This is a genomic window from Shewanella sp. HL-SH5 (assembly GCF_051163755.1).
In the GTDB taxonomy this organism is placed as follows: Bacteria; Pseudomonadota; Gammaproteobacteria; order Enterobacterales; family Shewanellaceae; genus Shewanella; species Shewanella glacialimarina.
The window spans coordinates 1,318,604-1,376,274 of record NZ_CP195038.1 but is presented as its reverse complement, the minus strand read 5'-3'; the positions used below and the strand labels follow the sequence as shown (position 1 = coordinate 1,376,274).

Sequence of the window (57,671 nt, the reverse complement as noted above, 5' to 3'; positions counted from 1 at the left end):
CCGCAGCGCGTAACATATCACCCGTAGAGATTTGTGGGATACCATATTGCTCCATAATAAACTGAGCTTGAGTACCTTTACCGGCGCCTGGGGCACCTAATAAAATAATGCGCATCTCTAAAGTCCTCTTTTAAGATTATATTCTTTTTAGGGCGGCGATTTTCGCATATCTACCGCTCTTTTCATAGTAGCAATAGCACTGCATTAGACCTATATCTAATAAGATTGGCCTAATGTAACGGCGTCCGTGTTTAATACAGCAAGGTATACAACTTACGGCGATATTGATTGGCTAACGCATTGCCCTGCCCCATGGCGGTCATGATCTCTAGAAACATTTGTTTAACTTTACCATCGCCAGCATTAAGATCTTTTTGTAAAAAGCTAAAAAGGCAAGCTAACGCTTCTTCATTACGTTGGGCTTTATTCAGTGCCTTAGCTAAGTCGATTGATAAGATAATATCACCCGGTTTTTCTTCAAGCTGTTGTTGAAGCTGACGAATTTCTGGTGTATCCGCAGCATCTTCTGCTAATGCCAGCTTAGCTTTTAAGTTTTGGTAGTAACTGTCTTGATCCGCAAGCCCTATCCCTTCAATTAAAGGTTTGGCATCTGCAAGTGCACCTAACTGTAGATAAACATCAGCTAAGACTAAACGCACTTCAGCCATGTTATCAGCTTGTACCGCGATCTCTTTTAATTGCGCCACCAGTAAGGTTAATGCCTCCTGTGTCAATGGCTCAGCTTGCGCAAGCTGTGCTTTTACGCCATCAAAAGCTTGCATCCAAAGTGCTGGTAAATGCTTATCCAACAAGCTTGCGACACTGACAGCATCTTGAACGCCTGCAAAACCATCAATCGGGCGACCTTTATCTAAAATCAACGTAGTGGGTAAGCTTTCAATTTGGAAATACTGGGCGATTTCCATCTCCACTTCGCAATCAACACTGGCTAATATAAAACGACCAGCTTGCATTGTGGCAAGTTGCTCAAGTGTTTGCAACATCTGAACACTTTCTGGTTTTTGTTGGGCAAAAAAAGTCAATACCACGACTTTTTCCATCGAAGCATCAACAACTTGCTGAATATTTTCTTTGGTTAACGAAATGATGTGTTCCATAGGTCCCCTTAAAATACAAAAGCGGACACTAAGTCCGCTTTTTTATCCGCTTAGTATTACTTAAAGCTCGACATTAACATTTGGTTCATTAATTTAATGAACGCAGAAGGGTCGGCTAAGCTGCCCTTTTCTGATAGCTGGGCTTGTTGTAACAACAAGTTAGACCAATCAGCAAACAATTGCTCGTCTTGTTCATTACTCAAACGCTCAACTAAAGGATGGCTTGGGTTAATCTCAAATGTTGGCTTTGAATCAGGAACAGGTTGACCTGCCGCTTGCATCAATTTAATCATTTGGGTCGACATTTCGCCTTCACCGGTGACCACACAAGCTGGGGTATCGGTTAAGCGTGACGTCACTTTAACATCAGACACTTTACCGGCTAACGCCGCTTTGATGCGCTCAACTAGGCCTTTAGCTTCTTCGGCAACTTTTTCTTGTGCTTCTTTGTCAGCTTCATCTTCTAATGAACCTAGCTCTAAATCACCTTTGGTTACTGAATGCAGTTGCTTACCTTTAAATTCAGTTAAGTGGTTAATTAACCATTCATCAATACGCTCAGACATCAGTAATACTTCAATGCCTTTTTTGCGCAATAGTTCAAGATGAGGGCTATTTACCGCAGCGTCATGGCTGTCTGCCACTATGTAATAAATCTTTTCTTGGCCTTCTTTCATGCGGCCAATATAGTCTTCTAATGACACAGTAGTTGCAGCGCTATTGTCATTGGTTGAAGCAAAACGTAGCAAACCGGCAATACGCTCACGGTTAGCATAATCTTCTGCTGGACCTTCTTTCAATACTTGACCAAATTCAGCCCAGAAAGATTGATATTGTTCAGCATCATCTTTGGCAATTTTTTCAAGCATGCCTAAAGCACGTTTCGTTAGTGCCTGACGCAATGTTTGGGTCACTTTGTTGTCTTGTAAAATTTCACGAGACACGTTCAGCGGTAGGTCATTTGAATCAATTAACCCTTTTACAAAGCGTAAGTAGGTCGGCATGAACTGCTCAGCGTCATCCATAACGAATACACGTTGTACAAATAACTTTAAGCCATGTTTTTGATCACGGTTAAACATATCAAACGGCGCTTTTGCCGGGATATATAATAAGCTAGTGTACTCTTGCTTACCTTCAACACGGTTGTGAGCCCACTTTAGTGCGTCGCTGTAATCGTGTGAAATATGCTTGTAGAACTCTTGGTATTCTTCATCTGAAATATCCGCTTTATTACGGGTCCAAAGCGCGGTGGCTTTGTTCATCAGTTTCCAAGCACCTTCAGTTGCGGGAATTTTCTCACCGTCTGGGCCGTCTGATTCAGGTTGACCTGCTTCAAACATTTGCACAGGTACAGAGATATGATCAGAATACTTGGTGATGATTGAACGCAGACGATAATCGTCAGCAAATTCTTTTTCTTCGTCACGTAAATGTAAGGTGATTTCAGTACCACGGGTATTTTTAGTGATGTTATCTACGGTAAAATCGCCTTCACCAGCCGATTCCCACAACACCCCTTCACTGGCTGGCTTGCCCGCAGCGCGAGTGCGCACGGTCACTTTTTTCGCGACGATAAATGCTGAGTAAAAACCGACACCAAATTGACCAATCAATTGTGAATCTTTAGACGCTTCACCTGATAAATGGCTGAAAAACTCTTTAGTACCTGACTTAGCAATTGTACCTAAATGTTCGATAACACCATCACGTGTCATACCAATACCATTATCAGAAATAGTGACAGTGCCTTTTTCTTTATCGGTACTGACGCGAACTCGAAGATCGCCGTCACCTTCATATAAATCATCATTGCTTAGCGCTAAATAGCGTAATTTATCCGCTGCATCGGCCGCATTTGAAACTAATTCACGTAAGAAAATCTCTTTGTTTGAATACAGAGAGTGGATCATCAAATGCAGTAATTGTTTAACTTCGGTTTGAAAGCCATGTGTTTCTTGTTGTGACATGAATAATTCCCTTGATATTACTTTTTACATAAACGATGACATTTGGCAGATAAAATTGATATCACCCAGCAAAAGTCACCACTCTTTAATGTTTCGTTATACAAGAGATGGGGCTTGGTGATCACTTTTCAAGGGGCAATGATTTTTTTGCTGTTTTTTTAAGCCATCATTAACTGACGTGAATGATGGCAAATGTATTCGCAGGACTGTGGAGGAGGTTTAAGTAGTGATTATAGTTTAATACGACCATTAAAAGATAACGCTAATGTGGTACTATCTACATACTCTAATTCGCCGCCGACTGGTACACCATGGGCAATACGGCTAATGATCACATTATGACGACGGGCCATATCAGCGATAAAATGGGCGGTAGCATCACCTTCAACGGTTGGGTTGGTGGCGAGAATAAGCTCTTGCACGTCATCTGAGGATAATTGCTGTTCAAGTAAGGCTAAGCCTAGCTCTTCTGGGCCAATGCCATCTAAAGGTGATAAATGGCCTAACAATACAAAATATCGGCCGTTAAAGTGGCCGCCTGCTTCAATGGCAAGCACATCTGCTGCGGTTTCGACTACGCATATTATTTCCGCATTACCACGTTTATGACTGGCGCAAATAGGACAAAGGTCTTGCTCGGTAAACGTGCGGCAACGCTGACAGTGACCGACTTCAGACATGGCTTTTTGTAATGACTCAGCAAGCTTAATACCTGCCTTTCTTTCACGCTCTAATAATTGAAATGCCATACGTTGAGCCGATTTAGGGCCGACGCCAGGTAAAATGCGCAGTGATTGGATCAGTTCATCGACCAACGGACTAAATTTCATCGTATTAAAAAACCTTCAAATAAAAATACTATAAACGCTAAAGCGCCGATTATTCACTGTGTGTCGTCAGATTGCAAAAAATGAATGGCATTGAAATCCATTAAATAGACTTAAATTAATTTTGCGGTGAATATCTGGCAATAATGAACAAATCGACAGTGGGATCTCTGCCTTCAGGTTGAAACTGTTTGCGCTGCAATTCAATAATATTGTTCTAACAGCTCAACAAGAAATGAACCTTGATAATAATGAATGTAAACTTGATCGCCGCTACTAGACGTTTGAAAACCTGATTTATTGACATCATCTTCCATCGTACTGATATAAACCAAACCTCCAGCCTTTAATAATCCAGCCATATCTTTAATCAGTTTAGTGACATCATTTATGTCTAAATAAGGTAAACCAAAGCCACAAACAATGGCATCAAACTGGCACGATTCATGCCCCGGCACTTTAAACAAAGTGTTTACCCTAGAAAGCTGGCGACTGTCCATTACTGCAAAACGTGCCGTCGGATTATTTTGTTGTGCCAGCATCACCATATTGGGGGCTAAATCAGTTGCTAATATATCTATATTAGGCAGTTTATCCAGTAAAAAACGAGTGATATTACCTGGACCACAAGCCACATCTAACACCCTCGTTTTAGTACTGCATTGAGGTAACGATTTCAGTAATGAACATAAAGTATCGTAAGTATCCGCATAAGATTCAAAATTCATGTATTTATCTTGATATTGCTGCGCTAACTTATCAAAGGTATTCACTGAAATTTGATATTTATCCATGCTTATACCCTATTTATAACTCACTTAATACACCGTAAACAAAATGGCTAATTGAATAACTCACCCCATTATTAACGTCAGTGATTAACATCAGTAACAGCAATGTGAATTAATCAAAAAGTACAGATACGTTACCTAATGAAAAAGGGAGAAGTTAGCCTCTCCCTTTTTATGTCTAACCCGCTTTCAATAGTTCACTGCATGATTGATTGAGTAATTGACGACAACGCCAGACACCCAATAATGCTACCACTAACGCACCCGATATTGGCGCAATAACCCACCACTCCCAATGCATATAAACCACAAGTTCAAATACTTGGGTTTTAAGCATATAAAGGGCAAACTCAGCAACAATCACAGCTAAGAACCCCGCTATTGCACCGAGTAAAGCAAACTCAAGTCCCGTTGCTGCGCGCAGTAACCAACCCGATGCGCCAAAGGTTCTTAATACTGCTAGTTCGCGCTGCCTTGTTGCCATTCCCGCTTCGGTTTGTGCTATTAACACTAACGCACTGGCAAGTAAGACTAATACCAGTACTAAGGTTAGCGATAACGACACTTGATCAATAATTTGCCGTAATTGTCCAACCATAGCGCCAACATCAATCACTGAAATAGTCGGAAACTGCTGGATCAACTGTAGCACCACAGCATTGGCGGTTAATTCGCTGCCTTGCGCCTTTAAGTCCTGGTCGTTTAAGTGAAAGCTGGCCATTGAAGTATACGAAAAAGGCGCTAAGGCTTTAGGCCTAAAAATCATAAAGAAATTAGGCTGCAAAGTTTCCCACTGCACCTTACGTATACTGGTCGCTTTTACGGTAAACGACTGGTTATCAATATTAAATGTCATAGTGTCATTCAACGCTAGCCCTAACCGTTCTGCCACACCAGATTCAACAGACACTTCGTCATCAGCCTGGTTAAACACCCCTTCGACTATTGGATTATTAGGCGGTAAAGTATCACGATAGGTCAGATTCAATTCTCGAGAAATACCCACTCGCCCAGCAATACCGGCACGTTCTTGCTCACCCGAAATCAACTCTTCATCATTAATGTGGGTTAAACGTCCACGAATCACAGGATAGATATCGGTTGCCTGAATCCGGTTATCATCTAAAAACTGCTGTAATGGTTGGCTGTCTTCCGGCGCAATATTGACTAAAAAGTAATTAGGCGCATCTTCTGGAAGCTGCTTTTGCCATTCATTAAGCAAATCTTGTCTTAGTGCTAAAATAGTCAGCAATAATACCAAGGCGCTACTAAAACCAACCAGTTGCACTGCATTTTGTCTCGCTCGGCGACGAAGACCAGCCAATGCTAATTGCAGTGGATTAGTGGTTTTCATGCCCACACTATGCCCCATGCGGATCATCACAAAACCCAGTATGCTCAATAATGCACCGAGTAATAGTACCGTGAGCACCACCGTCATAGTTAGGGCGAGACTACGAGAGTATAAGTAGCCTAACAGTGCCATAGCACCTAAGCTGAGTAACAAATGCAACCACATGCCAAATTGCAGCCCTTCAAGTTGACGTTGTAATACTCGCAAAGGTGGAATTGCCAATAATCGCATTAACGGATAAGCCGAGAACATAAAGGCGCTGATCAAGCCCGTTGACATCCCCAGCAATAGTGGCCGCAGATAAGGCGGTGAATAGGCCGCTATCTCAGGAGGTAAAAACTGGGTAATGGCTAAATCAAGTAATACTCCACCGAATAAACCTAACGCTATACCCAGCAAGGTCACCAACATAAGGTGAAAGCCAAATAACAATCTAATTTGCTTTGCCGATGCGCCGAAGGTTTTTAGCATGGCAACGACATCATAATGGCGCTGACAATAACGCTGCGCAGCAATACCGATTGCGGCACACGCTAATGCAATGCCGAGTAAACTGGCTAATAATAAAAAACGCTCCGCTCGTTTAACTGCCGAGGCAATTGGTGAGTCACCGGATTGCACATCTATCCAGCGCTGGCTGTTGTTCAATAGTGGCTTTGCTTGCTCTTCAAAGGCAACTAATGCATCTGCATCACCGGTGAATTGGTATATGTAGCTCACACGGCTACCGGGTTGAATAATGCCGGTAGCGTCTACATCATCAAGGCGCATTAACAATACAGGCGCAGAGGCAAATGGGTTAAAGCCACCATCGGGTAAACGACTTATTTCGGCAGATAACAGCAGATCACTATTACCTAATTCTAATGACTTGGGATAACCTAACAGTCCACCTAAACGGTTTTCAAACCAGGCCTGGCCTTTAGCCGGTAACAGTGAAGTTTCACCGGTAGATAACTCCACTTTCCCTTTTAAAGGATAACCCTCTCCGACCGCTTTTATGGTGACTAGCTGAAACTTGTCACCAGCATAGACCATGGAGTTAAACTGCATATTAGTCACATGATTCAGCTTTAACTCATCAGCTATAAGCAGTACCTTTTGATCAACTTCAACCGGTGAATCAATACTTCTATCGGCTGCAATAAACGTTGCCGCTTCACCATTGATAGCAACTTGTAAGCGTTCACTTACTCGGGCAAGGCCACTGACGGATAACACGGCTAAGGTGATAGCCAGTACGATAAGCAGCAACTGCCCCTGCGCTAGTTCACGTTTGAATAAACGCCATGCTAACTGCCATTCCATTAGTGCGCCTCCCCGTTTACTTCAAATTGAGGTGCATTGGTATTAGCGACGGACGCATTTGGCTCGGTCAACAGGCCATTATCCATCACAAATTGACGTTTACAGCGTTTTGCAAGCTGCAGGTCATGGGTAACCAATACTAAAGTTGTATCACTTTCTTGATTAAGTTCAAACAACATATCGGCAATTTTATCACCGTTAACGCTGTCTAAGTTTCCGGTTGGTTCATCGGCAAATAGTACTTTAGGTTCGCAGATAAAGGCCCTTGCAATGGCAACGCGCTGCTGCTCACCACCAGACAACTGTTTCGGTAAATGGGTTAATCTATGGGATAATCCTACACGTTCAAGCATGTTTTGTGCTTTTTGCCTGGCATCTTTTACCCCTGCAAGCTCAGCGGGTAACATTACGTTTTCAAGCGCAGTCAAAGTATCGACCAACATAAACGACTGAAAAACAAAACTGACTTTGCGCTTTCTTAGGGCTGCCTTTTGCTCTTCATTTAAACCTGATAATGCCGCGCCATCGAGTAATATCTCTCCAGATGTTGGCGTATCTAATGCGGCCAACAAACCAAGTAATGTTGACTTTCCCGAGCCAGAGGGTCCTAATATTGCAACGCTGTCTCCTTGCTTGACATCCATGTTGATGCCCTTGAGGATAGTCAGTTCACCTTCTTGAGTTACCACCGTTTTTATGAGGTTAGTTACTGTAATGGCACTAGAATCTTTAGCAAAATTTGTCAACATAGGATCCTTCTTTAAATTAGCTATTAAGCGCAGTCTTACGACGCTAATTATTATTGTTTCACTTTCTTCTACCAGCTATGCTGCCACGATTTTGATACTAGGTGATAGCTTAAGTGCAGGTTATGGCATGGAAGAAGGTCAAGGTTGGGTACAATTGTTAAGTAATGAGCTCCCGGAACACACTATCATTAATGGTTCAGTCAGTGGTGAAACTTCCGCAGGGGGAGCAAGGCGGCTCCCGAGTTTACTGGAATCGATGCAATTTGACCTGGTTGTCATTGAACTAGGTGGTAACGATGGATTACGTGGATTTCCACCAGTACAACTGAAATCAAATCTTACAAAAATCATTGATCTGTCACAACAAGCAGGCGCAAAAGTTTTACTAACAGAAGTCATGGTGCCACCCAATTACGGACCACGTTATAGCAAAATGTTCAACGATGTTTTTAGTCAACTTGCTGAAGACTATGATATCGGGCTTATTCCATTTTTCATGCAACAAATTGCCCCCAACCCAGCACTGATGCAACGCGACGGAATCCATCCTAACGTAGAAGCCCAGCCGGTTATTACGCAATGGATGAAGCCTTGGATCATTGATGCGCTAAAAATGTGATCCTGGTTAAATATATTCAACATAAAATAACAAAAAGTCATATTATTTTAAGATTTAATCTTTAGAATGTAATTACAAGGATTTGTTTAAAACGCTAAATCAATATTATTACTCAAACAATATTTACAATAAGACCTAACAAGACTAAAAGGAAAAATTATGTCCGTCAGTCGTCAAAAAAAAGTATACCTACCTACCGCAACACGCAAAAACCAATATATTTCGGTAGGCTTTCCATTAACTGATGCTTTCTTAGCTGAATATGCCGATGTAGACACTTGCTACCACGAATTCAGTAAACTAGTTTATCAGGTAGCCGAAAAACATGAGTTGTTTAATGTTCATGTGATTGCCACAGACAAACTACCTATGGTGCGTTTCCATAGTGAATCATATTGCCTGTCAACTGAAGAGCAACTGCGTTTTTTCTATAACCCTGCTCATCACGAAGCAAACCGTTTGCACAGTATTGCCGGTCATAGAGCCAAAAAACTTAAAATTGTGTTTTTAGCAACGGGTACTGAACTGCGCAGTAACTCTGCAACCTTCCATGCCAACGTACAAAAGTTTCTAGCTGAAATTAAACCTTTGCTACCAGTTAAAGATATTAAAATTAAAGTACGTGACCATCAGCATATTTCATACGATTTCTTTGCTAAAAATAAAGGCATTAAAGAAACCTATGGCTACAAACTACGTGCGGTAGATAACCGCTATAAACGCCGTGAATGTAATCTACCAGAAGATGTCAGTGCGCTTAATTATGTCACGGTCAGCATTCCTGTCGGTCGTCGTATCAAAAAGCAATTACTTTCTGAAAACATGACCAACTTTGGTCCTAGCTATCAAAATGTTGCTGATAAATTTATTGCAGCAACTAAAAATAGCCAACTATTTCGTGTGGCCATGGTCGCAAACGGTAAATTGCCACTAGTACGTAATAGTAAGTTTGAGCGTTTGAATAACACAGCTGAATTTCAAATGGTTGGCTTTGATCCTAACGCCGACGCCCCTGCACCAATATTGCACTGGGACGACCAAAAATTAGTTGAAGCTATTCGATTCGTGATTGTTGCAGGTAAAAATGACTCGAATGATGAAGGCTTTGGTCGATTCATGAATCAAGTTGAAGATGCTGTTCGCAGCTTTACGAATGAATTTGACATTGATAAAGAACACATTGATGTTATTTTACGCTTCCATCAGCATTTAAGTTACAAGGCTTAAAAAATAACATTACTGTCAAAGTATTGAACCAACGTTTAAAACGGCAGCTTAGGCTGCCGTTTTTGTTTTTAAGACTTTAAAATAGAATGTTCAATAATTATGGCAAGATTTCATGTTGATTAACAACCGCCAAACAAGGCATGTTGGATGGCATACGGCAAAAAGCGTCGTAGTTTGCTCAATCAAACCAATATCAATATCAATATCAATAATCAAAAGCAGGAGATGATATGTTCAACAAGAAATTGACTTGGCTTATGCCAACATTAGTGGCGACAGCAGTCATTAAATAATTGGAGGCTTATTTCAGCTTTGATAATTGCTCTGACTGTTTATACGGCTGCAGTGACGGAAGTAGTGAAACTGCCCCCCTTAAAGATTACGCAGCCAATCATCACACCGCCGGTGGTGAATCTGCCCAGTGAAGATGGTGAGTGTAAAAACCAAACCACTGAAGTGAATTGGCTAGCAGCTAACGCCACCATTCCCACACCAATTTGCTGACAAACGGTTTGCACCAATTCATCACCAAATTATTGCTGGGTAAACAACAAAAGATTACGTAATTGAAAAGTGGGATAACATAGAACTCCCACCATTAAATTTACGTTATAACCGCCTTATTTAAACTTTACGCCATGCTCTCTAGCATCTAACTATATAGGCCGATTAAGCTCTGTCAGCTTATTAACTACACTGTTAACAGATAACGATGCACCGTGGGCAATTTTATCAGCCAGTTTTTTCTTCATTTGGTACTTAAGCTTGTAAACTTGATGATCTTTGGCTAGCAGCAACACGATATCATCGCTGGTAGCAATTTCGTCAACCAAACCTAATTCTATCGCCTGTTTACCATACCAGTGCTCACCAGTAGCCACTTTATCTAAATCTAACGCTGGACGATAATGACCAACAAACTGTTTGAATAATACATGGGTTTCTTCTAGTTCTTGTTGGAACTTTTCTCGTCCTTCATCGGTATTCTCACCAAACACTGTTAACGTCCGTTTGAAGTTGCCTGCGGTATGTTGCTCATAATCAATTTCATGTTTTTTAAGCAAACGACTAAAGTTAGGTAATTGCGCTACTACACCAATAGAACCCACAATAGCAAACGGGGCAGCAACTATTTTGTTGGCTACGCATGCCATCATATAACCACCGCTGGCTGCGACCTTGTCAATACAAACAGTAAATGGGATATTGGCTTGGCGTAAACGGTCTAATTGACTTGATGCTAAGCCGTAGCCATGAACCATCCCACCACCACTTTCTACATTGACTAATACTTGATCACCCTCTTCAGCAATGATCAAGATAGCAGTAATTTCCTCACGCAATGACGCAACTTCGCCAGCATCAATACTGCCTTTAAAGTCTAGAACATAAACCTTTTTAATTGGTTGCTCGTTTTTGTCGGCTGCTTTATCTTCTGCTTTAACCTTTTTCTCGTAAGCTTTAAGTTGTTTCTTAGACAATAACTCGTGTTTCAAATCATGTTTTAATTGCAATAACTCATCGCTTAAATCTGTCAGTATTAGCTCGCCTTTATCGGTTTTATTTTTCATTCCGCTGGCGATAACAACAACAACGACAGACACGATGGCAATCACTATAGTGACCGCTTTAGCCAAAAACATGCCATACTCAATTAAAAAATTCAAAATTTACTCCGAAAAAAAATATTAACCTAGTTTACCAACATCTACTGAGAAACAAACAATAAAAAACCCAGCTTCTGCTGGGTTTTTAAACAATCAAAAGACTAAATTGTCATGATTAATTACAAGACTGAATCACATCAGAATTAGAAATTAATACAGTTGCAGAACCTAATGCTGCAGTACGAGCAAACATGGCTACTTGAGATTGCATTTCAGCAGTAGCTTGCGCTGCCATGCCATCAGTTGCTGCTGTCTCACGTGGGCTCACAATCGAACTGTGATGTCCTTTAGAGAAGCGAACCGCAGCAGAACCCGCAGCTGTTGAATCCGCACAACCTAAACCAAGAGAAGTAATTAATGGCTCTGTACCTGAAAGCGGAAAACCAGCAACCGCATTAGGTAAAGTTTGGTCTGATAGATTACCAGCGCCATCGCCAACCACTTCAATTAAATGAACCGGTAACCCTGTTGCAGCTAATTTAGCACCATGGTTAATTGGATCCGCACTGTCTACAGCTGTTTGAACAGCAAATGCAAAAGTCGGAAGAAACTCAGCATAAACCGCTTGAACTAATGCGGCATATTCTGGTGAGCCCACTTCATAACCAGGTACTTTATTAGCAGCATTAACCAACGCCATAAAGGTATCTGACTTACTAATACTATCAAACAATACTGGACCAAAGGCTGCTGAGCCAGCAAAAGCCCCTGCTAAACCGCCTGCTGGAGCAACTAGTGAAGATGCTGTTATTCCATAAGCATTAGGTAATTGTGTGCCAGATGCTGGATCAACTAAGCCTGTACTTGCGTAAGTTGAGAACGTTGTGCCAACAATGCCACCAAGGCTTAAACCTTGTGCACTGATTTTGCTTATATCGAATACTTGCTGACCACCCGCTTGGGCAATTTGTGAGTACATACCAGTAAGCAATAAACGCAGCGCTAGATGATCCATCGTCGCTTGGCGGAAGTTATCGCGCACAGTTAATGTACTACCAATATTGACAAATACTAATGGGCTGCCATTTTTGAATGCATCAGGTTTGCCAACTACCACACCGTAAGATGGGTCAGTTGCCGACACTTCATACTTGCCGTCACCATTGGCATCGAATGATCGGGCGCCATGCAATGGCATATCAATCGCAATTGTAGCAATACCCATTGCAGCGTAAGAACCTGCGTAGGCTAAGGCCATCTCTTTACCACCACCTAAACCATGCAATGCAATGTTAGTTGGCCAGCCGTTCGTTGGCGGCATAAAGGTCAAACCTTGAGATGCTTGAAATGCTGCAACTTTCGCAGCATTTGGGATTGCAATCAATACAGGTACCGTTTCATAACTCATGATTTTCGGAATAGGATTGAACTTAGTTAAATGTTTAGTTGGATCGGCAACAGTACCGTCATCTAACATCCAAGGGTAGCCAGCTAGCAAAGCAGGATTAGCAAGTGCAGCACTTGGGTCGATACCAAAACCAATAGCTTGCTGGGCAAAGTTAGCTTGACTCATCTTGCCAGCTTGAACCGCTAATAAGACTGATACAGGGCTATCGCCTTGGGCAAACCAACGGCCATTAATTAACGGCGCACCTTGTGGGCTTAAGCAAGCACTTGATGAACAGCTTCCATACATTGGCAACTTAATGCTCGCGGTATACACATCCGCTAAACTAGAAACCACATAAGCGGCACCGTCTGCAGGTGTTAATCCTGCTGCTTGTGCAACTGTCACCACACCACCAGCACCATTAGGCATAGGAGTAGGAGTTTGAACGAACGAAGGCATATACGGTGCTCGAGCCGCCATAAGTAGCTTGGTCGTTTCATATACATCTTTTACCGATTGAGTGGTAAATAAACCTGAGAAACTAATGGTTTCTGCATCAACACCGTGTGCTTCAGCCATACCTTTTTCATAACTGTTTACTAATCCTTGTAGTTGTAATTGTTGAGGTGTTGCTAAAGGATTAACATCAATGTCTAATTTCAGCAAACCATAGGTTGTTGAAGGTGCAATACCACGCCCAAGTGAATCTTGAATCAGGTCAGTTGTCGCATAAATATATGACTGGCCGGCTTTAAGTGGCTTAAGTGGCACAATGGCAACTTTATTACCAGAAGCCTTAGAAACGAAATCTACGCCAAATGATAATTCTTCACCTACTTTACATGCAGATACTGAAGCGGCTGCCTTACATTCTGGGTCGCTTGATAATGCCCCGCCAACCGTTGCTTCAAATACTCTTACGGCACCTGGCTGAAATACAGAAGCAGCATCCAGTGTTAATTTATTGCCATCTAAGTCATTGGCAAGGTCAACAGTAATAGTAATAGGAGATGAGGTTGACCAACCATCTAGGGCACCTAATGCAAGCTGTGGATTGACATAATCAATACCATCTTCACCTGGAATACTTAATGTGCCGTCTGTCGTGCCACTGAAGAGTAAATCGTTTGGTAATGGTACCTTGCCGTTAGCTGGATCAAATTGCATATGTGAAACAGGTACTAATGGAGTTGCTGTTTCTCTTGCTTCATTGAAGCTTTCTTCTGAACAACCGGTTAGTCCTAGAGCAGATGCAATAGCAACACCCAAAATGAGTCTTTTCATCTTTTTTCCCCAAATCTTGTTGTAATAATTTTGTTTTCCCCAAAAATTGGTCACAATAGTCCAATCCTGTGACCATAAGGACTTATTTTAGTCCTTAGCTAGTCTCAAGTTAACGTAAATATATAGAGTTAGCTACAAGTTTATTACACACTATTGACTGTTTGACATACAAATATCAGTCATTTGTTTAAAACAGTCGTTTATGTTTTGTTCGATTGTAGATTTGACGGGCAGTTCCGTCCCAAGGAATTAATGAATCATGTTGGAATATCAAGCTAAAAAAGATCTCCTTAGTAATAAAATAATATTGGTTACAGGTGCTGGTGATGGCATTGGTCGCGTAGCGGCATTAACATTCGCTGCACATGGTGCCACGGTAATACTACTGGGTAAAACCGTTAAAAAACTTGAAAAAGTATACGATGAGATAGTGGCACAGGGTTCACCAAATCCTGCGATAGTACCTTTAGATTTAAACGGCGCTACTGAGCAACATTATCTCGATATGGCCGACACCATTGCTGAACAGTTTGGGCAATTAGATGGCCTGTTACATAATGCTTCACACTTAGGCGCACTTGGGCCGTTTGAGCATATAGACTTAACATCACTAGAAAAAATAATGAAAGTGAATGTGACTGCAGCGGCGATTATGACTAAAGCATTGTTACCTGTAATGCGAAAAGCTAAAAATGCCTCTATCATCTTTACATCAAGCGGTGTTGGCAGAAAAGGTCGTGCCTATTGGGGACCCTATGCGTTTTCAAAATTTGCTACCGAAGGCATGATGCAAGTTCTCGCAGATGAATGTGAAAACACCTCAGTACGAGTAAACAGCATTAACCCTGGTGCTACTCGTACTGAAATGCGTGCAAAAGCTTACCCGGCTGAAAATCCACAAGCATTAAAAACGCCAGAAGATATCATGCCAACCTATGTGTTTTTAATGGGTGATGATTCGCTTAACACCAATGGCGAAGCTTTAAACGCACAATAAACTAGATAACTTCAACTCGAGACACTAAACGCTTGATAAACAGATTTGTGACTTTAATTGCACTTGCTAATAGGGCTATATTGAGGTGCAATTTACTCGCTATTGACGTATCTATGTAGGCTATTTTTAAAACAAATGGCAAGTTTGCTACGAAATAGGCTAAACGTGTTGAATTTAGCTTATTACAAGCATCTTATAAGTCGAATTGAGGGTAGATATAAAACGATAACGGTTTGTCGCCAAGATATTCAAAGAGTGGTTTTGTTAAATACACAAGGAAGCTTAATGCTTCCTTGTGTATTACTAGACTAATGTTAAATAGCCAACCTGTCTGCATTTTGAGTTAATAGTTTTTCACCAATACCACTGACCTGAGTCAGCTGTTTTATATCGGTAAACTTACCATTTTTATTGCGATATTCGATGATTGCTTTAGCCTTTGCTTCGCCTATCCCATTAAGAGTTTGCAACTGTGCTGCATCCGCTTTATTCAGATTGACTTTAGCGGTCATTTTAGCGCTAGATTCAGTTGCAGCTTTTATGCTTGGCGTTGTTTCTTGTGCTGCATAGGCTGTATTATTAACAAAGGTGCAAAGCATTATCGCCATCACAGCTGCAAGCCAAAAAGATGATATTTTCATGGTGTTCTCCTGTTATCCAAAATCAGAGCCTATATGCCGACTTCCCTATTCCCTGGCGGGCTCAATAATCTACTTCATCAGTAAAGCAGATAATAAGGCTAGACTAAGATTAAAAAACATACAAATCACCTTGTTAATTTATTGGTTTTTTTGCTTAATGACCTGCTCTTTTAATGCTTTTGACTGACTCAATGCATCAATCGTCAGCCCTTTTATCTCAACCAATAAGTGTTGGTGTATTTTACTTAATTTTGGTTTATTCTTCGAATTGAACTGAATTGGTCGACATAGGCTCATCGCCTGATAACCCAACCTTGCCGTTAACAAACCACCACCTAAGCCCTGCGCGACTCGTGCGGAAAGTTTGCCTGTCAGCTCAACCGATAATAGTTGAGTGCCTAAATCAGTTGCCACTTCAGCTGTACCAGCATAAATGATATTAACAATAATCGAGCGAATGAGTTTAATTCGGCTCCAATAGCCAAGTTCAATGCCATAAACCTTGGCAATTTTTGAAATCATTGCTTGATTTCGCCATAATATCAACGCCATATCTAATGCAGCTAAAGGGCTAGCCGCCAGCAATAATGCCGACTCTGCAGCAAATCGAGCAACATACTGCTTAGCAAGTTCATCACGTTCGCTAAGGACTAAGTCATCAAAAAGTAGCACTTTTTCTGCATCATTGTGTTCCGCACTGACTTGGGATAAATACGCACGCTTGGCGTTATTATCAGGATAACGCTGTAATAATGTTTGAATGTAAGCTTCAGCTTCCCCTATCTGCATGCTATCAGCTAATCGTGAACCTGTGTCTTGATCAACACTGACCTGCTTTAGTGCAGCTAACTTACGCCACTCTTTGATACTTATCATGGCTACCCAACTTATCACCACAGCCAGTGCCATAGAGTAGAAACTAAATAGATATGGACTTGTCTCAAAGGCACTAATCAAACCAGTCACAGTTTGTACTATGACAAGCAGTGTAATAGCGAGTAAAGATAGCTTTGCCAGTAACGACCAACGATGTGGTTTTTTAGCCTCTTTTGTCACTTCATCCAGTACGCTCTCTGGCATCATTTGATTGAATTCATCGCTATCAGCGTCAACTTGCGACATAGATGACAATTCATCAATAAAATCGGCGTGTTCAAAAGACTGTGCTGGTTTAATAGACTTTGACGCTGGAACTGAACGAATCTCTGAATGTTGCATTTCAGTCGATTCTTCAACGTCTTGTGCTGAAAACAATTTAGCCTGTTTTATTGTATTACTCTGTTCCATACAATTAATACTCACTAATTAGGCAAGCTTATCGCCTAGTAAAAACTCTAATAAATGATCCAAACGAATATGGGGATAAAGACGCTCTTGTGAATTAACACTGCTACCAGAAACAAAGTCCTGATAAGGCGGTGCAAAAGTTGGAAAACCAAACCCCTGTTGCCGCCAAAACTCAGCATCAGGTAAGTGGCTGGGCACATCACCAGGGTAAAGGGTGATTAATTTTCCCGTTTTATCGCGCCCTTTGATCACTTCTTGTTGGCCATCTGCTGTATTAATCATCCCATGCTGAGTCGCTTTAATCGCACTAACTGCCATGGTTTCGACTTCACAACCTTCAAAACGAGCAAAATACTGGCTTTGTTTTAGCATGTCAGTTAATAGACTCAAAATATGACTTTGTTGACTTCGGGTTACACGATCCACCTGACTTGCGGCAAAAAGCACCTTATCAATTTTTGGCGAAAACAGGCGTTTTAGTAAACTCGACTGCCCAAACTGAAAACTTTCCATAATACTATTTAATGCCAACCCCATATCATTGAACTGGCTCTGGCCATGGTTTAGACCGTTTAAGCAATCGACCAACACAACCTGGCGATCAAACTTAGCAAAATGATCCTTATAAAATGGTTTAACCACCTGAATAACATATTGCTGGTAGCGCTTTTTTAGCACCTGATAAGTGCTAGCGGGATCAGACTGACTCAGCTCAGCATGCTGAACGGGCGATAATGACAATAATGGAAAGAATGTTAACAGCGGGGTATTTTCGTACTCACCAGGCAATAGCATTCTTCCAGGTTGAGCAAAATAAAAGCCCTGCTTATGCACCATGTCTTGTAAAAGATGCTGATAGCCATCTGCTATTTGCTTTAACACTTGCTCATCTGCAGGGGCTGATAAATCGAGTGCTGTGACTTGTTTTGCAAATGCACTATATAAAGGGGAGCTTTGTAATCGACTCACGCCCTGCTGCTGGCTTAAGCACCAGGCGGTAAAATCTTGTTTTAACATAGGTAAGTCGAGCAGCCACTCACCAGGATAATCTACAATATCAACAATCAAAGTCGCTGAGTCAGTTAGCTTAGCTAACACACCTTGCTCTGGACGATACTTAATCGCTAGGCGCAGTTCAGTAATATTTCGTGTCGATGGTGGCCAAAGCGGAGGCTGTTCACCCAAAGCGTGCATTGCGCTTTGATAATCAAAACTGGCGATATCAAGATCAGGTTGTAATGATCGCTTTACCGCCAGTAAACGCCCGTCACGCGCAACTTGCCACAAAGGTAAAGGATTTTTATCGAAGTTCACACCAGCATGTAGCAGCTGATTCACCAATCCAGTAATAAATGCTGTTTTACCCGCACCAGATAAACCCGTTACCGCTAAGCGAACATGTCGGTCGGTACTGCGATGAAGTAAAGATTGGGCTGACTGAGTTATTTTATTGAGCGATCGATCCAGTAAACTCATGGCTGATTCCAAATAAAATAAGGGCGGATAACCGCCCTAGATTTGATTACAGACTATTGATTTGGCGTTTCAAATCAAATGTGTCTGAAGTAACATGTTGTTCAAGCTTTTGTAATCGAGCTTCCAATGTTGAAAACTGTCGATTGACATCAAACAATGCCTGTTTTGCTGGCTCGCCAGCTTGCCAAACTTTCTTTTTAAGCTCAATGTCTTTATGGTTGTCTTGGTGCTGTTGCACTCGCGGTTTTACATCTAAAATCATCCACATTGCGATATAAATGACTAAGATTACACCGCTACCACCGAGTAAAAATATTGATGCAGCGACCACTCTGACCAACCACACTTCAAAATTTAAATACTCTGCAATCCCCGCACATACACCTGCAATTTTACCCGTTTGGGGAATTCGATATAAGGTTCGCGCTTTAGGTTCACTCATGTTTGGTCCTCCATTCTGGAGATTCACTGTCAAGAATTGCTTCAAGCGTATGAATACGACCACCCATTTTTTCCGCTTTAGCAATTAAATCATTTAGTTGGTTAAATTCTTCTTCAGTGAGCCCCTGGCTCACTTGTCGCTTACTGCGATAATGAAGAACCAACCAGATAGGTGCCACAATAACCAAAAAGATGATAATTGGTGCAATAAGAAGATCCATATCCATAACTCACCTCTGAAAAATTATTATACTTTTGATTTAGGTTGGTTTTTCGCTTTCATCTTTGCTTTTAATGCAGCTAGCTCATCGTTAACTGAGTCTTCAGCTTTAAGCGCGGCAAACTCATCATCTAAGGTCGATTTTTTGCCTAAATCATAAGCGTCAACTTGCGCTTCAAGTCCTTCAACACGACGCTCGTATTGTTCGAACTTCATCATAGCATCATCAATTTTACTTGAATCAAGTTGCTTTTTAACTTCTAAACGAGAAGTCGCTGTTTGCTTACGCATGATTATCGTCTTTTGACGGGCACGCGCATCGGTTAGCTTATCTTGTAATTGCGCCACTTCATCTTTCAAGCGAGCAATGTGTTCTTCAACAACCTTTAATTCCGCTTCAAGTGTTGCCAGCAAACCAGCTGTTTTTTGCTTTTCAACCAACGCAGCTTTAGCTAAGTCTTCACGATCTTTTGAAATAGCTAATTCAGCTTTATCTTCCCAATCCTGTACTTGCTCTTGCACTCGGCTAATACGGCGAAGTAGTTCTTTTTTCTCAGCTAACACTTTTGCTGAAGTAGAACGCACTTCTACGACTGTATCTTCCATTTCCTGGATGATAAGGCGAACCATTTTTTCTGGATCTTCGGCCTTATCAAGTATTGCGCTGATGTTTGAATTAACGATATCAGCAAAGCGAGAGAAAATTCCCATAATGTGTTCCTCAAAGTTATATGTAGATGTCGCATAGACTAATACATTATGTGTGCCAACATTTACAAACACTCTATTTTCAGTTACTTAAAGTGAAAATGATGTTTTTCTTTATTTATTCTCTTAAGCCATCTATTATGATTTTCACCAATAATTAGCGTAAAAGACTAAAATACTGTGAATAAGCAATTTCAGCAAGATAACCTTATCGGTCAATCCAATGCGTTACTGGAAGTATTAGAGCATGTATCGAAAATAGCCCCTTTGTCAAAACCTGTGCTTATTATTGGTGAACGTGGCACAGGTAAAGAGCTAATCGCAGAGCGGCTACATTATCTTTCCGGTCGGTGGGATCAGAGTTTTATCAAACTGAATTGCTCTTCTTTAAGTGAAAACTTACTCGAAAGCGAACTTTTTGGTCACGAATCTGGGGCATTTACCGGGGCTAAAGGAAAACACGAAGGCCGTTTTGAGCGGGCCGACGGCGGTACCTTATTTTTAGATGAATTAGCAAACACTTCTGGGCTTATTCAAGAAAAATTATTACGGGTGATTGAATATGGTGAATTTGAACGTGTGGGCGGCAGTAAAACGGTGCAAACCGATGTGCGCTTGATATGTGCGGCAAATGAAGATTTACCTGCACTGGCTGAATCCGGTGAATTTAGAGCAGACTTATTAGACCGATTAGCATTTGATGTAATAACTTTACCACCACTGCGTTGTCGTACAGAAGATATTATGGACTTAGCTGAATACTTTGCCATCAGTATGGCTAGGCAACTCAAACTAGAATATTTTGGCGGTTTTAGTCCTTTAGCTGTTGAACAATTATTAAGTTATACCTGGCCAGGTAATATACGAGAACTTAAAAACGTGGTTGAACGTAGCGTATATCGAGAAGGTAGTGAGGGGCAGCAAATAGATCATATTATTCTTGACCCATTCGCATCTCCTTATAGACCGCAAACTCGTGTTAAAACCAAAGAGCGTCAACAGGCATTTATTCAGCCTGTTATTTCGAATAATGTCGATGAGACAAACACAGAGTCGATGGGTATAGAAGCGAGCCCTTCCATAGAGTCATCGACTTCACAGAGCCATCACGGGCAAAAAACACAATTACCTCCAATCAACTTCCCTATCGACTTTAAAGAGTACACAGAAAAACAAGAAGTCACCTTATTACAATTAGCCTTAGCTGAAAGCCAGTTTAATCAGAAGAAAACCGCTGAAAATTTAGGCCTTAGCTATCATCAATTACGGGGGATTCTAAAAAAATACAACTTATTGTGAAGCTAAACTCTCTGTTTGCCCTTTAATTCAATATCCATTTAAAGGGCAAAGATAAAAACTAAAAAAAACAATTTAATAACTTGTTTGCTCCCAAGATATTTACACTGCTAAAATAGCCCTTCAGACTCATAAAATACGATTTAGCTATGGCAATGTCTTTAAGACAACAGATTCAGCATATGTTTATATGTCTTGGCGGACTTATACTCAGTGCGTGTGGTCAAGCAACCCTCCCCCCAGGGCTGGTATATTGTAGTGAAGGTAACCCAGAAAGTTTTAACCCTCAACTTGTCACTTCAGGCACAACTATCGACGCCACTTCCCATCAAATATACAGTCGGTTAGTTAATTACGATCCTGAACTGGGTGATATTGTGCCAGGGTTAGCCACTGAGTGGCACATTAGTGATGATGGTTTAAATTATACTTTTGTGTTGCGTAATGATGTTTTATTTCACCAAACAAGTCACTTTAAACCACAAAGAACGTTCAATGCAGACGACGTTTTATTCTCGTTTAATCGCATTATTGACTCGCAGCATCCTTACCATTTCGTTAGTCGCACCGGTTATCCATTTTTTCAAAGCATCGGTTTTGATAAACTTATTGGCTCAATTGAAAAAATTGATTCCCACCATGTGGTTTTCCACTTGAATCGTAAAGATGCTTCATTTTTATCCAATTTAGCCACAGACTTTGCGGTGATACTGTCTGCAGAATATGGCGACATGTTGCTTAAAAACGGAGAACCCGAACAGATAGATTTCCAGCCTATTGGCACTGGCCCATTTCAATTAAATCAATATGTCAAAAATGAGTACATTCGTTACAACAGGCATCCTTATTATTGGGGAGCGGCGGCAGACATTGAGCATTTAGTTTTTGATATCACACCTAAAAGCACTGCGCGTATTACCAAATTAATTACCGGCGACTGCAGTGTATCAGCCTTGCCTAAAGCTGGAGAGTTAGCAGTAATAGACCAGCATAAGCATATCAAAGTGGATATTAAACCTGGGCTTAATGTTGCATTTTGGGCGCTCAACACTCAAAAACCACCTTTAAATGACATTAAGGTCCGACGCGCACTGGCACACGCTATTGATAAACAAAATATTTTAGACGTGGTATATAATGGCATTGCAGTAGAAGCAAAAGGGATTTTACCGCCCGCGTCATGGGCATATTCTGATAATATCAATGCCAATAACTATGATCCTGCAAAAGCTAAAGCACTATTAAATGAAGCCGGTATTGATAAGTTATCGATTGATATCTGGGCAATGCCAGTGGCGCGAGTTTATAACCCTAACGCCCTTAAAACAGCAGAATTAATTCAAGCTGATTTGGCTAAAATTGGCGTCAAAATCAATATCGTTTCATATGATTGGAGTGTCTTTACACAAAAACTTATCCGTGATGATTATGATTCTGTGCTAATTGGATGGAACGCAGATAATAGCGATCCTGACAACTTCTTTACTCCTTTACTTAGCTGCGCAGCTTTAGCATCGCACAATAACCGTTCAAAATGGTGCCAAAAAGATTTTGACCACTTACTAACCAGTGCTCAAAATACTACTGAACGTGAAGCGCGTAAGGCAATATACCAAGCAGCTGAAGCCATACTGAGTGATCAAGTTCCGCTTATTCCTATTGCGCATGCTCAGAAGGTTATTTTAAAGAAAGACACTATAACCTCAATGCAAGTAAGGCCCTATGGCGGCATTGCATTTGCAAAAATAGTTGAGAAAACACCAGAGAGTAAATAATTATGTGGCAATATTTTTTTAGACGCAGCAGTTTATTTTTAGCCACAACCTTGATTATGATGGCCGTATTATTTTATGCCACTCATCTTTTTCCCGTAGATCAGACCTACGCTTTAACCGGTATTCAACAGCCGACCAATCAACAATTCGTTCAAATACACCAAGACTTTAAATTAGATAGTAATGATATAAGACAATTTATCGCTTATGTGCAACAACGTTTTTCAGGCAATATGGGCATTTCCATAAACTCACAACAGCCTGTTTATGACGAATTAAAAGCAGTGCTACCCGCATCATTTGAATTATCACTATTCTCAGGCGCTATCGCATTATTTTTGGGCGTACCAATTGGAATTATTGCGGCGCTGAGCAAAAATAAACTTGTCCAGGGTAGTATATTAGGACTTACCTTGACCGGTTATTCCACTCCGATATTTTGGCTTGGATTGACCTTATCACTTTGGTTTGGCGTAAATTTAGGCTGGTTGCCTATCTCTGGGCAAATAAATTTACTTTATCAAATTGAGCCGGTCACTGGTTTCATGTTAATTGATACCTTGCTATCCGATTCCGCTTATCGGCTTCAAGCTTTTGTCGATGCCATCATGCACTTGATTTTGCCCGCTATTACACTTGCGGTTTTGCCCTTTACCTTAATAGTGCGCATTACGCATCAGGCAATGTTACATGTGATGAATCAAACCTATATTCGTGCTGCTGAAGCTAGGGGCCTACACACATTCAAAATTATTATTCGCCACGCATTACCAAATGCAATGATACCTGTGCTTAAAAGTATCGGGATTATGTTAGGCTCATTTGCGAGCTATGGTATTGTTGTGGAAGTTATTTTTTCATGGCCGGGAGTAGGTAGCTGGTTAGTATCAGGTATTTACCAACGTGACTATACCGTCATTCAAGCAGGTATATTTTCTGTTTCACTGTTAATTATCTTTTTAAGCATACTGATTGAATTTATCCATACAGTGATCAATCCAATGAGCAAAAAGGAACTGTATGCCTCCTATTAAGATTTACAAGCAAGACTATATTGCAACCCCTGCTGGTAGGGTATGGAAAGCATTTTCTAAAAATCCATTTGCACTTATTGGATTGTGGGGGGTTTGTTTTTTATTATTACTCACTATTTTAGCCCCCTTTATTGCCCCTTATTCTGTTAATGAGCAGAATCAACAAATTTTATTACTGCCCCCTTCTTGGGATCCATTAGGGCACGTGGAATACTTTTTAGGCACTGACGATCTCGGACGAGACATATTCAGCCGTATTTTACACGGTGTTCAGCTAACGTTCGGCATGTCACTTATTATTGTAAGCTGCGCACTATTTTTTGGATTTTTAATCGGTTCGATTTCCGGCATGATGCGAGGGCTAAAGTCTAGCATTTTAGGGCATTTACTCGATGCTCTTTTATCTATTCCATCATTATTAATGGCCATATTAGTGGTCGCGGTTATAGGCCCAGGACTTTATAACGTATTCTGGGCGGTTGGAATTGCTATGGTTCCGCAGTTTATTCGCACAATCCACCAGGCTGTTCATGAAGAATTACAAAAAGAATATGTCACTGCCGCTAGGCTTGACGGTGCTAATAATCTGCAAGTTTTTTGGTATGTTATTATGCCAAATGTATGGGAAGTACTTATTATTCAAATTACTATGGCTATTTCGGCAGCCATTTTAGATATTGCTGCGTTAGGTTTTTTAAACCTTGGCGCCCAGGCACCGAGTCCAGAATGGGGCGCGATGATTGCACAGGGCTTAGATAATTTATTATTGGCGCCCTGGACTGTTACCATTCCTGGTGTAGCTATATTATTCAGCGTACTTGCCGTTAACCTGGTTGGTGACGGTTTACGATCCGCTATTGCACCAATAAGAAACTAATTTATGCCATTACTCGATATTCGAAACCTAACAATAGAACTCGATACCGACCACGGTAGAGTGGCGGTTTTAGAAAAGGTCAGTCTCACCATGAACCCTGGAGAAATTCATGGTTTGGTGGGAGAGTCAGGTTCAGGACGAAGTATATTAGCTAAAGCCATTTTAGGAATTTTAGGCACTAACTGGTATGTTATGGCTGACAGAATGATGTTTGATGGCAAAGACTTACTCGAATTAACCGCCAAAGAGCGCCGCTGCTTAATGGGCAGCGATATGGCAATGATCTTTCAAGACCCATCGGGCAGTCTTGATCCGGTAAAAACCGTCGGTAGCCAATTAATTGAAGCTATGGTACCTAACAAAAATGTTCCTTTTTGGCGTAGAGCCAAAGATACCTACCTAAACGCGCAAAAATGGTTACATAAGGTGGGCATCAAAAGCCCTAAATCCTTGATGAAGTGCTATCCATGGGAATTATCAGAAGGTGAATGCCAGAAAGTCATGATAGCTATGGCGGTTGCGAATCACCCCAAGTTATTAATTGCGGATGAACCGACAAACTCGATGGAACAAAATACTCAGGCACAGATATTTAGGTTATTATCACAATTAAATCAGCTGCAAAATGTGTCGATTTTATTAGTTAGCCATGAACTTGAAACATTAGTCCAATATTGCGATCATTTAACCGTATTATACGGTGGTCAAATGATGGAGTCTGGCCCCACAGATGAGATAGTTGCGAGTCCGTTTCATCCGTATACCCGTGCACTTTTAAAGAACTTACCTGATTACACGGGTAAAATGCGACATAAATCTGATTTACCAACACTGCAAGGATCATCTCCTTCAATTCAAAATCTCCCTGCAGGTTGCAGATTAGGGCCTCGATGCCCTGAAGCTAAACGACAATGTGTCAAACAGCCTAAAATAGAGCACGTTAAAGATCGTGCATTTGCCTGCCACTTTCCATACAAAAATGAGCAAGAAGCCGATGACAACACCTTTGCTTAAAGTGACCAACCTGAGTAAGCAATACTTAACGGGTTACAAAGGGTTTGTACCACAATATTATGATGCTCTATTACCAGTATCCTTTGAACTTGGGCGAGGCGAAACATTGGCAATTGTCGGTGAAGTGGGCTCTGGAAAATCAACCCTTGCGCGTATTTTAGTGGGTGCAGAACAAAGAAGTAGTGGTGATATTTTTTTTGAAGGTGAAGCCTTAGAGTCACGTAATGTAAAACAACGTTGCCGCTTAATCAGAATGATTTTCCAAGACCCAAACACCTCGTTAAATCCAAGATTAACCATTGGTGAATTACTAAATGAACCACTTAAGTTTAGTACAAGCCTTACCGTTGAAGAGCGACGGGCGCAAGTAATTGATACTTTGCGTAAGGTTGGTTTATTGCCTGAGCACGTTAATTTTTATCCCCATATGGTATCAGAAGGTCAAAAACAGCGTGTTGCCGTTGCGCGAGCATTAATGCTAAATCCCAAAATTATTATTGCCGATGAAGCATTAACCGCGCTTGATTTATCTGTTCGGTCACAAATCATTAACTTATTGTTAAAATTACAAAAAGAACTCGGTTTATCTTATATATTTGTATCGCATAACTTAAATATTATCCGCCATATCAGCGATAAAATTATGGTGCTTCACAATGGCTGTATGGTAGAAAAAGCAAATACCGCAGACTTATTCACTTCGCCTCAGCATGAATACACCCAAAGGCTCATTCAAGAGCAAACTCATTTCATGCAAAAGCGTTAAACTGCTCCAACCACTGGCCTAAATGGCAACTTTACACAAAAATAAGTGCCATTTCATCGACGATCTAATTATCCTAGTGCCAACGACAAAGGAAGAACTGACTTATGATTATTAAACCAAAAATTCGTGGCTTTATATGTACCACAACCCATCCTGTTGGTTGTGAAGCTAACGTAAAAGAACAAATCGATTTAACTAAAGCAAAAGGTAAAATCACTAATGGTCCTAAAAAGGTATTAGTGGTCGGTTCATCTAGTGGCTATGGCTTATCTTCACGTATCGCTTCAGCATTTGGTAGTGACGCAGCTACAATCGGTGTATTTTTCGAAAAACCAAGCTCAGAAACTAAACCCGGTACAGCAGGTTGGTATAATTCTGCCGCGTTTGATAAGTTTGCTAAAGCCGAAGGTTTATATTCAAAAAGCATTAACTGTGATGCATTTAGCCATGAAGCAAAGCGAAAGGTTATTGAGCTTATCAAACAAGACTTAGGTCAAATTGATATGGTGGTATATTCACTAGCCTCACCTGTGCGTAAACTGCCCGATACCGGTGAAGTTATTCGTTCATCATTAAAGCCAATAGGTGAAACCTACAGTGCAACCGCTGTGGATACTAATAAAGACACTATTATTGAAACCTCCGTTGAACCCGCTACTGAGCAAGAGATTGCAGATACAGTTACCGTTATGGGCGGCGAAGATTGGGAATTGTGGATTGAAGCACTTTCACAAGCAGGTGTACTTGCTGACGGTTGTAAAACAGTCGCCTACAGCTACATTGGTACAAAAATCACTTGGCCTATCTACTGGCATGGCGCCCTTGGTAAAGCTAAAATGGATTTAGATCGTGCTGCTCATTCATTAAATAACAAACTAGCCACTAAAGGCGGCTCTGCCAATGTTGCTGTATTAAAGAGTGTTGTGACTCAAGCCAGCTCGGCGATCCCTGTTATGCCATTGTATATCGCTATGGTATTCAAGAAAATGCGTGAAGAAGGTCTTCACGAAGGCTGTATGGATCAAATTTACCGTATGTTCAGTGAGCGTTTATTCCGCGCTGATGGTCAAGCTCCTGCAGTGGACGACACTAATCGTTTACGTTTAGATGACTGGGAATTACGTGAAGAAATTCAAAAACATTGTCGTGATTTATGGCCACTCGTTACCACAGAAAACTTATCTGAACTTGCGGACTACCGCGAATATAAAGAAGAGTTTTTGAAGCTATTTGGCTTTGGTATTGACGGTATTGATTACGAAGCAGACGTAAACCCGAATGTAGAGTTTGATGTTGTAAGTTTATAAACAATATATTCAGTTATTAAAAAACCAGCCTACTTGGCTGGTTTTTCTTTTTAAGCGAGGTAAGACTTAATAAAAGTGGGCTAAGTACACACTCACTCAAAGAGCTCTTCCCTCTTTCTAGATAAGCCTCTGAAGCACCTTGTCCTCACTTTAACAACGCTAACGCATTAATCACTGGCACATTAAATCAACCGGGTATTAAATCACTCACATATTGAACCATAGTGATCTAACTTACCGCTAAATATACTTTCACATGCACATCGTCAATAGTGTCAGTAAGATCAAAACGCTCAAAGGTTAGTGGATGCTCTGTAAGGGTAAAATCATTTTTAGCTAGCCATATGCTGTACAGATAGCTAATTTTACTTTGTAGCGCTATTTCAGAGCCTTTATGCTCGAAAGTAGCGTATGTTCCGCTTGGTATCGCGCTCGCTTTAAAATATTCTGAATCAGCCATTACAACCTTTAGATCACTCAATTTGGCTGTAGGTACACTCACACCAATATCAATCGCGTAATTCATACTCATATTTTGTGGCAAACTATAAACAAAATTAAATGTTCGGTTATCTAAGAGTGTTAATTGATGCGCTTTTCTAAAGGCGATTAACGCCTGAATAGTTTGCGGTAAATAAACTTTAGGTCCGCGATGTTTAATCAGCACTAAATCAAGTTTATCTAGCTGTATGATTTCACTATTTACATCAGTATCAGTTAAGGTGTTATGCCCCTGCGATAATGTTTTTAGTGGCTGTTGTTTTATAAAGAAATTAGCCCAATCGGGTGCTTGCCTAAAAGCTTGTGGAGTTTGACCAATACTTGATGTAAAAGCTTTGGTAAACTCAACAGTGGATGAATACCCAGCAGCTTTTGCAACGTCAAGGATACTGACACTCTTATCAAACCCTAAGGTTTGAGCCGCTTCAATATTTCTCAATAACGCGATATAGTCTCCAACTTGAGTGTGATACAAACTATAAAAAATAAACTCAAAATGGTTTAAAGGTACCCCCGCCTTAGCAGACAATCGCTCAAGGGACAGGTTTTCATTTAAGTGATTGTCAATAAGTTGTAAAACACCTTCAAATTGCTGCTCAAGATCCACAGTAAAGCCTCTTAAAATCATATTTAATCGAGATAAGCCTGAGAACATAGCTAATTAAAGTCATTATATAAACAGATGCAGTAAAAGCGAGATAAGTCATCGATAAGATGATAAAGCAAATAAAAAAGCCAAGGTTAAATAAACCTTGGCTTTTTTAGCATCGTGATAATATATCTAAAAATTATTCAGCTACAGGATATTCAATCTGTGCTTTAGACTTTAACGAATCTATCACAGCACGGTAATCCGCTTGGCCATATTGACGTGATAAACCGTCTTTAATCGACTGCAACAAGCTAGCATCAATATTTTCAGCAGCGTTAACTTTATCAAGTACAACAACAGCATAACCTGCACCTAATGCAACGGTATCAATTGACACAGCTTCTGCTTCTGGTGCTGGCATTTTGAATGCTTTATTAGCAATCGCAGCGTCAACATCTTGATTAAAGCGATCTAATTTAGCCACAGTGATTAATTCTGCTCCACTAATAGCAAAATCACCCGTTTTAAGCTGAGTCATATAAGTAGCCGCTTTTTCACGTGCCGCTTCATTGGCTTTATCATACTTAAGACGTTGTACGATCTGCGCTTCAACTTTGTCAAAACTCATGGTACCGGCATCTTGATGCTGCTTAACACGGATAACGACAACATGATTAGGGTCAAGCTCAATCACTTCGCTGTTCATGCCACTGCTCAGTACTTGATCTGAGAATGCCGCTTTGACTAAATCAGGCTTGTTTAAATTAGCCGGTGGATTATCTCGAGTAAACAAAGCTGTTGTCTGAACTTCTTTATTCACTGCATTAGCAGTATCAATTAATGTGTCAGGGATTTCATAGCTAGTATCTGCAAGCTTAGTTTGTAAGCCATAGAATATACTTAATGCTTTTGTCTCTTTAATTTGAGCAATAATTTTAGCTTTAACATCATCAAACGCAGCAATTGCGCCAGGCTGAACATCAACTAGTTTGATAATGTGGAAACCAAATTCACCTTTAACAACCGCTGATACTTGACCTTTTTCAAGACTGAATAAGACCTCATCAAATGCGGCATCCATAACGCCTTGCTCAAACCAATCGATTTGACCACCTTGCTCGGCACTGAATTTATCATCAGATTCAGTTTTCGCTAATTCAGCAAAATCTTCACCTGCTGCAATACGTGCTGCAATCGCATCTAACTTTGCTTCATCAGCTGCATCATCACCACTCGCTGCATAAATATGACTCGCTAAACGCTTTTCAGGTGTTTGATACTGCGATTGATTGTCTTGATAATATTCAGTCGCTTCAGCATCATCAACAACAATATCGCTGACCATATCTTTCACATTTAATTCAACATACTCAAGGCTGACAAGCTCGGGGCTCATAAACTGCATTAAGTTAGCATCATAAAACGCTTTAGTTTCTTCAGCAGTAACATCAGCTGATGCTAAAAAAGGTGTTGAATCAACAGAGATATAACGAATGTCACGGGTTTGACTTTGTACTTCAGCAAGCTGTTTTGCTTCACCATCAAGTACAAACTCACTACCTACTAACGCCTTTAATAACTGACTACGCGTCATATCAACACGCATCATATTGCGAAATGTGACTGGCTGATAGTTCAATTGACGCAATACTGCTTGATAACGATCGTTATCAAACTGGCCGTCGGTTTGAAATGCGGGTTCAGTGTAAATAGCTTGTTTTATTTGCTCATCAGAAACACGTAAACCAAGGTCAACAGCGGCTTGATCGACAAGTGTGTTTGCGACTAAACGATCTAACACACCTTTCTTGATGCCTTGCATATAGCTGTCATCTGCAGATAAAGCATCAAACATTTCGCCATATTGTTGTTTTAAACTAGCACGCTCGTTTTGGAAAGCTTGTTCTAATTCAGTTTCAGGAATTTCAATTCCATTAACAATAGCAGCAGGTACACCAGTACTAGAGCCTAAATAGCTACTAACACCAGCAAAAGCAAATGAAAATATCACAAGCACTAGAATCGTTTTAGCAACAATTCCCTGTGATCCTTCGCGGATTTTTTCTAACATCTGAATTCTCGCTTGTTGCGATTAAAATAAAAAGGCGCATCTCTTGTGATGCGCCTTGTTTACATGGAGTTATCAGACGCTACCAAGGGTACAACCCAATACTCCGAATATCAGTGAACTTAACAACTGACATTCCATTTCGTAAAAAGCACCGCCAAAGCAGTGCTTAACTCACGAATGCCTAACAAAAGGCGACGTAATTAACTCTTTTTAGTTAACAGCGTCTTTTAGTGATTTGCCAGCTTTGAACGCAGGAATGTTCGCAGCAGCAATTTTAATTTCTTTACCCGTTTGCGGGTTACGGCCAGTACGCTCAGCACGTTGACGTACTTCAAAAGTACCAAAACCAACTAGAGAAATTTTCTGACCGTCTTGTAAACCTTCAGTCACTGCAGCAATAAATGAGTCTAACGCACGACCAGCAGCAGCTTTAGAAATATCAGCACCAGAAGCAATTTTCTCGATTAGTTCAGATTTGTTCATGTCATCCCCTTGAATGTTATTGTCGCGCCGCAACCAAATCCATGTTTAGAGCGGTCTGCGGAGGCTTTTTTGTTAAAAACTCAACACTATGTCAAATTTTATAGAAAACCAAAAAAATAAAAATTGGATACAGCTCAAAGTCAGATGCGCCAAGGGCTTGGTGTGTCTGACTCTCCACAAACCTAGGCTACCACAGCTCAGCGTTTTGTTAAGCCCCTTTTTTCACTTTTTTCATGCTCTAGAGCAATTTTTTCACTAAAGAGCTACTTTTTAACCACTTCGAAGCCTTCCACCGGACGCTCAAGCGCTAATTTAAGCACTTCATCAACCCAACGTACTGGATGTATTTGTAAATCAGCAATCACATTTTGTGGAATTTCTTCTAAATCACGCTCATTTTCTTTAGGAATAAGCACGTGTTTAATGCCACCTCTGTGTGCTGCAAGCAATTTCTCTTTCAAGCCACCAATAGGTAACACTTCACCACGAAGCGTTATCTCACCAGTCATTGCCACATCACTGCGTACAGGGTTACCCGTTAAGCTAGAAACCAAAGCGGTACACATAGCCGCACCTGCAGATGGCCCATCTTTCGGTGTAGCCCCTTCAGGTACATGCACGTGGATATCACGCTTCTCGTAAAAGTCTGCATTAATGCCTAACTGTTCAGCGCGGGCACGCACAACTGTCATTGCGGCTTTAATAGACTCTTGCATTACATCACCGAGTGAACCTGTGTAGGTAAGCTTGCCTTTACCTGCAACCGAGGTTGCCTCAATAGTTAACAGGTCACCGCCAACTTGAGTCCAAGCTAATCCGGTTACTTGGCCAATCTGGTTAGCAGACTCAGCTTTACCGTAATCAAAACGCTGAACACCTAAAAATGATTTCAAGTTATCTTGATTCACTTTAACCGTTTTGACGTTCTTATCTAATAAAATTTGCTTAACGACTTTTCGGCAGATTTTAGATAATTCACGCTCTAATGAACGCACACCTGCTTCACGGGTGTAATAACGAATAATGCCTAAAATTGCGCTGTCTTCGATATTAATTTCTTTCGCTTTAAGACCATTACGCTCAATTTGTTTGGTCAACAAATGTTGCTTGGCAATATTGAGTTTTTCATCTTCGGTATAACCCGATAAACGGATCACTTCCATACGGTCTAATAGAGGACCGGGAATATCCATTGAGTTTGAGGTTGCCACGAACATCACATCAGATAAGTCATAGTCGACTTCTAAATAATGATCGTTAAAGGTCGCGTTTTGCTCTGGGTCTAATACTTCAAGTAATGCCGACGATGGATCGCCGCGCATATCTGAACTCATCTTATCAATTTCATCCAGTAGGAATAATGGATTTTTAACACCCACTTTAGCCATTTTCTGAATAATCTTGCCAGGCATAGAGCCAATATAGGTACGGCGATGACCACGAATTTCCGCTTCATCACGCACGCCACCTAATGCAACACGTACATATTCACGCCCAGTTGCTTTAGCAATTGATTGCCCCAGTGAGGTTTTACCCACACCCGGTGGCCCTACTAGGCATAGAATAGGACCTTTTAGCTGTTTGACTCTGCTTTGAACCGCTAAGTACTCTAAAATGCGTTCTTTTACTTTTTCTAAACCGTGATGGTCAGTATCTAACACATCTTGTGCTTTGGCTAAATCACGTTTTATTTTCGAACGTTTTTTCCATGGCACTGAGGTCATCCAATCAACGTAGCTGCGGACAACAGTCGCTTCAGCAGACATTGGAGACATCATTTTTAATTTGTTTAATTCAGCGCTCGCTTTATCTTTCGCATCTTTTGGCATGCCAGACTCTTCAATCTTTTTACCTAAGAGCTCAAATTCATCATGGCTTTCGTCAATATCACCTAGCTCTTTTTGAATGGCTTTCATTTGCTCATTCAAATAGTACTCACGCTGACTTTTTTCCATCTGTTTTTTAACACGAGTACGGATGCGTTTTTCAACTTGTAACAAGTCAATTTCAGCTTCCATCATCGCCATTAAATATTCTAAACGCTCGCCAACATTGATCATCTCGAGCACAGACTGTTTGTCTTCAAGCTTGAGTGGCATGTGCGCCGCCATAGTGTCGGCTAAACGTGCAGCCTCATCGATACCAGTTAGAGAGGTTAATACTTCAGGCGGGATCTTTTTATTCAGCTTGATATAGCCTTCAAATTGCCCTATCGCGCTGCGAACCAGTACTTCTTCTTCTTTTTCCGCTAACGACTCAGATTCTAAATACTCAGCAGTTGCAACAAAAAAAGTATCTTCCTGGGTATAACGGGTAATTTTAGCCCGTTGACCACCTTCAACCAATACCTTCACGGTTCCATCAGGCAGTTTTAATAACTGTAATATTGATGCAACGGTACCTATGTCGAATATGTCATCTTTTGTTGGCTCATCGAGATCAGCATCTCGTTGGGCCACTAATAGAATTTGCTTGTCTTGTTCCATTGCCGACTCTAAGCAACGGATAGATTTTTCCCGTCCGACGAATAGCGGAATAACCATATGGGGATATACCACAACATCACGTAGTGGTAATACGGGGAGTTCGATATGCGCTTCACGCTCTTGGGTCATGGCTCGATTCCGTTTCATGAAAAGACTTATTACAGAGTATATTGGGGTGATGCACTCAGTTTCAATGGTCAATACGAAAAAAGGAGCCCATTGGACTCCTTATTTTTCAACTTATTACCTAGCTGTATATTTATTACTCGCCAGAGGCCGTTTTCGATTCACTACTTTCATAAATCAAAATAGGTGCAGACTCACCTTTAACGACTGACTCATCAACCACAGCTTTAACCACACCTTCTTGAGAAGGAATATCGTACATGGTATCAAGTAAGATACTTTCAACAATTGAACGTAAACCACGTGCGCCTGTCTTACGATTCATTGCTTTGTTAGCAATGGCTTTTAAGGCATCTTCGCGAAATTCAAGTTCTACATTTTCCATTTCAAACAATGCGGCATATTGCTTAGTTAACGCATTCTTAGGTTTGGACAGAATTTGAATTAAGGCATCTTCATCAAGTTCAGTCAAAGTGGCTACAACAGGTAAACGACCAATAAATTCAGGAATTAAACCAAATTTAACTAAATCGCCTGGCTCAACTTGACCTAAAACTTCAGAAATAGTCGCTTTATCTGCTTCGCCTTTAACTTCAGCCCCAAAACCAATGCCGGTTCCTGTGTTTATACGTTGTTCAATGACTTTTTCTAAGCCCGCAAACGCTCCGCCACAGATAAATAAGATTTTAGAGGTATCAACCTGTAAAAACTCCTGCTGAGGGTGCTTACGTCCACCTTGCGGAGGAACTGCTGCAACGGTGCCTTCAATCAATTTAAGCAAAGCTTGTTGAACACCTTCACCTGACACATCTCGGGTAATCGATGGATTGTCAGACTTACGGCTGATTTTATCAATTTCATCAATATACACGATACCGCGTTGTGCTTTTTCAACATCGTAATCGCATTTTTGCAATAACTTTTGAATGATGTTTTCAACGTCTTCACCTACATAACCCGCTTCGGTTAAAGTAGTTGCATCAGCCATCGTAAATGGCACATTGAGTGAACGCGCTAAGGTTTCAGCCAGTAATGTTTTACCACTACCGGTTGGACCTATCAGTAAAATATTACTTTTACCTAACTCGAGGCCACCTTTTGGAGACGCATTTTTAAGGCGCTTGTAATGATTATATACCGCCACGGCTAATACTTTTTTAGCTTTATCCTGGCCGATAACATAATCATCCAAATGATTACGTAACTCATGGGGCGTAGGCAACTTGTCATCATCACGTTTAGGTGAAATCTCTTTGATTTCTTCACGGATAATGTCATTACATAATTCCACACACTCATCGCATACATACACCGATGGGCCAGCAATCAGTTTTCTGACTTCATGTTGGCTTTTTCCGCAAAAAGAGCAGTACAGCAATTTTGTGCTGTCACCGTTATTTTTGTTATCGCCCATTATTATACCTCTGGTTGCAGCCTAGACCTGACGTCTGAGCTCTGCTTGTCGATATACTCTCAAGCCGTATATCTGAGTTATTCTCACAATTAAAGTAAGAATAACCCAGTCACAGCAAAAAATCAGCTTGTATTAGCTTCGAGTGGTAATTACTGAGTCAACTAAGCCATATTCTGCCGCTTTAGTGGCACTCATAAAGTTGTCACGGTCGGTATCACGCTCAATAACTTCAATCGGTTGACCCGTATGTTCAGCAAGAATTTCATTTAACTTATTCTTAATGCCTAACATCTCTTTAGCATGAATAGCGATATCAGATGCCTGACCTTGGAATCCGCCTAATGGTTGGTGGATCATCACGCGTGCATTCGGTAGGCAATGACGTTTACCTTTTGCGCCAGCGGCAAGCAAGAATGCACCCATGCTACAAGCTTGTCCCATACATACTGTGCTCACATTTGGCTTAATGAACTGCATGGTGTCATAAATAGCCATACCCGCAGTAACAGAGCCGCCAGGTGAGTTAATATACAAAAATATATCTTTGTCTGGGCTTTCTGACTCTAGGAACAATAATTGAGCCACAATTAGATTAGCCATGTGCTCTTCAACTTGTCCTACTAAAAAGATCACACGCTCTTTTAATAAACGAGAGAAGATGTCGTATGAACGTTCACCTTTAGCCGTTTGTTCAACAACCATAGGTACAAGAGCATTAAGTACAGATTCTGGCGCTTTAAACATTATTCATTTCCCTAAAATAAAAAATGGCTCGTATGAGAACCTCATACGAACCATTATAAATGGCTAACGCCTTATTAAGTCAAGCGAAGGTTACGCGCGACCGGTAGCCTTGTTCATAAATTCTTCAAAAGCGACGTCTTTAACGGTTACTTTTGCAGATTTTAGCAATGCTTCCACGGCTTGTTCTTCTAACGCAACGTTACGCATGTTTTGCATCAGTTCTTTGTTGCCATTGTAGTAAGCAACAACTTCTGATGGATCTTCATAAGCTGAAGCCATAGATTCGATTAATGCATTAACACGAGTATCTTCTGCTTTAAGTTCGTTAGTTTTGATAACTTCACCTAATAAAAGACCAATCTTCACACGACGCTCAGCTTGTTCAGCGAATAGATCCGCTGGTAGCTCAGGCATGTTTTTAGCGTCGCCGCCAAAACGTTGCATAGCTTGCTGACGTAAAACATTCACTTCACCGTCAACCAATGCTGATGGAATAGTAATGTCATTAGCGGCTAGTAAACCCGTGATAACTTGCTCTTTCACGTTAGCTTTTAATGCTTGATCAAGCTCGCGAGTCATATTTTTACGGATCTCAGCTTTAAGCGCATCTAAGCCACCGTCAGCAATACCGAATAGTGAAGCAAACTCGTCGTTAACTTCTGGTAAGTTAGCCGCTTGAACTTCAGTTAAGGTGATAACGAACTTGGCCGCTTTACCTTTTAAGTTTTCTGCATGGTAATCTTCAGGGAAAGACACTTCGATTTCGAATTCATCACCTGATTTATGACCAATGATACCGGTTTCAAAACCAGGGATCATACGATTGCTACCAAGTTGAAGTTCGAAGTCATCAGCTTTGCCGCCTTCGAACTCTTCGCCATCTACGCTGCCAACAAAGTTCATTTTAACTTTGTCGCCGTCAGCCGCATTACGCTCAACAGCTGCATAAGTAGCGTGTTGCTTGCGTAGCGTTTCAATCATTGCATCAACATCAGCGTCATTCACTTCAGCTTTTGGTTGCTCTACTTGAATGCTATCTAAACCAGCTAGTACAACTTCTGGGTAGATTTCAAAAGTAGCAACAAACTCAAAGTTTTCGCCTTCAACTTTACCCGGTGCAAATACTGGCGCACCTGCTGGGTTTAATTTTTCAGCAACAATCGCTTCAATGAAGTTGCGTTGCATGATTTCGCCAGTCACATCTTGACGAATTGCAGCACCATAACGTTTTTCAATTACTGAAGCAGGTACTTTACCTGGGCGAAAGCCAGGAATACGTGCACGCTTAGCTTCACGTAATAAATTGTCTTTTACCACTTTCTCAATTTGTCCAGCAGGAACAGAAATGGTTAGGCGACGCTCTAGGCCTTGAGTTGTTTCAACAGAAACTTGCATTGTTTTACCTCGAAATATGTCTAACGTCCTTTGTAGTAGTCGACATTTCAACTACTCAGTATTCGTTTCTTGACCATGGTTTTGACTAGAAGACCCAGCACAGCTATTTATAAATGCTGAAAACGCTGTTGGCACTAGTAGCTCATAATTGATATTTATCAAGACGCGACATTATAGCTAGCGTTTTTTGCTTAGTCGAGCATCAATAGTGGCTTTTAAGACATAAAAAAAGCGACCTAAGGTCGCTTTCGATATAATCGAACAAATTACGTTCGATTGGTTCATCATATTAATATTTTTCTTTAAATACTAATTTGAGAATAATGGGGTGACTGATGGGGTTCGAACCCACGACAACCGGAATCACAATCCGGGACTCTACCAACTGAGCTACAATCACCACTGAAATGGTACACCCGGCAGGATTCGAACCTGCGACCACCCGCTTAGAAGGCGGGTGCTCTATCCAACTGAGCTACGGGCGCATGGTACAGCTTTCACTGTTTCCTGTCTGGCTTAACAAGTTTATCACTTGTCACGTTATCTTTTTAGTATAAACATAAAAAAATAACTTAAATTTGGTCGGTGATAGAGGATTCGAACCTCTGACCCTCTCGTCCCAAACGAGATGCGCTACCGGGCTGCGCTAATCACCGAAACGTTATTTAAGAATATATAATGCTATATAGTCTCAAGAACGGAGCGCATATTAACGAGTCACTTTGCTAGCGTCAACGATTTTTTTAATAGAATAATCTATATGGTGCTTTAAACAGCAAAATAATGATTAGCATCATAGCGCGAATAGTTTATTCACTGTATTTTCCTAGTCTAGCAAATGACACTCTTTCATACGCCTGTTAGAATAGCGTCCGATTAACCATCACCAATCTATACCTGTGTCTCTCAAAGGAAACTCTACAGCCATGTCTGCTCAAATTATTGACGGTAAAGCCATTGCACAATCTATCCGCAACACTCTTAAACAAAAAGTCACAGCTCGAAAAGACGCGGGACTTCGTGCACCCGGACTGGCGGTGATTTTAGTCGGCAGTGATGCAGCGTCACAAGTTTATGTCGGCAGCAAGCGTAAGGCCTGCGAAGAAGTCGGTTTTGAATCACAATCCTTTGATCTTGATGTATCTACAACAGAAGCAGACTTACTGGCATTAATCGATAAATGCAATGCAGATCCTGCAATTGACGGTATTTTAGTGCAATTACCTTTACCAGCACATATTGACGACTCTAAAGTCATAGAGCACATTCGTCCGGACAAAGATGTAGATGGTTTTCACCCTTACAACGTGGGTCGTTTAGCGCAACGCATTCCTGTGCTGCGTTCTTGTACACCTATGGGCATTATGACCCTGATAAAATCAACCGGCATTGATACCTATGGCTTAGATGCCACCGTTGTTGGCGCATCTAACATTGTCGGTAGACCGATGACATTGGAGCTATTACTGGCAGGTTGCACCACGACAACATGCCATCGTTTTACTAAAAATCTAGAACAAAAAGTGCGTCAAGCCGATCTTGTGATTGTTGCAGTGGGTAAACCTGGCTTTATACCAGGAGAATGGATCAAGCCTGGTGCAATCGTGATTGATGTTGGTATTAACCGTTTAGACAATGGTAGCTTAGTCGGTGATGTACAATATGATATAGCCGCACAAAATGCAGCCTTTATTACCCCAGTTCCTGGCGGCGTTGGCCCGATGACCATTGCTAGTTTGCTTGAAAATACCCTATATGCTTGTGAGCAATACCACAGCTAACAGGTCAGAAAAGCTTGTATAAAACATGCCTGCTTGATAGCAGGCATTTTTATTGCAGAAAATAATAACCCTAGTTCAGCTTAGTTATACCTGCTCCATTTCATCCCAGGATTGTTTTTTACGATAAATAGTCGATGGACTGATATCTAACATTGCAGCCGCTTTAGGGATATTCCCTTCACATAAGTTAATTGCATTTTCTATAGTGCGCTTTTCTGTTTTCCACAATGGCTCGATAACCTGCTCTGTTGTTATATCCGTATCATGCAGAATAACAGCCGCAGTGTCATGTGCTGCAATTGAGGATGAGCTAACTTGCTCTATTACCTTAGTGTTAGGGGCTATTGACGCTGCTACTCGAGTTTTTCCATCATTGACAATACGTGCAGGCAACATGGTGATATCCACTTCAACGGCCTCATTGAGCACCACAATTTGACGGATCACATTTTGAAGCTGCCTGACATTGCCAGGCCAGTGATATTCATTCAACACTTTTTGCACCGCGTGATTAAAGCCTTTAAACGGTTTGCCTTCTTCTTTAGCGTATTGTCCAAGCAGTTTATTGGCGATTAACATAATATCTTTACCGCGTTGATTTAACGGCGGCAACTCAATAGGAATAACATGCAAACGATAATATAAATCTTCTCTAAACAAGCCATCTTGCACCTGCTGCCAAGGATCTTTATTGGTTGCGCTAACAAACCTCACATCCACCTTTTCATCTTTAGAGCCACCCACACGGCGGAATACTCCGGTTTGAATAAAGCGCAACAGTTTACTTTGCAACTCTAAATCCATTTCACAAATTTCATCTAAAAATAATGTTCCGCCATCGGCCTGGGTTGCGGCACCATCGCGCTGACTCACTGCCCCCGTAAACGCCCCTTTGGTATGACCAAAGATTTGGCTTTCAATTAAATCTTTTGGAATTGAGGCACAGTTTAACGCAATAAATGCCTTATTTTTACGATTGCCTGCATTATGAATCGCTCGTGCGCAAACCTCTTTACCTGTGCCGCTTTCGCCGAATATAAATACAGATGCTTTACTGTTTGCCACACAATCAATGGTTTTATAAACGGTTTGCATTGCCAGCGACTCACCAATAAACCCTTGGTAGTTAGCCTTGGGTAAACTGTTCTCATATTGAGAGACTAGTTTGACAAGCTGACGTTGCTTCATTGCATTGCGAACCGTAATTGCCAACCGCTTACTGTCAAATGGCTTAACCAGAAAATCAAACGCACCAGAGCGCATAGCATCAACGGCAATATCAATCGTTCCATGGGCTGTTATCATAATGACTGTCATCTCTGGATGACTTTGCTGGACCTGTAAAAGAATATCCATACCGGACATATCAGGCAGTTTGATATCTAAAATAAGCAAATCAGGTGGTTGACGGTCAATTTCTTTTATCGCATCGGCGCCATATTGCACCAATGTGACGTCAGCACCTTCGCTGCACAAGTATTCAGTATATAACGCACCTAGCGACATACTATCTTCAACCAAAATGACTCGAAATCCCATAATATTCCTCTGAAGTATTAGAGTTTATTCTTCTGTATTCAATAAGTAAGTTTGTTTAATCGCAGCAATACTCTGCTCTGCAATGTTAATGGTTTGTCCAATTAGTGGATTAATTGGCTGCTGTTTAAGCCTTGCAGCCGCTTCTAATACTTTGGCCACTTCATATAATCTTGTGACACCAAAACTACCCGAGCTACTCTTTAAAGTATGAGCTTCATCTTCTATTTTACTAAAATCATCATCTGCGTTTATGTTATTTAATATGTCGATACGCATTTGGGTTTCTTGACACAAAACGTCTAACATTTTTTTCAAACTGGGTTCACCAATCACCTCAATCAAACTGTTTATCACATTGATATCGATTATCTGCGTTTGAGAATAATCCAAAAGCGCTACCTTTATTGGCTTCTGCAATGGGATTTGAAGGTCAATATTCAGATGACTTTTCACTGCCATGTCAGGCGCGAGTTGTAAATCTAATGTTTGGGTTGTTTTTGGTGATGTGTTAACAGTCTTGTGGCGTAGCTTTGCGGTATTTAACCACTGCGCCACCGTTTGAATTAGCACTTTGCTATTAACAGGTTTACCAATAAAATCAAGCATTCCCGCTTGAGTGCAAGCCGCTAATTCTTCTTTAAACACATTTGCTGTCATCGCTAAAATAATTTGTTGTGGTTTATGCTGCAAAATTTTACTGGTGGCTTCTAAACCATCCATTTCAGGCATACGAATATCCATCAAAATAATGTCATAATCATCCGCTAGGGCCATTTTAACTGCTTCTATACCATTATTAGCATAGGCTAGTTCTGCACCTTGCTTAGTTAACATGGTGCCCGCAACCATCTGATTTGCAGGACTATCTTCGGCTAATAAAATTTTACTATTGGTAGGGAAGACAGTAATTTCCTGTGATTCAATTTCAATATGACTCTCTTGAGTTGCACCACTGATCAAATTCAATAACATGGCTCGACTAAGGGGTTTATTGACAACTTGCTCAATGCCAATGTCATTTAACACTTGTGATATTTGAGCATTTACACCTGTGCTGAGCGCCGCTAAAATCCCCTTGGGTAATAAAAAATCCTGGTTCAATACTTTCAGCAACTTAGCATCGACCGTCATCATGCAAGAATCATCGATTAAAATCAGATCGAATCGTCCACGGATCTCAGAGTGTTTATAAACTTTAGCAACATCATTAATATAGATAGTTTCAACGCCATATTGCACGTATTGCTTTTTAACTAATTTACAAAGCTGTTCATTGGGATGAAAAATTAATACCCTAGCATGCTCTGGTAAACGAACATAATGACTCGATGTTTCAGAGCTTTCATCAAGGGTCACCATCACATTGAATCGACTGCCTATTCCCAATTCGCTTTCAACCGATATAGTACCGTCCATCATACGCACTAACTCGGCACTAATGGCCAAGCCTAACCCAGTACCATTATAGTTAGTTGTATGGGTGTCGTGTACCTGAGAAAATTCAGCAAATAATTTATCCTGAGCTTCTTTACTGATGCCTATACCTTGATCCGTTATCGCACAACATAATTCAACTCGTTCTTTATGGCTATCGGGGATCCACATTTCTACTGTAATACAGCCAGAATTAGAAAACTTAATCGCATTATCAACTAAATTATGGATAACTTGTCGAAGTCGCTGCGGATCACCAACCAATAGCTGCGGTACATTTCGGTTAATAAAGCTGGCTAGATGCACCCCTTTATCAATTGCTTTACTCTCTAAAATCTGTAATACCTGAGCCACCAACTTATCTGGTTCAAATTCATGGCACTCCAACACCATTTGACCCGCTTCAATTTTAGAGAAATCCAAAATATCATTGATGGTATTGAGTAAAGCATCACCCGCTTCTTTGGCCATAGTGGCATATACACGCTGTTCTTTTAACAGAGTTGAATGAAGCAATAGCTCAACACTGCCAAGCACCGCGTTCAGTGGCGATCGGATCTCATGACTCATAGTCGCCAGAAAGCGCGATTTTGCTTTACTGCCCGCTTCGGCTTGTTCTTTAGCAAGACGTAATTCTTCTTCTTTGGATTTTTGCTCAGAAATGTCACGTAAAAATGCTGTAAACAAAATATCGTCACCTAATTGAATGGGGATCACCCTAAGCTCAATTGGAAACTCTTCCCCTACTTTATTATGAGCAGGCACCTCAACACGCTTATGCAAAACAGCGCCCTGCCCAGTTTGGCGAAAATGCTCCATGCCTTTTTTATGCGCTTGTTGGAAAGCCTTAGGGATAATAAGTTCTTCTAAATGCTTACCGATAACTTCATCACGGCTAAAGCCAAATAATTTAACCGCTGCGGTATTAAACTCCACAATGCTACCAGTAATATCTATGGTGATTAATGCATCTTGACTAGCTTCTAAGGTCGCTAATAATATCGACTGAGTTCGGGCTGCAGCTTCTTGATTGAGCTTAATTTCGGTAAGGTTTTTAAGGAAACCTAAAAATAAAACTTCCTCATCAATAATCATTTTTGAAATAGATAATTCAACTGGAAACTGTCGGCCATCTTTATGCTCAACCTTTAACTCCTGTCCTACACCGATAATTTTCGCACTCTCCCCTTCTAAATAACGTTTCATATAGCCATCGCGCATAGGACGCTCATTCATGGGCATCAATTTAACCACATTTTGACCCACTAACTCTTCTTTAGTGTAACCAAAAAGATTTGTAACAGACTGGTTTACCTCACTAATAACACCATCAAGATTTATGATAATAAATCCATCAGCGGCAGACTCTAGAATGGCGTTCAGCCGAATATTCGCCCCTGTTAATGCATGTGTTCTGGCATCGACATTACGTACCATATGATTAAAGGCTATGGTTGTTTGTGCAACTTCGTCTTGACCAGACACTGGAATTTGAACGCCTGTTTGGCCGTCTAATATTAACTTAGATGCATTTTGCAATAGAGATAAATTGCGGGTTAAATAGGTGCCTAACAACCAGGAAAATAAAGCCACCAGCAGCATTTCAAGTGCAGCAATAGAAAAGAAGCGCGTAGAGGCTTGAACCAGTAATGCATCAAAACCAGAACGGTCAAAGCCAATTTTAACTGAACCAACATCATTCTTTTGATTAATTATTGGCATTTCAATATTAAAAATATGATCATTTTTATTTGACGGTGCAAAATCATTAACTCCCCAAACAGCAGTGTTATCCTCTTTATGCATAGCAACGATTAAGTCATCACCTCTATAAATATAGACATAGGCAATCTCTTGTTGCTGGCTCAGTTCTGTTACAAGAAGGGTTAACTTAGGTTTATTAACGTCAACTAATGCATCTTTAGCGGCAACAGAAAATAAACTCACCGTCAATTGAGCACGTTTCTCAATTTCAATCTGATTTGATTCTTTAAGGTAACTGACACTGGTATAAACCAATAAAAGAAGCAACACACCCTCGATAATTGCAATGCCTAAAATTGTTTTTAATCTAAAAGACAAATTATTGCTCCCTTTATTAGCTGGCCGCTAAAACGTTTGATTTTACATCACATAATCACTATGGATGACGCTGTTGCATTTTGCAATGAGCACGATGCAATTTGATAATTTATTGATGAAAACTTAAAACCAATAAATATAAAGCATTGTTTAATATAGTTATTAAATTATGGAACGGCTATTGCTATACCAATTAAGTATAAACACGGAGTGGTTTATTTGCTGTTGCATAATCAATGATGCAGGCATAACTGAAAACTGGAGTCACAGATGAATTTAACTGAAGCCCCCCATAACATTAGTATTTTGCTTGTTGAAGATACACTAAGTGAACGCTTATTTATCGCCAGCATTTTGCAAAAGGTACAACTTGATGGTTGTACTATGGCATTGCATCAGGCTGTAGATGGAGAAGAAGCGTTTGCGATTTGTCAAACTCAAGCAATTGACTTAGTGGTAAGTGATTGGCGTATGCCAAATCTTAGCGGCATAGCACTTTGTAAACGTTTGAAAGCCGAAATCTACACGCCTTATATACTGCTGCTGACAGGTAATAATGAAACGGAAGATCTCGTATATGCATTGCAATCAGGTGCTGATGACTACTTAGCAAAGCCATTTGATCCCAGAGTATTAACCATTCGTGTCATAGCTGCATTACGACTAATAAAAACTCAAAAAATAATGCAAGCTCAGCACAAAGCGCTCAATGACTCGCACAAGCAAACTATAAAGTTATTAGCTGAAAAAAAAGCCGAACTAAAGCAGGCCGCACAACTTCAACACTCTTTGTTACCCGCCAAACGTTTCACCCAACAGCAATGGCAGGTAAATCATTACTTTCAGGCTGCCACCGAATTAGCGGGCGATGTGTTTCAATGTTTCAAAATTAATGAGCAGTGGATGGGTTTTTTTCTGATTGATGTATCAGGTCACGGTGCTGGCGCTGCAATGCAAAGTTTTACCTTGGCCCAGGCGCTCAACCCCAATAGAGCCAATTGGCATACTAGCCCAGATCTATTGATGGAATATATTAACCAAGTCTTTTTTGACCCCAGTGATCAAGGGCAGTTTGCCACCATGATCATTGGCAAAATGAATTGCACTACAGGTGAATATGAACTGTGTAATGCAGGGCACCCTCAGCCTCTATTAATCAGTGAAAATAGTTGTGACTCAATTAATATGCAATCCAGCCTCCCCATTGGGATAGATGAGAATACCCAATACGTTAATTGGCAAGGTAGGTTAAGCGCTAATCAACAGCTAATGATTTTTTCCGACGGGATTTATGAAATGAATAACCCGACTCATGGAATGTTTGGGCTACAAAGGCTAAAAACGCTTTGCACCCTGAAACAAACCATCAGTGGTGATGCCATGATGCACCACATACGTCATGCCTTATCTGATTGGAAGCAAGGTGATGGCCAGGATGACATGTCGATTATGCTGTTTTCAAATAACACACACAGTCCAACCATTACTCAACCACAGAGTACAAGTCAATTACAGAATACCGCTAAAGACCCGAGTAATAACTTATTAACTCAAATAACCCCCTCGCCATTATCCGTGGCATAAGGAGCGCAACATGAATAGTTTACAATTAAACTTAAATAAACAAGTTATTGAGCAACAACAGTTTTGTTCTGAGCTAGATCAATTTATGCTGAATAACGCGATAAATGACCGCCAAAGATTTAAGGTGATCACCTGCACATTAGAGGGAGTTAACAATATCTTGCAACATACCGAATGTGATGCTGCAAATATTATCTTATTGATGCATTGTAATGCCGACCGAATTATTGTCGATTTATTAGATACCGCACCCTATCACTCGCTGCCAACGCCAACAGATTGTCCTGATAATAATACCGAAAACGGCAGAGGATTATGGATCATGTATAACTGGATGGATCAGGTTTTAAACCAACCTACGGTGTTAGGCAGCCATTTAAGAATGAGCCTATTAAGGCATTAAAATGGAAGATAACATAACAGCAAAATCAACTGTCTCAATCATCAGCTTGGCTGCACCTAAATCGCAGCCAAGTTGCCTCAACCACAGCACTGAGACTTTATTAAACGGCAATAAAAAAACCACTTCAATAAACGCCATTAAATATTATGCTTAATAAGCGTTTCTATACCAAATTAAGGTTATTTCATGCCTTTTCGCCACACATCTTCGCGCCCCTCTTTAATAAGACGCTCGTTATTTTCCCTCATAGGGTCAATACTGTCGACTGGGACCTGCGGCACGATACTGTTATCCTGACCATCATTCTTGTCGTGAAGTGAAGTTGCACAAGCACTAAGCCCAAATAGCACTAATATTCCGCAAACTGATTTCAGCAACATGCCTTTACCTTTACTAATTTGATTAAGCTAGCCATTTTATGAATTGAAACCTATCGAGTCCAATTATTTACATTTAATAAAGCTAGATTGAATAGCTTTGTTACTTAAATAAATGGCGAATAACCCCCTCACCTATATATTGCTGACCGCCCTCAGCTCTGTAACAACATTCATTAAAACTAGTCAAACCGGATTTAGGTGCAACAAGCTGCTTAACTTAGCCACTCGGGTAAAAGCTTGTCTGAGAGATGGTTAAGTCAGACTAATTCAAGGTCTTTGTTGGTCATAAAGACTCAAAAGCAAAGTACTCACTATCGTTTAACTATTTTGTGATTTTTATTTGTTAATGCTCATTTCAAGATTTTAAGCCCCTAAAAAGAGGTATATGCAATCTGTTGCATATTGCTAATTTTCATATTCAATTTGCAAAAGCTAGATCTGAAAACACTAATTATCCAATAAAAACAGACAATTAAATATTGGCACGCTTACTGCAAAACCTTAAGCACTCAAGATAGAACGTTTTAGGTTCCCCTTAAACTAAACGTAAAACGACAACATTATCTTACTTGGTAATTTAACAAAAAATGAGGTGACATTATGAACTTCGAATTAAAAGCAGAAAAACATGCCAGTGTGGTTCGTCTACCAGCAAAAATGGTTATGGCACAAACACCCACATACCGCGCCGCGATTTTAGATTACATCAATCAAGGCCATACCCGTTTAGTCATCGACATGAGCAACTTAGAGTATATCGATTCAAGTGGCTTATCAGTGTTAATTTCAGCCCGTAAACAGGCAATGAGTTATCAAGGCAATATTGTCCTGCTTAACCCAAAATCCAGCGTTAGGGCATTAATCGAACTGACTCGTTTGCATCACATTATGGACATTTATGAATCTGAGGAACAAGCGTTAGACAACTTACGTTTTAGCTCACTCATCGAAGATATTGCCAGTTAACTTGCATTTATCTTAATTGATTCATTCTAAGGAGCTACATTATGACAAACACAAAACTTGCAGCACTTATCGGTATTTTCAGCACCAGCTTAACCGGCTGTGTGACCCCGAATGCACCTGCTAGCAAAGATATTTGTCAAATTGACACTCTGACAGAATGCCATTATTTTGGTCAAACTATGCCCTATGACCGCCAAATTAGTGCCCAGAAACCTAGTCATCCTGCATTTACACTTGCAGAACATCTGACCATGAACGATGCCAACAATGCTGTTATAACTAAAGACAGTTTTAAGATCGGTCATTTAGATCCGAGTTTACAAGCAACTCAATGGAAAAATGCCCAACTTAAGCTGTCTGTTGGCGATAAATTAAATATCAGTATCTTAAACGGTGATGATTTTAGCAAAGCCGTTGAGATTGATGCTGACGGCAATATCTATTTGCCTTACATGCGGGCTGTTGTGGCTAAAAACCTCACTTTAGCGCAACTCAACAGCGCAATTAAAAACCAGCTTATTATTGAAAATTTAATGCAGCCACATGCTATCCGCATTAGCATTGTTCCAATCAGCTGGGCGCCAATTAACATTATGACTTCAGGTGCCGTATTTGAACCTGGTCAACACATGATCAACAAGAAACTTCCCATTGAAGAGAAAGATGATGGTAGCAACTATGCCGGCGATCAGGCAACCGAGCGCAGCATTGAAGCCGCTCTGCGATCCTCTGGTGGCATTCGCCCTGATGCCGACTTAACAGCAGTCAATGTTATTCGTGATAATCAAATTTATAGTCTTGATCTCAGCGGTATATTAACGGGTGAGGCTATCAAAGAGTTCACATTAATGAGTGGCGATAAAGTCCATGTGCCAAGCAGTAATCAGTTTGATGATGAGCTAGCCAGACCATCGCCGATCACAGCGCCCGGTATTCGAGTGTATATTTCAAACCTAACTCAACCAGCAAGCTCAAACAGTCAATCTGCAGTAGACCGTGAGGCAACACGTTTTCCTTATGGAACACGTTTATTGAATGGCGCCATTGCCGCGAACTGTGTCGGTGGCGCACAAACAACTAACGCTGGACGTTACATTTTGCTTATCACTAAAAATCCATTATCTAATCAAGTGGATGTGGTAGAACGCTCTATTGATGGCCTTATTCAACAACCCTGGTCAAATAAGATGAACCCTGTGTTGCTGCCTGGTGACGGACTTGCCTGTTATGACTCTCGCATGACTAACTTCCGTGAAATGGCCCGCAGCGTAACCGAAGTGCTTATTCCTTCAAGCCTGATTGGCTGGTTATAAAGGAGTTTCCCATGGATAACGTCATTGAGAAAAACATAATTGAATATGAAAAAATCAGTGTGCCTTTTACTGAGCCCGTAAAGAACAACTCAAAAAAATCTTCCAATGAGGCTGATTATCAAATAAATGATTCCAAAGATAATAGCTTAAGTGAATTAGCTTATTTGTTTTGGATTAAGCGCGCGGCATTAGAAGGCAGCAAACTCACCCCTAAAGCCCGTAAAAAATTGTATTTTAAAACCGCATTAGTCAGTTTACTGATTATCTGGGCAGCTACTTTCTTACTGATGGCGATTAAACCAACCTCTTATGTGTCTAAATGGACTCTGATTTTACCGGGGAATGGAGCAGGCTCATTGGTGAGTTTGGACAGTATTGGTCAGGCCACCAGCTCATCAAGCTCACCATATTTAAGCTCGGCAATTGACCCTCGTGAAAACTATAAAGCAATATCTGACACTGACTTATTACTGACCTCTGCGGCAACCAGCTTAAAAATACCCGTTGGCCAGCTTGGTAAACCAAAACTTAAATTACCCAGTCAAACTGGCTTAATGGAATTTAGTATCAAAGGCGGCTCAGCAAAAGAAGCGCAAGATAAAGCTTGGGCGCTTTACCGTTCATTGCAAAATTTGCTAAACGACTTACGTGCCGATGAAGTTAATTTAAGGGAAAGTGGCATCATTCAGGGTTTAGCGGGATACAACCAAAAGGTGAAGCTATCCCAAGACGCTATTTTAGCATTTCAATCTGAACGCGGCTTAGTCTCACTTGACCAATTTAAAGAATTAGCGCTCACCATCGAACGTCTACGTCATAACCGCGTTAATATGATTTCAAAATTGAAAGGTATTGAAGCAGAAGAAAAATCATTAATGTTGCACTTAGGCACCACTGCCAATGAAGCCGCCGATTTATTAAAATTGCACAATGATAAATATTTTCAGCAATTACTGACATCTCACAATGAAATATTGGGTAAATTACACGAGCTTTCTGCACATTTTGGCAGTAATCATCCACAAATAACCAGCCTAAATGCCGAAGAAACAAAGTTACAAAATGCCCTTTCAGAAAGAATTAGCACTTTAATTGCACATCAAAAAGGTAAAGCCGATCGCACATTGATTAACAAGCTATTATTAGATGATATTGATGGCCGTGCCGATTTAATGGAGCAGCTCATTCAGTTAAAAGCGACTAACACTGGCCTTAATGAAGAGCTAAATACACTTGATAGCCAAATTTTGCAGTGGGAAACTCGCTTAGAGCTTTCTAATGATGATGCGGCTAAATTAGAAGATTTGCACCGCGCTCATCAATTAGCGACGGCGGTAATGACCTCAGCAGTGGCCAAAATGGATGTAGGCAAGGCCGATATTTTTACTGCATATCCATTATTGCAATTATTGTCACCACCTTCTCTGCCATCAAAAGCTGATAATTTGGCGACTATGTTATTACTAGTAGCGGCTTTGGGCGCGTCATTTATGGCACTAATAGGACTAAGTATTTTATGGATCCGCAAACCGTTACTCCGCAAAATGCTGACGAAAGACTCGTCTATAAAGCAATAGTGTATAGCTATCTTTTTTGGCTAGTGGGGGCGTTATATATTGTCGCCCCTGTGATTGCCTGGATATTGTTTTGTCGCTTATTGGTTAAAAAAATATCTTACCAACCAGCACATACTATTAGTCTGGCCCACTATGTATGGCTATTGGGTATGTGGGTGATGTTAATGGCATTGATTGTGGGCCATTTAGAGCAAGGTTTAGGCCTGGCAAAATTAATTAAATCCACTATTGGTTGGGCAAAAGGCTGGGCACTTCTGGCCATATTCCCTGTGGTGGCTTGCCTTAATATCAGACCGCAAATTATTTACCGGGCTTGCTGCCAAGTGTGTAAACACACGGTTTTATTATTGCCTATATTCTTACTGGCTTGGATTATCCGTTTACCCAGCACCCTTTATGTTTCACCTTTAAGTATTATTGGTGGACCTGGTCCTGAGTTTTTCTCGTTAAGCTTATATGAAATAGACCCTGGTAGCGGTATTCCTCGCTGGCGACTATTCACTCCTTGGGCTCCAGCCTTAGGCATGCTTGGCAACTTATATTTCATTTTTGCTTTACAAGAATCATCAACTCAATGGAAACGGTGGGGAGTGATAGGCAGTCTGTTAATGGTGTTAATGTCGCAGTCACGCTTAGCATTAATTTGTTATCTCGCCTTATTTGGCTATTTCTCTATGCTTAAATTTGTCCGCTCTCCAATACTTTATTTCATTCTGTGTCCTGTCATTCTGGCCACAGGGTTTGTCGGAGAATCGATTCTTAACAAAATATCCATGAGTATTGCCGCGGTAAAATCAGCACGGGCGGATTCCACCAGAGTAAGACAGGCCTTAGCTGACATTGCCGTTGAGCGTTGGTGGAATGAGGCGGTATTATTTGGGCATGGCATTGTTGAGCGAGGCCCGCACATGGTGGAATATATGCCAATAGGGTCACATCATACCTGGTATGGGCTTTTGTTCGTAAAAGGCTTAGTGGGTGCAGTTGCACTGGCTGTGCCTATGTTAGTGAGCTTTGTTGTGCTGATGGTTAATATATTTGCCCGCCCTTTAGCTAAAGTTGGTATGGCGATATTAATGCTACTAATGCTTTATACCTTAGGTGAAAACCTCGAAATCTTAGCTTATCTGTTTTGGCCCGGCTTAATTATTTTAGGTAAAGCCTTAATTGCAGACAATGACAACATACCAATAGAAGAACCTAATGGACAAATATCAACCAGATAAGACTAAAAACAATGCGCTACATCATCAGCGTCAAAGACTTTATAACTGAAATGCAATGGTGAGGGCCGTAAATTGAGTAATTGCTTTTTGATAACAAGATGATTATGCCCTAACAATTCAAATTTCAATGATTAAAATATGAGTCGCGAGAATCTAAGCCGCTAAGACCCTGTTAGACATTATCAGTATCGAAATATCTCACCATTCGATCCCTTTCACCACTTCAGCGCTCACCTTGGCTGTCACAAACTGAATCCCCCCACATTGCATTTTGCCTTTGCATTCTGCAAAACCATTTATCCAAACTAAAAAAATAAAATAAAAATCATTTAAAAACAATAACTTAAAACATGGCACGATTTGTGTAACTCTTAGCATATAAAGCGATAAATTAACGCTAGGATGAATATGAAACACCAGCATAAAACATTATTTGATCAACCCCTCATGCTAATTCGCTCAGGATTTACAGGGCTAGGCAAAAGCATGATGTGGTTAGGTTCGGCCCAGTTTAGTGGACGTATTATTCGTCTACTTTCAAGTATCGTACTGGCCAGATTACTGATGCCTGAAATGTTTGGCCAAGCGGCAATTGTACTCACCCTGTTCGAATTAATTTGTACCGCCACACGCAGAATTACCTCCGCGGCATTAATCCGTATGGATAACGAGCAATTTATTGGCCATTTAAGCAGTGCTAATTGGGTTAACTGGGGAGTGTGTTTATTGGCATTTTTGCTAATGCTAATAACCAGTTACCCGATTGCCAGTTATTACCATGACTCATCGTTAATTTTACCCATTGCGGTAATGGCAACGAGCTTTTTATTACTGCCAATAGGTATGCAATATGCCACCTTAAACTTACGCAACAATAAAATGCGTATTGTCGGCCGAGCGAATCTTTGGCAAACCCTTATTGATGCGGCGCTTACTGCAATACTAGCCTTAGCTGGGTTTGAAATTTGGGCAATCATTTTACCCAAAGTATTGGTGATTATTGTGTGGATTGCGATTCATCGTTACCATAATCCTTTACCTAAAGTGCAATCTGTAATGGGTATTCAATATGCTCAAGTCATCACACTTTTACACTTTGGCATACCCGTTAGCTTAAGCGATTTAACCAACACCCTAAGACAAAATATTGATTATTTATTAATTGGCTACTTCATGGGTGTGGAAGCTTTAGGGGTGTACTTTTTTGCTTACAACATTAGCCTGGGGATAAGCCTTGGGTTAATTCAAAGCTTTGGCACCGCATTTTATAGCCACCTTTGCCAACGTAATGCGGTTGAGGATGATTTATCGGCAAAATACCTCAGCAGTATCGCCGCCATTATGGCAATAACCGTACCTGTTATTTTACTGCAAAGCGCACTTTCTGATTGGTATGTTCCATTGGTTTACGGTGATAAATGGCTATCAACCGATGCCATAAATGTCTTCCTGTTTCTTTGTCTAAGTGGCTTAGTAAGACCGCTAGGCGAAGCCGCAAGCCAATTGTTACTTGCAAATGGTTTAAGTCAAACCAACCTCAAAATTAATGTATCACTCACCATTTGTCTGGCAATAGTCATCGGCATTGCTTGCCAATTCAGTCTGATCACAGTGGCACAAACCGTAATGGTGAGTTACCTCGTCACCTTGCCAGTCATTTGTATCTATAGCTACCAAAAAGTATTTAAAAATAATCAACAACTTACCTCTGTAGGAGAATCACTATGACCCCTAAAATTACTGTTGTTATGCCCGTATACAACGTGCAAAAGTTTGTAAAACAAGCGATTGAATCCGTCTTAGCACAAACCTTTACTGATTTTGAGCTGATCATTGTCAATGATTGTGCAACAGATAGCAGCTTGAAAATCTGCCAGCAATTCCATGATCGCCGAGTTAAGATAATTAACCATCTGGAAAACAAAGGGCTGGCTGCAGCACGTAACACGGGGATCAGGCATGCGCTTGGCAAGTATGTGGCATTTTTAGATTCTGACGATATGTGGCATGCAGAAAAACTGCAACGTCATTGCGATCATCTTGATGCCAACCCCAAAGTCGGGATCAGCTTTTCGCGCTCGAGTTTTATGAGCTATGACGGCAAGTTATTAGACTTTTATCAGATGCCACAACTCAACAATATTGATGCGGCGCATTTATTATGTCGCAACCCGGTGGGTAATGGTTCGGCGCCGGTGATCCGCCGTGCAACACTCAATGATATTCGCTTTCAAGCGGTGAACCATTATGAGCTTTACTCGTGCTATTTTGACGAAAAGTTCCGTCAATCTGAAGATATTGAGTGTTGGCTGCGCATTGTGGCAACAACAAAGTGGAAAATGGAAGGCTTACCACAACCATTAACTTACTATCGCTTAAATCATGGCGGATTGTCTGCTAACTTATTGAAGCAGCTGGCCTCATGGGAACAAATGATCAGTAAGGCACGTTACTTTGCTCCTAAGCTGTTAAAACGTCATGAAAATGATGCTAGGGCTTATCAACTACGATATTTAGCACGCCAGGCTATTAGAATGAAAGATGGCAAAATGGCCGCTAAATTAGCAACACAAGCCTTAACAACCTCGCCTAAAATCTTAAAAGATGAAATGGGCAGAACCATTAGCACTGTCAGTGCGGCATATATGCAATGGTTGTTACCCGCTTTTGCCTATCATTGGCTAGAAAGTTTAGGGCAAAAAGCCATTGGCAGTATCCAAAAGTATAAAATTAGCCGTGATGGTGTGTCATCTATCTTTTTATAAAAGCACTCATGTAACATTCCTTATTCCCTCTGATACAAACCTGTTTGCATGCTGCCTTGCAAACTGCAAACAGGTTCTTCCCCCTTAATTAACAAATAAAAAAACCTTAAATAATAACAACTTAAAACATGGCATGATTTAAGCAAAGCTAGATATATAACAACTAATTTCCTAGTGGAAATTCAACAATATATCGAGGTGGCTTATGCGAACTCACACTGCACAAATTTCAGCGTCAGTAAGAATTATCGAGACTCTACTGAGCTTAATGTTACTGGTATTTATCAGCCCTATATTAGTGCTTAAGGCTATTCATCTTAAAGTAACCTCAGGACAAGCATTCGAGACTATCTACCTTCACAGTGGTCAGGGTGAACCGATTGCATTGTTGCAGTTTACCCATTCAAAACTATCTTATCTGCTAGGTTTACTGAATGTCATAAAAGGCGAGCTAGGATTAGTAGGAAGCCAATATCAATATGCGGTATTACCCTATAATGACTACTTGGTTCGTCCTGGGTTAATGTCATTTAAGCAAATGCACGCCAGAATGGGCATAGCCTACGATCAATATGTGATTAACCCAAAACTGAACACTTCAGTAGTGTGTTACCTGCTAGCAACACTGCGCTGTTTGCTAGGGTACGCCTTGTCTTCAACTGTGGTTTGCTCAACTCAAAAGCAGTTTCAATTATTCAAAGTCACCATCAGCAATATCACCATGAGTGATGCTATTAGCAGTATCCTTAACAGTGCTAAAACCCCTAAGTGCGACAGCTATGCATTTGTAAATGCCGACTGCATGAATATCGCCTATAAAAATATTCAATATAGACAGACACTTAATCTCAATAAACACGTATTTGCTGACGGAAGTGGTTTACGTCTGGCCTGTAAAATTCATCAAATTGCCCTAAAAGATAATGTGAATGGCACGGATATGTTTCCCCTTTTATGCCAACAAGCTGCCGATCAGGGTGTAGGAATATTCATGCTGGGTGCAAAACCGGATATCGCCAACAAAGCGGCGGCAAAAATGCAGCAGCGCTTTCCACAGTTACGTATTTGTGGCACCCATGATGGCTATTTCTCTGCGCAACAAACCGATGATGTAATCAACAAAATTAATGCCTCTGGCGCAAAAATACTGTTAGTCGCTATGGGGGCACCAACACAAGAGCGTTGGATAGCTGAGCACAGTTCAAAGCTAAGCGTTGGCGCGGCCATAGGTGTCGGTGGCTTATTTGATTTTTATGCGGATGCCGTAAGCAGAGCGCCTGTTGCCGTTCGTCAAATGGGAATGGAATGGACCTGGCGATTAATGCAAGAGCCAAAAAGAATGTGGCGCCGTTATATTGTGGGTAATCCTTTATTTGTAATGCGTGTCTTTATCGAGTTAGCCCAACAAAAAATGTTCAATAGCAAACCAGAACCAACGGCTAAAATAGACGAATTGCAAAATGCAGCAGTTAACTTTCAAAATGCAAATTTAACCTCATCAGCGGAGCAGAATTTCTCGATGTTAGGTAAAAATACACCACAAGTTAATCACAAAAGATACCAATGGTTTTTTCTTAAAATCAAACTTAATCAAATCGCCAAAAGGCTGCTTGATATTCTTGGATCAGGTACGCTGTTGATATTACTTTCACCGCTATTCCTATTCACTGCATTGGCTATTCGTCTCGAATCAAAAGGCGCTGTGTTATTCAGCCAAACCCGTGCTGGGCAAGACAATCAACCTTTTACCATGTGGAAGTTTCGCTCGATGTTTAGTGATGCTGAAGCGCGTTTAGCTAAGCTTCAAAGTGAAAATGAAATGCGTGGTGGGGTCCTGTTTAAAATGAAGCTAGACCCACGGATCACCTACGTTGGTAAGTGGATCCGCAAGCTGTCAATTGATGAATTACCACAACTTTGGAACGTGTTAAAAGGCGAGATGTCATTAGTTGGCCCGCGTCCTGCATTGCCTACTGAAGTGAACCAATATCAATTGTCAGATAGACGCAGATTGATGGTAAAACCCGGTATCACTTGTATTTGGCAAGTATCAGGAAGATCTGACATTCCTTTTGATAAACAAGTTGAATTAGATGTTGATTATATCTACCAACAATCGCTGGTTAAAGACATTCAATTATTATTTAAAACCATACCCGCGGTGTTATTTGCCCGTGGTGCGTATTAGGAGAAGACCATGCAAGCCATTATTTTTGCTAATCGTTCAGCCACAGAACTAGCACCACTGAATCGTCAGTACAGCGCGGCATTAATGCCTTTAGTTAATAAAGCCTTAATTGAATATACGTTAGAGGACTTATCTTGTGCAGGTATTACCCATGCGAAGTTAGTGGTTGCCAACCGAGCAAGTGAGATTGAAGCGCATATTGGCACAGGGGCCAAATGGAACCTAACCATAGATTACTTTTTAAGTAAGCCTGAAGAAGATGTTAATTCAGTGCTACAACGTATGCAGTTAGACCCACAACAAACTCAGCTGGTTGTCCGCGGTGATATAGTTAGAACGCCCTGTATTAAAAGGTTTGTCGATTTTGCTTCAAACATAAAGCACACTTTTGTATTAGCAACTATGAACAATCAAAATCCTGGGTTATTAATGTTACCCGCGGGCCGTTCACATGGGGCAAGTTTAAATTGGCCTATCGCCGAATTACCCCTTAATCAGCAGCGTAGCATCAATCAAGTACTACACGGGAAAACCTTCC

The 57,671-nt window shown here is 40.8% G+C and carries 46 protein-coding genes and 3 tRNA genes (2 of these 49 running past the window's edge); 21 read left to right on the top strand and 28 right to left on the bottom strand.

All coding sequences use genetic code 11. The features are described from left to right. The 7 genes from adk to ACRWQM_RS05905 form a co-directional block, all read right to left on the bottom strand. Positions 1–115 carry the 5' portion of an adenylate kinase gene (gene adk, locus ACRWQM_RS05935; RefSeq protein WP_226414629.1) on the bottom strand. 530 nt of this gene lie to the left of the window's left edge, so 115 of the gene's 645 nt are visible here — the first part of the coding sequence; it begins with the start codon at positions 113–115; its stop codon lies beyond the left edge, outside the window. A gap of 136 nt (positions 116–251) precedes the next feature. Then, positions 252–1,118, bottom strand: a complete 867-nt coding sequence (locus tag ACRWQM_RS05930) for a co-chaperone YbbN (protein WP_434931561.1) — start codon at positions 1,116–1,118, stop codon at positions 252–254. A gap of 56 nt (positions 1,119–1,174) precedes the next feature. Next, complete coding sequence (htpG, locus tag ACRWQM_RS05925) at positions 1,175–3,088, bottom strand: molecular chaperone HtpG (protein ID WP_226414625.1); 1,914 nt, start codon at positions 3,086–3,088, stop codon at positions 1,175–1,177. A gap of 230 nt (positions 3,089–3,318) precedes the next feature. Further along, complete coding sequence (recR, locus tag ACRWQM_RS05920; RefSeq protein ID WP_434926607.1) at positions 3,319–3,918, bottom strand: recombination mediator RecR; 600 nt, start codon at positions 3,916–3,918, stop codon at positions 3,319–3,321. A gap of 200 nt (positions 3,919–4,118) precedes the next feature. Then, positions 4,119–4,709 carry a class I SAM-dependent methyltransferase gene (locus ACRWQM_RS05915; protein ID WP_434931560.1) on the bottom strand — a complete coding sequence of 197 codons (591 nt, stop codon included), beginning with the start codon at positions 4,707–4,709 and terminating at the stop codon, positions 4,119–4,121. 175 nt (positions 4,710–4,884) lie between these two features. Next, the gene (locus ACRWQM_RS05910) at positions 4,885–7,368 is read right to left on the bottom strand and encodes an ABC transporter permease (RefSeq protein ID WP_434926608.1); all 2,484 of its coding nucleotides are present in this window, start codon (positions 7,366–7,368) and stop codon (positions 4,885–4,887) included. Continuing rightward, entirely contained in the window at positions 7,368–8,117 is a 750-nt protein-coding gene (locus tag ACRWQM_RS05905) for an ABC transporter ATP-binding protein (protein WP_434926610.1), read from the bottom strand. Before ACRWQM_RS05905 ends, ACRWQM_RS05910 begins: the two co-directional genes overlap by 1 nt. On the opposite strand from ACRWQM_RS05905, the gene ACRWQM_RS05900 reads away from it, so the two are divergent. Beyond that, entirely contained in the window at positions 8,083–8,736 is a 654-nt protein-coding gene (locus tag ACRWQM_RS05900; protein WP_434926611.1) for an arylesterase, read from the top strand. The genes ACRWQM_RS05905 and ACRWQM_RS05900 overlap by 35 nt on opposite strands. A gap of 159 nt (positions 8,737–8,895) precedes the next feature. Beyond that, positions 8,896–9,963, top strand: coding sequence for a DUF3083 family protein (locus ACRWQM_RS05895; RefSeq protein ID WP_434931559.1), 1,068 nt, complete (start codon positions 8,896–8,898; stop codon positions 9,961–9,963). Positions 9,964–10,619: 656 nt separating this feature from the next. Here ACRWQM_RS05895 and sohB read toward each other — a convergent pair. Next, positions 10,620–11,630: a protease SohB gene (gene sohB / locus ACRWQM_RS05890; protein ID WP_434926612.1), complete on the bottom strand. Its 1,011-nt coding sequence runs from the start codon at positions 11,628–11,630 to the stop codon at positions 10,620–10,622. A gap of 115 nt (positions 11,631–11,745) precedes the next feature. After that, complete coding sequence (locus ACRWQM_RS05885) at positions 11,746–14,244, bottom strand: VolA/Pla-1 family phospholipase (RefSeq protein WP_434926613.1); 2,499 nt, start codon at positions 14,242–14,244, stop codon at positions 11,746–11,748. 259 nt (positions 14,245–14,503) lie between these two features. On the opposite strand from ACRWQM_RS05885, the gene ACRWQM_RS05880 reads away from it, so the two are divergent. Then, complete coding sequence (locus ACRWQM_RS05880; RefSeq protein WP_434926614.1) at positions 14,504–15,241, top strand: YciK family oxidoreductase; 738 nt, start codon at positions 14,504–14,506, stop codon at positions 15,239–15,241. A 314-nt stretch (positions 15,242–15,555) separates the two neighbouring features. Here ACRWQM_RS05880 and ACRWQM_RS05875 read toward each other — a convergent pair whose 3' ends face one another. The 6 genes from ACRWQM_RS05875 to pspA form a co-directional block, all read right to left on the bottom strand. Then, positions 15,556–15,882 (bottom strand): ComEA family DNA-binding protein, encoded by a 327-nt coding sequence (locus tag ACRWQM_RS05875; protein WP_434931558.1) that lies wholly within the window; start codon positions 15,880–15,882, stop codon positions 15,556–15,558. 138 nt (positions 15,883–16,020) lie between these two features. Next, complete coding sequence (locus ACRWQM_RS05870) at positions 16,021–17,169, bottom strand: TIGR01620 family protein (protein ID WP_434931557.1); 1,149 nt, start codon at positions 17,167–17,169, stop codon at positions 16,021–16,023. Positions 17,170–17,187: 18 nt separating this feature from the next. After that, positions 17,188–18,645 carry a YcjX family protein gene (locus ACRWQM_RS05865; protein WP_434931555.1) on the bottom strand — a complete coding sequence of 486 codons (1,458 nt, stop codon included), beginning with the start codon at positions 18,643–18,645 and terminating at the stop codon, positions 17,188–17,190. Between the two features lie 46 nt (positions 18,646–18,691). Next, positions 18,692–19,087: an envelope stress response membrane protein PspC gene (gene pspC, locus ACRWQM_RS05860; protein WP_434931554.1), complete on the bottom strand. Its 396-nt coding sequence runs from the start codon at positions 19,085–19,087 to the stop codon at positions 18,692–18,694. Further along, positions 19,080–19,313: an envelope stress response membrane protein PspB gene (gene pspB, locus ACRWQM_RS05855; protein ID WP_235089213.1), complete on the bottom strand. Its 234-nt coding sequence runs from the start codon at positions 19,311–19,313 to the stop codon at positions 19,080–19,082. Before pspB ends, pspC begins: the two co-directional genes overlap by 8 nt. Positions 19,314–19,333: 20 nt before the next feature. Continuing rightward, positions 19,334–20,017, bottom strand: coding sequence for a phage shock protein PspA (gene pspA, locus ACRWQM_RS05850; protein WP_434931553.1), 684 nt, complete (start codon positions 20,015–20,017; stop codon positions 19,334–19,336). Between the two features lie 177 nt (positions 20,018–20,194). On the opposite strand from pspA, the gene pspF reads away from it, so the two are divergent. The 7 genes from pspF (at position 20,195) to fabV (ending at position 28,083) form a co-directional block, all read left to right on the top strand. Then, positions 20,195–21,313: a phage shock protein operon transcriptional activator gene (gene pspF, locus ACRWQM_RS05845; protein WP_434931552.1), complete on the top strand. Its 1,119-nt coding sequence runs from the start codon at positions 20,195–20,197 to the stop codon at positions 21,311–21,313. A 146-nt stretch (positions 21,314–21,459) separates the two neighbouring features. Next, on the top strand, positions 21,460–23,085 hold the full coding sequence (locus tag ACRWQM_RS05840) for an ABC transporter substrate-binding protein (RefSeq protein ID WP_434931551.1): 1,626 nt from the start codon (positions 21,460–21,462) through the stop codon (positions 23,083–23,085). A 2-nt stretch (positions 23,086–23,087) separates the two neighbouring features. After that, positions 23,088–24,119 carry an ABC transporter permease subunit gene (locus tag ACRWQM_RS05835; protein WP_434931550.1) on the top strand — a complete coding sequence of 344 codons (1,032 nt, stop codon included), beginning with the start codon at positions 23,088–23,090 and terminating at the stop codon, positions 24,117–24,119. Next, positions 24,106–24,996, top strand: a complete 891-nt coding sequence (locus ACRWQM_RS05830; protein ID WP_434931549.1) for an ABC transporter permease subunit — start codon at positions 24,106–24,108, stop codon at positions 24,994–24,996. Before ACRWQM_RS05835 ends, ACRWQM_RS05830 begins: the two co-directional genes overlap by 14 nt. 3 nt (positions 24,997–24,999) lie before the next feature. Further along, the gene (locus ACRWQM_RS05825) at positions 25,000–26,010 is read left to right on the top strand and encodes an oligopeptide/dipeptide ABC transporter ATP-binding protein (RefSeq protein WP_434926623.1); all 1,011 of its coding nucleotides are present in this window, start codon (positions 25,000–25,002) and stop codon (positions 26,008–26,010) included. After that, entirely contained in the window at positions 25,991–26,776 is a 786-nt protein-coding gene (locus tag ACRWQM_RS05820; protein ID WP_434931548.1) for a peptide ABC transporter ATP-binding protein, read from the top strand. Before ACRWQM_RS05825 ends, ACRWQM_RS05820 begins: the two co-directional genes overlap by 20 nt. Before the next feature lie 104 nt (positions 26,777–26,880). Beyond that, positions 26,881–28,083 (top strand): enoyl-ACP reductase FabV, encoded by a 1,203-nt coding sequence (gene fabV, locus ACRWQM_RS05815; RefSeq protein WP_434931547.1) that lies wholly within the window; start codon positions 26,881–26,883, stop codon positions 28,081–28,083. 229 nt (positions 28,084–28,312) lie between these two features. Here fabV and ACRWQM_RS05810 read toward each other — a convergent pair whose 3' ends face one another. From ACRWQM_RS05810 to ACRWQM_RS05765, 10 genes are all read right to left on the bottom strand, one after another. Then, positions 28,313–29,212, bottom strand: coding sequence for an AraC family transcriptional regulator (locus ACRWQM_RS05810; protein WP_434926626.1), 900 nt, complete (start codon positions 29,210–29,212; stop codon positions 28,313–28,315). Positions 29,213–29,372: 160 nt separating this feature from the next. Continuing rightward, positions 29,373–31,247, bottom strand: coding sequence for a SurA N-terminal domain-containing protein (locus ACRWQM_RS05805; RefSeq protein WP_434931546.1), 1,875 nt, complete (start codon positions 31,245–31,247; stop codon positions 29,373–29,375). A 210-nt stretch (positions 31,248–31,457) separates the two neighbouring features. After that, complete coding sequence (locus tag ACRWQM_RS05800) at positions 31,458–31,730, bottom strand: HU family DNA-binding protein (RefSeq protein WP_226414554.1); 273 nt, start codon at positions 31,728–31,730, stop codon at positions 31,458–31,460. A 263-nt stretch (positions 31,731–31,993) separates the two neighbouring features. Further along, positions 31,994–34,345 (bottom strand): endopeptidase La, encoded by a 2,352-nt coding sequence (lon, locus tag ACRWQM_RS05795; RefSeq protein ID WP_434931984.1) that lies wholly within the window; start codon positions 34,343–34,345, stop codon positions 31,994–31,996. A gap of 133 nt (positions 34,346–34,478) precedes the next feature. Beyond that, positions 34,479–35,756: an ATP-dependent protease ATP-binding subunit ClpX gene (gene clpX / locus ACRWQM_RS05790; RefSeq protein ID WP_434931545.1), complete on the bottom strand. Its 1,278-nt coding sequence runs from the start codon at positions 35,754–35,756 to the stop codon at positions 34,479–34,481. A gap of 132 nt (positions 35,757–35,888) precedes the next feature. Next, positions 35,889–36,500 (bottom strand): ATP-dependent Clp endopeptidase proteolytic subunit ClpP, encoded by a 612-nt coding sequence (clpP, locus tag ACRWQM_RS05785; RefSeq protein WP_226414549.1) that lies wholly within the window; start codon positions 36,498–36,500, stop codon positions 35,889–35,891. A gap of 90 nt (positions 36,501–36,590) precedes the next feature. Continuing rightward, a complete protein-coding gene (gene tig / locus ACRWQM_RS05780) occupies positions 36,591–37,895 on the bottom strand; it encodes a trigger factor (RefSeq protein ID WP_434926629.1) in 1,305 nt (434 codons plus the stop codon). A gap of 324 nt (positions 37,896–38,219) precedes the next feature. Then, positions 38,220–38,295, bottom strand: a tRNA-His gene (locus ACRWQM_RS05775). A gap of 8 nt (positions 38,296–38,303) precedes the next feature. Continuing rightward, positions 38,304–38,380: transfer RNA gene (locus tag ACRWQM_RS05770), tRNA-Arg, on the bottom strand. Between the two features lie 94 nt (positions 38,381–38,474). After that, positions 38,475–38,551: transfer RNA gene (locus tag ACRWQM_RS05765), tRNA-Pro, on the bottom strand. Between the two features lie 270 nt (positions 38,552–38,821). Between ACRWQM_RS05765 and folD the strand changes: the two genes are divergently transcribed. Further along, on the top strand, positions 38,822–39,676 hold the full coding sequence (gene folD, locus ACRWQM_RS05760) for a bifunctional methylenetetrahydrofolate dehydrogenase/methenyltetrahydrofolate cyclohydrolase FolD (protein WP_434931544.1): 855 nt from the start codon (positions 38,822–38,824) through the stop codon (positions 39,674–39,676). Between the two features lie 84 nt (positions 39,677–39,760). On the opposite strand, the gene ACRWQM_RS05755 is transcribed toward folD, so the two are convergent. Both ACRWQM_RS05755 and ACRWQM_RS05750 read right to left on the bottom strand, forming a co-directional pair. Continuing rightward, a complete protein-coding gene (locus ACRWQM_RS05755) occupies positions 39,761–41,215 on the bottom strand; it encodes a sigma-54-dependent transcriptional regulator (RefSeq protein ID WP_434931543.1) in 1,455 nt (484 codons plus the stop codon). A gap of 24 nt (positions 41,216–41,239) precedes the next feature. Then, positions 41,240–44,731 carry a PAS domain S-box protein gene (locus ACRWQM_RS05750; RefSeq protein WP_434931542.1) on the bottom strand — a complete coding sequence of 1,164 codons (3,492 nt, stop codon included), beginning with the start codon at positions 44,729–44,731 and terminating at the stop codon, positions 41,240–41,242. 270 nt (positions 44,732–45,001) lie between these two features. Here ACRWQM_RS05750 and ACRWQM_RS05745 point away from each other — a divergent pair, with 270 nt between their 5' ends. Beyond that, positions 45,002–46,315 (top strand): SpoIIE family protein phosphatase, encoded by a 1,314-nt coding sequence (locus ACRWQM_RS05745; protein WP_434931541.1) that lies wholly within the window; start codon positions 45,002–45,004, stop codon positions 46,313–46,315. Between the two features lie 10 nt (positions 46,316–46,325). Then, complete coding sequence (locus ACRWQM_RS05740; protein WP_434931540.1) at positions 46,326–46,718, top strand: ATP-binding protein; 393 nt, start codon at positions 46,326–46,328, stop codon at positions 46,716–46,718. Between the two features lie 179 nt (positions 46,719–46,897). On the opposite strand, the gene ACRWQM_RS05735 is transcribed toward ACRWQM_RS05740, so the two are convergent. After that, complete coding sequence (locus ACRWQM_RS05735) at positions 46,898–47,098, bottom strand: hypothetical protein (protein ID WP_434931539.1); 201 nt, start codon at positions 47,096–47,098, stop codon at positions 46,898–46,900. A gap of 600 nt (positions 47,099–47,698) precedes the next feature. On the opposite strand from ACRWQM_RS05735, the gene ACRWQM_RS05730 reads away from it, so the two are divergent. The 8 genes from ACRWQM_RS05730 to ACRWQM_RS05695 all read left to right on the top strand — a co-directional run. After that, the gene (locus tag ACRWQM_RS05730) at positions 47,699–48,064 is read left to right on the top strand and encodes an STAS domain-containing protein (RefSeq protein WP_434931538.1); all 366 of its coding nucleotides are present in this window, start codon (positions 47,699–47,701) and stop codon (positions 48,062–48,064) included. A 41-nt stretch (positions 48,065–48,105) separates the two neighbouring features. Continuing rightward, on the top strand, positions 48,106–49,377 hold the full coding sequence (locus tag ACRWQM_RS05725; protein WP_434931537.1) for a polysaccharide biosynthesis/export family protein: 1,272 nt from the start codon (positions 48,106–48,108) through the stop codon (positions 49,375–49,377). Positions 49,378–49,388: 11 nt separating this feature from the next. Beyond that, positions 49,389–50,954, top strand: coding sequence for an exopolysaccharide biosynthesis protein (locus ACRWQM_RS05720; protein WP_434931536.1), 1,566 nt, complete (start codon positions 49,389–49,391; stop codon positions 50,952–50,954). After that, entirely contained in the window at positions 50,894–52,180 is a 1,287-nt protein-coding gene (locus tag ACRWQM_RS05715) for an O-antigen ligase domain-containing protein (RefSeq protein WP_434931535.1), read from the top strand. The genes ACRWQM_RS05720 and ACRWQM_RS05715 overlap by 61 nt, the downstream gene beginning before the upstream one ends. Before the next feature lie 408 nt (positions 52,181–52,588). Beyond that, positions 52,589–53,908: an oligosaccharide flippase family protein gene (locus tag ACRWQM_RS05710; protein ID WP_434931534.1), complete on the top strand. Its 1,320-nt coding sequence runs from the start codon at positions 52,589–52,591 to the stop codon at positions 53,906–53,908. Beyond that, on the top strand, positions 53,905–54,945 hold the full coding sequence (locus ACRWQM_RS05705) for a glycosyltransferase family 2 protein (RefSeq protein WP_434931533.1): 1,041 nt from the start codon (positions 53,905–53,907) through the stop codon (positions 54,943–54,945). The genes ACRWQM_RS05710 and ACRWQM_RS05705 overlap by 4 nt, the downstream gene beginning before the upstream one ends. Positions 54,946–55,150: 205 nt before the next feature. Beyond that, positions 55,151–57,133, top strand: a complete 1,983-nt coding sequence (locus tag ACRWQM_RS05700) for a WecB/TagA/CpsF family glycosyltransferase (protein ID WP_434931532.1) — start codon at positions 55,151–55,153, stop codon at positions 57,131–57,133. A 9-nt stretch (positions 57,134–57,142) separates the two neighbouring features. Further along, positions 57,143–57,671 carry the 5' portion of a sugar phosphate nucleotidyltransferase gene (locus tag ACRWQM_RS05695; protein ID WP_434931531.1) on the top strand. Its footprint extends 824 nt past the window's final position, so the window shows 529 of its 1,353 coding nt (coding positions 1–529); the start codon lies at positions 57,143–57,145; the stop codon falls past the right edge of the window.

Excerpts from the sequence above, each read along its gene's own strand:
- folD (WP_434931544.1), top strand. The coding sequence starts at position 38,822 with ATGTCTGCTCAAATTATTGACGGTAAAGCCATTGCACAATCTATCCGC.
- ACRWQM_RS05715 (WP_434931535.1), top strand. The coding sequence starts at position 50,894 with ATGGATCCGCAAACCGTTACTCCGCAAAATGCTGACGAAAGACTCGTC.
- ACRWQM_RS05930 (WP_434931561.1), bottom strand. The coding sequence starts at position 1,118 with ATGGAACACATCATTTCGTTAACCAAAGAAAATATTCAGCAAGTTGTT.
- ACRWQM_RS05730 (WP_434931538.1), top strand. The coding sequence starts at position 47,699 with ATGAACTTCGAATTAAAAGCAGAAAAACATGCCAGTGTGGTTCGTCTA.
- ACRWQM_RS05740 (WP_434931540.1), top strand. The coding sequence starts at position 46,326 with ATGAATAGTTTACAATTAAACTTAAATAAACAAGTTATTGAGCAACAA.
- ACRWQM_RS05910 (WP_434926608.1), bottom strand. The coding sequence starts at position 7,368 with ATGGAATGGCAGTTAGCATGGCGTTTATTCAAACGTGAACTAGCGCAG.
- ACRWQM_RS05915 (WP_434931560.1), bottom strand. The coding sequence starts at position 4,709 with ATGGATAAATATCAAATTTCAGTGAATACCTTTGATAAGTTAGCGCAG.
- ACRWQM_RS05755 (WP_434931543.1), bottom strand. The coding sequence starts at position 41,215 with ATGGGATTTCGAGTCATTTTGGTTGAAGATAGTATGTCGCTAGGTGCG.
- ACRWQM_RS05700 (WP_434931532.1), top strand. The coding sequence starts at position 55,151 with ATGCGAACTCACACTGCACAAATTTCAGCGTCAGTAAGAATTATCGAG.
- ACRWQM_RS05735 (WP_434931539.1), bottom strand. The coding sequence starts at position 47,098 with ATGTTGCTGAAATCAGTTTGCGGAATATTAGTGCTATTTGGGCTTAGT.
- clpP (WP_226414549.1), bottom strand. The coding sequence starts at position 36,500 with ATGTTTAAAGCGCCAGAATCTGTACTTAATGCTCTTGTACCTATGGTT.
- fabV (WP_434931547.1), top strand. The coding sequence starts at position 26,881 with ATGATTATTAAACCAAAAATTCGTGGCTTTATATGTACCACAACCCAT.
- ACRWQM_RS05875 (WP_434931558.1), bottom strand. The coding sequence starts at position 15,882 with ATGAAAATATCATCTTTTTGGCTTGCAGCTGTGATGGCGATAATGCTT.
- ACRWQM_RS05725 (WP_434931537.1), top strand. The coding sequence starts at position 48,106 with ATGACAAACACAAAACTTGCAGCACTTATCGGTATTTTCAGCACCAGC.
- ACRWQM_RS05800 (WP_226414554.1), bottom strand. The coding sequence starts at position 31,730 with ATGAACAAATCTGAACTAATCGAGAAAATTGCTTCTGGTGCTGATATT.
- ACRWQM_RS05880 (WP_434926614.1), top strand. The coding sequence starts at position 14,504 with ATGTTGGAATATCAAGCTAAAAAAGATCTCCTTAGTAATAAAATAATA.
- ACRWQM_RS05830 (WP_434931549.1), top strand. The coding sequence starts at position 24,106 with ATGCCTCCTATTAAGATTTACAAGCAAGACTATATTGCAACCCCTGCT.
- pspC (WP_434931554.1), bottom strand. The coding sequence starts at position 19,087 with ATGAGTGAACCTAAAGCGCGAACCTTATATCGAATTCCCCAAACGGGT.
- ACRWQM_RS05805 (WP_434931546.1), bottom strand. The coding sequence starts at position 31,247 with ATGTTAGAAAAAATCCGCGAAGGATCACAGGGAATTGTTGCTAAAACG.
- ACRWQM_RS05820 (WP_434931548.1), top strand. The coding sequence starts at position 25,991 with ATGACAACACCTTTGCTTAAAGTGACCAACCTGAGTAAGCAATACTTA.
- ACRWQM_RS05900 (WP_434926611.1), top strand. The coding sequence starts at position 8,083 with ATGGCACTAGAATCTTTAGCAAAATTTGTCAACATAGGATCCTTCTTT.
- ACRWQM_RS05810 (WP_434926626.1), bottom strand. The coding sequence starts at position 29,212 with ATGATTTTAAGAGGCTTTACTGTGGATCTTGAGCAGCAATTTGAAGGT.
- lon (WP_434931984.1), bottom strand. The coding sequence starts at position 34,345 with ATGACCCAAGAGCGTGAAGCGCATATCGAACTCCCCGTATTACCACTA.
- ACRWQM_RS05825 (WP_434926623.1), top strand. The coding sequence starts at position 25,000 with ATGCCATTACTCGATATTCGAAACCTAACAATAGAACTCGATACCGAC.
- ACRWQM_RS05895 (WP_434931559.1), top strand. The coding sequence starts at position 8,896 with ATGTCCGTCAGTCGTCAAAAAAAAGTATACCTACCTACCGCAACACGC.
- pspB (WP_235089213.1), bottom strand. The coding sequence starts at position 19,313 with ATGGATATGGATCTTCTTATTGCACCAATTATCATCTTTTTGGTTATT.
- ACRWQM_RS05745 (WP_434931541.1), top strand. The coding sequence starts at position 45,002 with ATGAATTTAACTGAAGCCCCCCATAACATTAGTATTTTGCTTGTTGAA.
- ACRWQM_RS05710 (WP_434931534.1), top strand. The coding sequence starts at position 52,589 with ATGAAACACCAGCATAAAACATTATTTGATCAACCCCTCATGCTAATT.
- ACRWQM_RS05905 (WP_434926610.1), bottom strand. The coding sequence starts at position 8,117 with ATGTTGACAAATTTTGCTAAAGATTCTAGTGCCATTACAGTAACTAAC.
- ACRWQM_RS05885 (WP_434926613.1), bottom strand. The coding sequence starts at position 14,244 with ATGAAAAGACTCATTTTGGGTGTTGCTATTGCATCTGCTCTAGGACTA.
- ACRWQM_RS05865 (WP_434931555.1), bottom strand. The coding sequence starts at position 18,645 with ATGAGTTTACTGGATCGATCGCTCAATAAAATAACTCAGTCAGCCCAA.
- pspA (WP_434931553.1), bottom strand. The coding sequence starts at position 20,017 with ATGGGAATTTTCTCTCGCTTTGCTGATATCGTTAATTCAAACATCAGC.
- clpX (WP_434931545.1), bottom strand. The coding sequence starts at position 35,756 with ATGGGCGATAACAAAAATAACGGTGACAGCACAAAATTGCTGTACTGC.
- recR (WP_434926607.1), bottom strand. The coding sequence starts at position 3,918 with ATGAAATTTAGTCCGTTGGTCGATGAACTGATCCAATCACTGCGCATT.
- ACRWQM_RS05835 (WP_434931550.1), top strand. The coding sequence starts at position 23,088 with ATGTGGCAATATTTTTTTAGACGCAGCAGTTTATTTTTAGCCACAACC.
- ACRWQM_RS05870 (WP_434931557.1), bottom strand. The coding sequence starts at position 17,169 with ATGGAACAGAGTAATACAATAAAACAGGCTAAATTGTTTTCAGCACAA.
- ACRWQM_RS05705 (WP_434931533.1), top strand. The coding sequence starts at position 53,905 with ATGACCCCTAAAATTACTGTTGTTATGCCCGTATACAACGTGCAAAAG.
- ACRWQM_RS05840 (WP_434931551.1), top strand. The coding sequence starts at position 21,460 with ATGGCAATGTCTTTAAGACAACAGATTCAGCATATGTTTATATGTCTT.
- ACRWQM_RS05720 (WP_434931536.1), top strand. The coding sequence starts at position 49,389 with ATGGATAACGTCATTGAGAAAAACATAATTGAATATGAAAAAATCAGT.
- tig (WP_434926629.1), bottom strand. The coding sequence starts at position 37,895 with ATGCAAGTTTCTGTTGAAACAACTCAAGGCCTAGAGCGTCGCCTAACC.
- htpG (WP_226414625.1), bottom strand. The coding sequence starts at position 3,088 with ATGTCACAACAAGAAACACATGGCTTTCAAACCGAAGTTAAACAATTA.